This is a genomic window from Mucilaginibacter sp. P2_A4 (assembly GCF_056405015.1).
The window spans coordinates 1-57,671 of the sequence record NZ_JBFUCX010000013.1; the positions used below are offsets into that span (position 1 = coordinate 1).

The 57,671-nt window shown below is 42.9% G+C and carries 35 protein-coding genes (1 of these 35 running past the window's edge); 18 read left to right on the top strand and 17 right to left on the bottom strand.

The features are described 5' to 3' along the window. Window positions 1–856: ROK family protein (locus AC1DYB_RS21930; protein WP_477437992.1), on the top strand; the 856-nt coding region annotated here is incomplete at its 5' end. Between the two features lie 331 nt (window positions 857–1,187). On the opposite strand, the gene AC1DYB_RS21935 is transcribed toward AC1DYB_RS21930, so the two are convergent. After that, window positions 1,188–1,547, bottom strand: a complete 360-nt coding sequence (locus tag AC1DYB_RS21935) for an alpha/beta fold hydrolase (protein WP_477437994.1) — start codon at window positions 1,545–1,547, stop codon at window positions 1,188–1,190. Window positions 1,548–1,601: 54 nt separating this feature from the next. Between AC1DYB_RS21935 and AC1DYB_RS21940 the strand changes: the two genes are divergently transcribed. Further along, window positions 1,602–1,910 carry a hypothetical protein gene (locus AC1DYB_RS21940; RefSeq protein ID WP_477437996.1) on the top strand — a complete coding sequence of 103 codons (309 nt, stop codon included), beginning with the start codon at window positions 1,602–1,604 and terminating at the stop codon, window positions 1,908–1,910. A gap of 140 nt (window positions 1,911–2,050) precedes the next feature. On the opposite strand, the gene AC1DYB_RS21945 is transcribed toward AC1DYB_RS21940, so the two are convergent. Both AC1DYB_RS21945 and AC1DYB_RS21950 read right to left on the bottom strand, forming a co-directional pair. After that, a complete protein-coding gene (locus AC1DYB_RS21945) occupies window positions 2,051–3,433 on the bottom strand; it encodes a SusD/RagB family nutrient-binding outer membrane lipoprotein (RefSeq protein WP_477437998.1) in 1,383 nt (460 codons plus the stop codon). Window positions 3,434–3,463: 30 nt separating this feature from the next. Further along, on the bottom strand, window positions 3,464–6,487 hold the full coding sequence (locus AC1DYB_RS21950) for a SusC/RagA family TonB-linked outer membrane protein (RefSeq protein ID WP_477438000.1): 3,024 nt from the start codon (window positions 6,485–6,487) through the stop codon (window positions 3,464–3,466). Between the two features lie 328 nt (window positions 6,488–6,815). On the opposite strand from AC1DYB_RS21950, the gene AC1DYB_RS21955 reads away from it, so the two are divergent. Then, window positions 6,816–8,234: a DUF6055 domain-containing protein gene (locus AC1DYB_RS21955; RefSeq protein WP_477438002.1), complete on the top strand. Its 1,419-nt coding sequence runs from the start codon at window positions 6,816–6,818 to the stop codon at window positions 8,232–8,234. 109 nt (window positions 8,235–8,343) lie between these two features. Here AC1DYB_RS21955 and AC1DYB_RS21960 read toward each other — a convergent pair whose 3' ends face one another. Together AC1DYB_RS21960 and AC1DYB_RS21965 are read right to left on the bottom strand one after the other, a co-directional pair. After that, on the bottom strand, window positions 8,344–10,746 hold the full coding sequence (locus AC1DYB_RS21960) for a glycoside hydrolase family 127 protein (RefSeq protein ID WP_477438004.1): 2,403 nt from the start codon (window positions 10,744–10,746) through the stop codon (window positions 8,344–8,346). Between the two features lie 22 nt (window positions 10,747–10,768). Continuing rightward, the gene (locus tag AC1DYB_RS21965; RefSeq protein WP_477438006.1) at window positions 10,769–13,138 is read right to left on the bottom strand and encodes a beta-L-arabinofuranosidase domain-containing protein; all 2,370 of its coding nucleotides are present in this window, start codon (window positions 13,136–13,138) and stop codon (window positions 10,769–10,771) included. A gap of 232 nt (window positions 13,139–13,370) precedes the next feature. On the opposite strand from AC1DYB_RS21965, the gene AC1DYB_RS21970 reads away from it, so the two are divergent. From AC1DYB_RS21970 to AC1DYB_RS22010, 9 genes are all read left to right on the top strand, one after another. Then, entirely contained in the window at window positions 13,371–14,309 is a 939-nt protein-coding gene (locus AC1DYB_RS21970) for a dihydrodipicolinate synthase family protein (RefSeq protein ID WP_477438008.1), read from the top strand. Window positions 14,310–14,913: 604 nt separating this feature from the next. Further along, window positions 14,914–15,816, top strand: a complete 903-nt coding sequence (locus tag AC1DYB_RS21975) for an AraC family transcriptional regulator (protein ID WP_477438010.1) — start codon at window positions 14,914–14,916, stop codon at window positions 15,814–15,816. Between the two features lie 13 nt (window positions 15,817–15,829). Then, window positions 15,830–18,061 carry a putative Ig domain-containing protein gene (locus AC1DYB_RS21980; protein WP_477438012.1) on the top strand — a complete coding sequence of 744 codons (2,232 nt, stop codon included), beginning with the start codon at window positions 15,830–15,832 and terminating at the stop codon, window positions 18,059–18,061. Between the two features lie 97 nt (window positions 18,062–18,158). Continuing rightward, window positions 18,159–20,477: a S9 family peptidase gene (locus tag AC1DYB_RS21985; protein WP_477438014.1), complete on the top strand. Its 2,319-nt coding sequence runs from the start codon at window positions 18,159–18,161 to the stop codon at window positions 20,475–20,477. A gap of 501 nt (window positions 20,478–20,978) precedes the next feature. Then, on the top strand, window positions 20,979–24,161 hold the full coding sequence (locus AC1DYB_RS21990; RefSeq protein WP_477438016.1) for a SusC/RagA family TonB-linked outer membrane protein: 3,183 nt from the start codon (window positions 20,979–20,981) through the stop codon (window positions 24,159–24,161). Window positions 24,162–24,212: 51 nt separating this feature from the next. Continuing rightward, a complete protein-coding gene (locus AC1DYB_RS21995; RefSeq protein ID WP_477438018.1) occupies window positions 24,213–25,700 on the top strand; it encodes a RagB/SusD family nutrient uptake outer membrane protein in 1,488 nt (495 codons plus the stop codon). 4 nt (window positions 25,701–25,704) lie between these two features. After that, the gene (locus AC1DYB_RS22000; RefSeq protein WP_477438020.1) at window positions 25,705–26,382 is read left to right on the top strand and encodes a hypothetical protein; all 678 of its coding nucleotides are present in this window, start codon (window positions 25,705–25,707) and stop codon (window positions 26,380–26,382) included. An 8-nt stretch (window positions 26,383–26,390) separates the two neighbouring features. Then, complete coding sequence (locus tag AC1DYB_RS22005) at window positions 26,391–27,341, top strand: hypothetical protein (protein ID WP_477438022.1); 951 nt, start codon at window positions 26,391–26,393, stop codon at window positions 27,339–27,341. A 122-nt stretch (window positions 27,342–27,463) separates the two neighbouring features. Next, a complete protein-coding gene (locus AC1DYB_RS22010; RefSeq protein WP_477438024.1) occupies window positions 27,464–31,066 on the top strand; it encodes a family 43 glycosylhydrolase in 3,603 nt (1,200 codons plus the stop codon). A gap of 385 nt (window positions 31,067–31,451) precedes the next feature. Here the strand turns inward: AC1DYB_RS22010 and AC1DYB_RS22015 are convergent, their stop codons facing one another. The 4 genes from AC1DYB_RS22015 to AC1DYB_RS22030 all read right to left on the bottom strand — a co-directional run bounded on the left by AC1DYB_RS22015 (window position 31,452) and on the right by AC1DYB_RS22030 (window position 37,469). Next, window positions 31,452–32,468 carry a metallophosphoesterase gene (locus tag AC1DYB_RS22015; protein ID WP_477438026.1) on the bottom strand — a complete coding sequence of 339 codons (1,017 nt, stop codon included), beginning with the start codon at window positions 32,466–32,468 and terminating at the stop codon, window positions 31,452–31,454. Window positions 32,469–32,475: 7 nt separating this feature from the next. Next, entirely contained in the window at window positions 32,476–33,483 is a 1,008-nt protein-coding gene (locus AC1DYB_RS22020) for a YncE family protein (protein WP_477438028.1), read from the bottom strand. Between the two features lie 63 nt (window positions 33,484–33,546). Then, a complete protein-coding gene (locus AC1DYB_RS22025) occupies window positions 33,547–34,731 on the bottom strand; it encodes a right-handed parallel beta-helix repeat-containing protein (RefSeq protein ID WP_477438030.1) in 1,185 nt (394 codons plus the stop codon). Window positions 34,732–34,748: 17 nt separating this feature from the next. Then, window positions 34,749–37,469 carry a TonB-dependent receptor gene (locus AC1DYB_RS22030; protein WP_477438032.1) on the bottom strand — a complete coding sequence of 907 codons (2,721 nt, stop codon included), beginning with the start codon at window positions 37,467–37,469 and terminating at the stop codon, window positions 34,749–34,751. A gap of 600 nt (window positions 37,470–38,069) precedes the next feature. Between AC1DYB_RS22030 and AC1DYB_RS22035 the strand changes: the two genes are divergently transcribed. The 5 genes from AC1DYB_RS22035 to AC1DYB_RS22055 all read left to right on the top strand — a co-directional run bounded on the left by AC1DYB_RS22035 (window position 38,070) and on the right by AC1DYB_RS22055 (window position 49,066). Beyond that, complete coding sequence (locus AC1DYB_RS22035; protein ID WP_477438034.1) at window positions 38,070–40,583, top strand: phosphocholine-specific phospholipase C; 2,514 nt, start codon at window positions 38,070–38,072, stop codon at window positions 40,581–40,583. Between the two features lie 48 nt (window positions 40,584–40,631). After that, a complete protein-coding gene (locus AC1DYB_RS22040; RefSeq protein ID WP_477438036.1) occupies window positions 40,632–41,213 on the top strand; it encodes an RNA polymerase sigma factor in 582 nt (193 codons plus the stop codon). 64 nt (window positions 41,214–41,277) lie between these two features. Continuing rightward, window positions 41,278–42,291 carry a FecR family protein gene (locus tag AC1DYB_RS22045; protein ID WP_477438038.1) on the top strand — a complete coding sequence of 338 codons (1,014 nt, stop codon included), beginning with the start codon at window positions 41,278–41,280 and terminating at the stop codon, window positions 42,289–42,291. Window positions 42,292–42,436: 145 nt separating this feature from the next. Then, window positions 42,437–45,613: a TonB-dependent receptor gene (locus AC1DYB_RS22050; protein WP_477438040.1), complete on the top strand. Its 3,177-nt coding sequence runs from the start codon at window positions 42,437–42,439 to the stop codon at window positions 45,611–45,613. A gap of 156 nt (window positions 45,614–45,769) precedes the next feature. Further along, window positions 45,770–49,066: a TonB-dependent receptor gene (locus AC1DYB_RS22055; RefSeq protein WP_477438042.1), complete on the top strand. Its 3,297-nt coding sequence runs from the start codon at window positions 45,770–45,772 to the stop codon at window positions 49,064–49,066. Between the two features lie 236 nt (window positions 49,067–49,302). Here the strand turns inward: AC1DYB_RS22055 and AC1DYB_RS22060 are convergent, their stop codons facing one another. The 8 genes from AC1DYB_RS22060 to vgrG form a co-directional block, all read right to left on the bottom strand. Continuing rightward, entirely contained in the window at window positions 49,303–50,142 is an 840-nt protein-coding gene (locus tag AC1DYB_RS22060) for a lysostaphin resistance A-like protein (protein ID WP_477438044.1), read from the bottom strand. Continuing rightward, on the bottom strand, window positions 50,139–50,753 hold the full coding sequence (locus AC1DYB_RS22065; RefSeq protein ID WP_477438046.1) for a DUF4386 domain-containing protein: 615 nt from the start codon (window positions 50,751–50,753) through the stop codon (window positions 50,139–50,141). Before AC1DYB_RS22065 ends, AC1DYB_RS22060 begins: the two co-directional genes overlap by 4 nt. Beyond that, a complete protein-coding gene (locus AC1DYB_RS22070) occupies window positions 50,750–51,421 on the bottom strand; it encodes a porin family protein (protein WP_477438048.1) in 672 nt (223 codons plus the stop codon). The genes AC1DYB_RS22065 and AC1DYB_RS22070 overlap by 4 nt, the downstream gene beginning before the upstream one ends. A gap of 122 nt (window positions 51,422–51,543) precedes the next feature. Then, window positions 51,544–52,239, bottom strand: a complete 696-nt coding sequence (locus AC1DYB_RS22075) for a LytR/AlgR family response regulator transcription factor (RefSeq protein ID WP_477393489.1) — start codon at window positions 52,237–52,239, stop codon at window positions 51,544–51,546. Continuing rightward, window positions 52,232–53,299 (bottom strand): sensor histidine kinase, encoded by a 1,068-nt coding sequence (locus AC1DYB_RS22080; protein ID WP_477438050.1) that lies wholly within the window; start codon window positions 53,297–53,299, stop codon window positions 52,232–52,234. The genes AC1DYB_RS22075 and AC1DYB_RS22080 overlap by 8 nt, the downstream gene beginning before the upstream one ends. A gap of 24 nt (window positions 53,300–53,323) precedes the next feature. Then, window positions 53,324–54,571 carry an alpha/beta hydrolase-fold protein gene (locus AC1DYB_RS22085; protein WP_477438052.1) on the bottom strand — a complete coding sequence of 416 codons (1,248 nt, stop codon included), beginning with the start codon at window positions 54,569–54,571 and terminating at the stop codon, window positions 53,324–53,326. Window positions 54,572–55,048: 477 nt separating this feature from the next. Continuing rightward, entirely contained in the window at window positions 55,049–55,348 is a 300-nt protein-coding gene (locus AC1DYB_RS22090) for a PAAR domain-containing protein (RefSeq protein WP_477438054.1), read from the bottom strand. Window position 55,349: 1 nt separating this feature from the next. Then, the gene (gene vgrG, locus AC1DYB_RS22095; RefSeq protein WP_477438056.1) at window positions 55,350–57,149 is read right to left on the bottom strand and encodes a type VI secretion system tip protein VgrG; all 1,800 of its coding nucleotides are present in this window, start codon (window positions 57,147–57,149) and stop codon (window positions 55,350–55,352) included. Window positions 57,150–57,366: 217 nt separating this feature from the next. On the opposite strand from vgrG, the gene AC1DYB_RS22100 reads away from it, so the two are divergent. Then, a protein-coding gene (locus AC1DYB_RS22100) for an alpha-L-fucosidase (RefSeq protein WP_477438058.1) crosses the window boundary here: on the top strand, window positions 57,367–57,671 show its 5' end (the start). It continues 340 nt past the right edge of the window; the window shows 305 of its 645 coding nt (coding positions 1–305); the start codon lies at window positions 57,367–57,369; its stop codon lies beyond the right edge, outside the window.

Below are 57,671 nucleotides of genomic sequence, written 5' to 3' on the forward strand. Positions count from 1 at the left end.
GATGAAGGATATTAAAGTTATAGGAATAGATCTTGGCGCTACAAACATACGCGGGGCGGTAGTAACGGGAAATGCCCTATCTGATATTGTTTCGGCACGTATCCATAGTGATGGTTCTGTTGAGGATGTGCTGAATGATATTTACCAGGTGGTGGATGCTTTGATAGATGATTCGGTAAAAGCGATAGGCATCGGTGTACCCAGCGTAGTGGATGTAGCGGAGGGTATTGTTTATGATGTGCTGTATATTCCCTCGTGGATAGAAGTGCCTTTGAAAAAATTAATGGAGGCACGCTATCATGTCCCCGTTTTTGTAAATAACGATGCCAATTGCTTTGCCGTGGGCGAGTATCATTTTGGGAAAGGCAACGGGGTTGATTCTATGATTGGTTTAACACTGGGTACTGGTTTAGGTGCCGGTGTAATCATTAATAATAAGCTGTATGCCGGGTACAATTGCGGAGCGGGAGAGTTCGGCTTGTTCAATTACCTGGATAACATACTGGAGTATTATTGCAGCGGCTCTTTCTTTCAAAATGTGTACCAGTTGGATGGTATACAGGTTTTTGAGGATGCAAAAAAAAACGATGCCCGGGCGTTGACCTTATACGCAGAATTGGGCACACATATAGGGCATGCCATTAAAATGGTGATGTATGCTTATGACCCACAACTGATCATTTTGGGCGGATCGGTGCGGCATGCTTATGATTTCTTCCAGGCAAATATGTGGCAGCAGATCAAAACCTTTGCCTATACCAAATCGGCAGAGCGGATCAGGGTAGAAATATCAGCCTTAGAAAATAGCGGTATTTTGGGCGCAGCGGCATTGTATTATGATGCAACCAATTATTGATCCTCTGTTTAGGTTACCAGCTTTAACACGTTAGTAAACGATGCAAAACAGTGAAAGAGCTAAGTGTTAGTAATGCCGGCCTATATATTTATTATCAACAATAAGTTTTTTCAGGGCCGGGGGATTGATTATACCTTCTGTGGTATACACTATTTTACCATCACCATAATGGTTTACAGTTTAGAGAGATAAAAGGTTTTCTGTTAATTGGTTACATAAAATTAGTAGGAAACAACAAATTCTAAAAACTGCACACCTTATTGTATGCAAATGAAGTAGTAAAATACAGGCTAATGCTGACTGACCGAGCTCTTTTTAATGCAATTATGTTTCACTTTAAAAAGGTATTTAGATAACTTAATATTGTGTTCGTCTGCATCATCAGGCTAACATGCCCCTGTGAAGGCACAATGGCCAATTGTGATTTTGGCAATGTACCCAGATCAGCGGAAACGCCTCCTCCTAATAGCTTATATGTTTTCATTAACTCAATTTTATCCAGTCCATCGTTGTCACCGGCTATGATTAATACAGGCGCAGAAATTTTCGAAATATTGGAGTCTCCGAAGTCAAATGGCATTGAAGCGAAAGCGATCATCTGCTCTAAGAACTTAGTCCATTTTGTCTTATCGGGTGACACAGCCTCATATGCGGCATTCATAGGAGTGTTTGTAAAAAATTCAGGCTTCAATGTTTTAAACGCGTTGCCTACTTCAGGCAGCCAACCGCTAGTATGGGCGGCTCTGTGGCTTACAAATTTGCTATACAAAGTCCTAAACGGTTAAGAAAATTAGTGATCATTTCTCCAACTTATAAAAGTAGCGCCAAAGCTGATCTGCAGGGGTTAAAACCATTGATTGACGCCCTAACCAAAGAAGAAACTGCATTTGGACAATACTGGGCAATTCAGGCTTTGGCGCGCCTGGCTGAAAAGTTCCCGTTGAAAGACCTGGAAGAAACGGAAAAGGAGAAATTGAAAATATTTTACAATAATTTACCCAAGCCATCAGACCGGCAGTATGAATTGCGGAAAATATTATCAGGTATTATTTAACACAGCAAGATTGGATAACGGGCCGAAAGAATAGTGATCTCATGTTCTAAAGATGACTTGTAGCCAGATGGAGTTTCTGAAAACAAAAAATCCCCCTGATGCCAGGAGGATTTTTTTATGAAGTGAAAAGTTAAATAATGTTATAGTGCATCCCACCAAACCCTATCGGTAAGTTTAGCACTTTGCTGGGGTTGTGCGTTGGTTAAAATCTCGCTTTGCGGATATAACAGCCTCCGTGGAATATCTGATAACGCACCGTTTGATTTGGTAATAGCAGGGTAGCCAGTCCGTCTCCAGTCACTGAAATTTTCGATATTGAAGAAATTAGCTATGCTTTTCTCTTCCATTATCCGTTGAATGGCATTGCCCGCAGTAAGTGTGCCTCTTTGCAGCACGTAAGCGTTGGCGTCGCCGGTAGTTACCGAAAGCTTGGCCATATTTAGTTTAACCGCGTCCTGGTATATTGGCTGCGCTGCTGCTGCTCCGGATTTGATGAATGTAGCCTCGGCTTTCAGGAACAATGCTTCTTCGTAATTGAAGATATAATTAGGAGAGTTTGCTCCGGCATAAAAATCTGCCGGGTATGAATAGGTCGATAGATCGCCGGTGACTTCACCAACTGTTCGTCCATGATATAATTTGGTCGATTCGGCTGGTTTTACAATTTTACTCAGTCGGGGATCAAAACGGCTTTTAAATCCTTCAACATAGGTGTTGTTCAACACGTAAGTAGTAACCGGCGAAAAGTTAAGACTGATGGTGTTCTCGCTGCCTGCAGCACCTGAATATGCAAACTTCAAATCATCGTCGCTGCTTCCCATCCCCTTAGTAAGTGCGGCTAAGGCAAGGTCTGCTTGTGTTGCAGCGGTGTAACCCGGGGCCTTGGTAAGGTGCATATAATAACGCGCCTTTAAGGTATAGGCCAGTCTTTTCCACTTACCCATATCGCCGTTATAAAAGTAATCGTCGCCTGCTGGTTTGGTAGTGCTGTTTTTTTCGATATCTGCAATGCCGTTATCTAAAAGCGTTTGAACCGCTTTGTAAATGTCTTCCTGTTTATCATAAACGGGAGTAAGTTTGTCGTTACCCTTAAAGGCTTGTGAATAGGGGATATCGCCCCAGATATCTGTGGCTGTTCCTAATGTGTAAGCTGATAAGATTTTAGCGATAGCGGAATAATTGGCTTGCCCATCGGCAGTGGCTTTGGTATCAAGAATTTTAAGATTATTAAGAATGTTTACATAATAATTAAACCAATCGCCATCCAAATCAATATTGAATAACTGGTAGTTCCATATACCAGGATTAGGCTGGTTGGCCGTTATCGTTTGCATAAAATTTTGTACAATGATGCTGGCATTGCCGGCGTAAACCTGGTCAGATACGTTTAATTCAACAGGAGCCAGCAATAGTGATTCCTGAACATCGATGGGATTGTTTGGGTCTTTATTTACATCCAACACCTTTTTACAACTGCTTGTTAAAGCTATCAGAACAAGCAGATATATCGTTATTTTTTTCATTTGATAATTTTTAAATCGGTTAAACATGGGTTAAAAACCTAACTTTAATGACAGGTTAAATGACCTTGCAGTTGGTGTTGAAAAAGCATAAATGCCTTGCACGCCATTGGCGCTGCCATAGGAGCTAACTTCAGGATCGGCGCCGGTAAAGTGTGGGCTATAAATCCAGAGGTTACGGCCGGTTACTGTTAACGAAGCATTTTTAAATGGAGTTTTTTGTATCATAGAAGGAGAAAGCTGGTAAGCAAAACTTACATTCCTAAGTTTTATATAAGTACCATCCTGTATAGATGATTCGTACTGCCTGCTTTGGTAATAGGTTTGCGCTTTAACTTTAACGGTATTGGGTGCACCGGTAGTTGCGTTAACACCGCTTACTACAAAGGGCTCACGGTTTTCTGTAACCTTAGCGGTTCCGTAAAAGAAGGCAACACTTTCCACATCATTTTGCACGTCGCCATGCATTTTCACATCGAAAAAGAAGCTCAGGCTAAATTGCTTGTAACGGAATGAGTTGCTTATCCCGCCTGTCCAGTCCGGGTTGGCATCACCAACCACTCCCTGCTCAGAATCAACTACAGGTAAACCGGCGTCGTCAATAAGCATTTGTCCGCTGGCGTTGCGTTTGTAGCGTGTTCCATAAAAAATATTATATGGCTGCCCAACAATGATACGTCCTAGCTGGGTGATCTTCTTTTCGTCGTTGATAGCCAATACTTTGTTGCGTATCCGTGTAAAGTTGAGGGTTACATCCCAGCTAAAATCTTTTGATTGAACAGGGCTGGCATTTAACAGCAACTCAAACCCTTTATTCCTGATACTTGCCGAATTAACGGTTGTACCGCCATAACCTGTCGCATTTGAAATCTGGATGCCAGGGATAATGCCATTTAAAGATTTCCGATTGAAATAAGAACCTTCAAAGCTTATTCTGTTATTCAGGAATTTTAATTCTAACCCGGTTTCAAATTCTTTCAGCTTTTCGTTTTGCAGGTAAGGGTTTCCAAGGGTGGAGCTTTGTAAAAATCCTGGCTGGCTCTGGAATGGAAATGGAAAATAACCGGCATTTGTATTTCTACCGGCAAGCACATATGGCGTATTCAAAGCATACGGCCCCACCGCGTCGTTACCCACGGTTGCATAGGATAGGCGAACTTTACCAAAATTCAATACCTGTGTTACTTGTTCAGGTAAAAAATGAGTGAATATAAAACCACCTGCAACTGATCCGTAAGGATAAAACTGCTTTTTCTGGTAAAGTACCGAGCTGCCGTCATAACGGCCGGTGAGCGATAAGATCAGGAATTTATCATATTCAATATTTGCCTGGGAGTAAAAGCCAATTTTTCGTTGAGAGCTGTGGCCTTCAGAACCGGTTAAGGTTGAACCGGCAGATACGTTATAGAAGTCCTGTACAGCCAAACCGGTACCGGTTAAATTGGTGCTTTGCGAGTAAATGGAATTATAGTTATTTCCCAATAACAGGTTCAGATCAAACTTCCCTACTTTCTGGCTTGCATTGGCTATCAGGTCATGATTGAATTGTCTGTAATTAACAACCTGGTCTTTTATCTGGCCCTTTAGGCCGATTGCCGCGCTTGGGTTTTCGGTGTATTTATCCTGTTCGGTATAAATATCAGCGCCAAGCCTTTCAGTTATGGTTAACCATTTGGTAGCGTTATAATTAAAAGTTGTTACCGGTAAAAACCTGTTTACTGTGGCTGTATTGCTGATGTTATCCAATGTCCATAAAGGCGCGTTTCTGGAGAATCTGTAAAGCCGTTGTGAACCATCCGGGTTAAGTACCGGGTAAGGGTTCCATGATATGGGCTGAACTAAAACAACAAACAAAGGTCCGTTACTTGCGCCTTCTGGCAAACGTTCCTGGGCCGAATTTGAATAACCCAGCTGGAAACTTGTCGAAAAGTTTTTTGCAATATTGGTGGTGTATTTAGTAAAAAATGAATGTCTTTTGAAATCGTTGTTAGGTGAAATACCCTGTTGATTTAAATAAGAATAGGAGATAAAGTAAGTAGAGTTGTCATTACCACCGCCAATGCTTAAGGTATTGGTGGTAGTATGCCCGGTTCTGAAGAAAGAGAAAGGATCATAGGTTGGCGCTTTTACACCATTGATTTTAAGGGTATCCATTTTAGGCCCCCAGGATGCGCTGGTTTTCTGGGTTTCGCCGTTGTAAAAAACGCCGCCCGTGCCCTGCCCGTAAGTATTTTGTTTTTCGGGGAAAAGGCCTTTTTCAAAGGAATAGTCGGACGTAAAGGTTATCGCCGCTTTTTTATTAAGTGCACCGCTTTTGGTGGTAATGAGTACAGCGCCAGATGCACCTCTTGAACCATACAGTGCGGTGGCTGCCGCGCCTTTTAAAACGTTGATGCTTTCTATATTATTAGGATCTATATCAATAATACGGCTGCTCCCGGCCCCGGCCGCGCCGCCGCCTATATTGCCGGTTTCCGTGTTATCTATCGGCACGCCGTCAACAACAAATAAGGCTTCATTATTACCGTTTACAGATACCGCACCACGTACCACAATACGTGTAGATGCACCGGCCGTACCAGACGAGGACGTAATTTGTACACCCGACAGCTTACCATCCATAGCATTAATAAGGTTGGGTTCTTTAGCACGACTGAGCTCTTCGCTTTTTATTTCCTGTGTGCTGTAGGTAAGCATGCGTTTTTCGCGTTTAACGCCAATTGCCGTTACCACAACGTCGCTAAGTTGGGTTACATTTTCAGAAAGTTTGATTTCGATAGTGGTCTGTGAAGAAATCGGGACCTCAAATATTTTATAACCCAATGCGTTGACCGTTAAGGTGCCTGGCTTGGTATAACTTATTGAAAAGTTACCGCTCCCGTCGGTGGTTGTTCCGCCGGCGCTCCCTTTTATTTTAACCAGGGCGCCCGGAATGGCTTCCCCTTTTTCTGAACTTACGTGTCCCTTCAGGATAGTCTGAGCGAGAATTGTAAGTATTGAACAACACACAAAAACGTGTGTTAGTAGCAATTTTTTTAGTAATGGTTTGATATACATAATTTTACAATTGAAGGTTTCTGAATTCCAATTTGTAAAGTTATTGGCGGCCGTAATCTGTTTTGTTTATAAATTAACCGAAGCTAACTATATCTTAACTTTTAGCATACCGACTTTAAAATAGCCATGGCTGAAGATGACATCCGGGGTTGGAGTTGAGGTTTTAAACCCCTGAAGGGATGCTGATTTATGTGTCAACGTCGTTAATATATAAGAACAAGTTATCAATATCCTGAATTCCCTGCCGCTTATCATCCTTAATTTTGATTATCGGTAAGGTAACTTACCTAATTCCCTATCCCATTTATTTACCCATAAAAAAGTTCGTATGATACCACGTTATCTGCCTGCATTCCTTTCTCTTTTTTCTGCAACCGGCTTATTTGCCTGCCAACATCCAGCTATAAAAAATGAAGTAAGTCCATTCAAAGTAATATCGCCCGGTAAAAATCAATCAGATACATTGGCAAAAACGATCTATTACCCCCGCAGCGTATGGATGGTGCCCGACAGTAATGATTATTCCAATAATAACAGCGTCTTCAGTAACCAAAGGAAGGTTGAATCGGCAGATATAGCCATGTTTTGGGCAAAGGAGTACGGCAACACGCCAATAACTTATTCTGAACCTGCCAGGCGATTTAACCCTATGACAGCAGTAAGTGAACTGGAGCGCTTTTATACTTGTTACAGAGATACCCTAAAGTTTGTTACAAAAGGCAAATCATTAACCGACGGTTATAAGATGCTCACCTACGTTTTTTTTAGCAATACCGATGGTACTGCATACGGTGGCGGCATTGAAGACAAGATTGGCGCTTTGTGGACACCCGCTGTAAGGATAAGTGCTAATCCGTATGGGGCGTTGGCGCATGAACTTGGCCATTCATTTCAATTCATGGTACACGCCGATGGCGCATGGGGGTTTACTTCGGCACCTGCTGGCAGCCATGGGCAAAGCATATTTGAAATGACCTCTCAATATATGCTGTTTCAGAATTACCCCAGCTGGATGACATTTGAAAATTACCACCTGGTGAGTTTTATGAAGCAAACGCACCTGGCATTTTTACATGAGGAGAATCAATATCATTCGCCCTATGTATTAGAATATTGGTCGGGTAAACGGGGCCGCGATTTTGTAGGTAAACTTTGGCGCAGCGCAGTTAAGGGAGAAGATCCTGTGATGGCCTATAAACGGTTAACTGGGCTGAGCCAGGCTAAGTTTAACGATGAGATGTTTGATGCTTACAGAAAATTTATAACCTGGGATATGGCACGTATAGACGGCGCCGCAAAACCTTATGCCAATCAGCACATGAGTACGTTAAACAGTGTAGGTGATGGTTGGTACCGTATTGCTGAAAGTAACTGCCCTCAAAATTATGGCTATAATGGTATTAAACTAAATGTACCGGCTGCGGGGACAAAGGTTACCCTGAATTTTAAAGGCATTGCCGGCGCTGCCGGTTATCGCGCAATAAATATTGACAAGGCCGGCTGGCGATATGGTTTTTTGGCTGTAAAAGAGGATGGCAGCAGAGTTTATGGCAATGTTTATTCAAATGCCAATGGTACCGCCAATTTTACCGTGCCAGCAAATACCGCTTATTTATGGCTGGTAGTAAGTGGTTCCCCAACCCAGCATTGGGAACACGTGAGCGATGGGAATGTAAATAATGACGAAGAATGGCCGTACCAGATCAAACTATCAGGCACTACGCTGCATAGTTCTGTTATTAAATAATTGAAATCGCGATATTCTTGTCCAGAAATGGCAAGAGATAAAAAAGGCCTGAACTGCGGGGATTAAACCGCGATTCAGGCCTTTTTACTGGCTGGCTGCTATAGCTTTTTTATTTCACCGTCCATTCATGAATGCCGGTAGAATTGTCGGCCGGGAGCTGGATCACCATTTTTAAAGCAGTGGTGTTAACCGGTTCAAACGTTACCTTGTTATAATTATCCTTGCTTACGGTATAGGGAGTTGTGTTTTTTACAGGTACCCATTCTCCGTCTTTTTTATAAAATAGCTGGTATGAAGCTGGTATACGGCAGCCTCCCCATGGTCCATCGTCATACCAGTATACTTTCGATTCGCTAACGGTATGTTCGGCATTAAAGTCATACTGCACATATTCGCTGGTATTATGGGCCGGCCACCAGTGCATGTAAGGATAGTTAGTATCGCCAGAGCTGGTTGGCTCGTACTGGTCTTTAATAGCCATGTACATTCTTTTGTTTTTTAATGACGAGGATACTGTACTTGTGCTGGCGATGGTTGGTGCCGGTTTCGGGCTTGCGGCCGATGCTTCATAAGGTATCCATACCGTCATTTCACTTGGCCCGCGGTTGGCCCAGGCATAATAGGGGATGGCCTTTACTTTTTGGTCTGTTTCTATCAGGCTATCGCTGTTTAACTGTCTTTTGGTACTTTTGCCGCCAATACTAATAACGTCCACACCATTTAACAAATCGGCTTTATAATTTGCTTCGGCAATGGCATTTTTATCAATTAATATGTTCTGAACAAGGCTGTCGCGGTTGTCTGGTCCTTCAAGGCAATAAACTATCGGTCCTCGTTCGAATGCAAAACGGCCTCTGTCGTCTTTTACTTTCTCATTAGCCAAAACTTTTTCGGTTTCCAAAGGCAATGCCAGGGAAATTTTATCGCCCTTTTTCCAGTTACGGTTTAAAACAGCATAGCCTTTTTCGGTTACAAACGAGGTTGCTTTGCCATTTACATAGATAACAACAGGCAGCGGAGTTTTATTCATAAATGTATACAGGTTGCCTGGAACGGGTTGCAGTTTGGCCCAGCCTGGTATACGTATCCTTAAGGTAAAGGCTGTTGTTTTTACAGGATTAACTGTAATATCAACTTGTCCTTTCCACGGATAATCCGTTTGTTGAACAATGTTTACGTTGCCCGAAGTAAGTTTAATATTGCTGGAGTTGCTCATAAACAGGTTTACGTAAAGATCATTTTTGTTTTTGGCGTAAACGTAACCCGGCAACGATGGTAAAAACCGCGTCATGTTACTGATGCAACAGGCACAGCTGATCCAGGCACTGCGTTGGTGCTGAAACATGGAAGCTAAGGGGTTGGGGTAAAAGAAACGATCACCGCTTAATGATACGCCCGATAGCAGACCATTATAAAGTGTTCTTTCCAATACGTCAATGTATTTTGAATCGCCATGCAGTAAAAACATACGGTTGTTCCAGTAAACATTACCAATGGCCGCGCAGGTTTCTGCATAAGCCGACATATTGGGCAGCTGGTAAGCATCACCAAAAGCCTCGCCGGCACCGGTAGCACCTATGCCGCCCGTGATGTATAACTTCTTATTAACCACATCGCCCCAGATATCATCAATGGCGTTTAAATATTTGGTGTCGCCGGTTAACGCGGCAATATCAGCCATGCCGGTGTACATGTAGGCGGCACGTACAGCGTGGCCTTCGGCTTCATGCTGATCAACCACTTTTTTATTGGCCTGGTTATAGGCATCTCCTTTTGGTCCGCGTACATCTAAAAAGAATTTAGCCAGATCAAGGTATTGCTTGTTGCCGGTAACCCTGTACATTTTTGATAAACCAATCTCCACTATCTGGTGACCAGGATATTCTTCGATCTTGCCTGGTCCAAAGGTTTTTACCAGCAGGTCGGCGTTTTTTATGGCGATATTAAGCAGGGTGCGTTTGCCTGTAGCCTGGTAATGGGCAACAGCGGCTTCGTATAAATGCCCGCAATCATACAACTCGTGACTTAATATCTCTTCATTTACCCAGCGTTTATCACCAATCCATTCGTGCGGTTTTTTAGCATGCACCGTACGGAAGGTGTACAGGTAGCCATCAGGTTCCTGGGCAGCACCAATAATATTAATAAGCGTATCTATGTATTTGTCAAGCGTTGGGTTCTTTTTATTTTGCATGGAATAAGAAGCACCCTCAATTGCCTTGTAAACATCCGTATCATCAAACGGAAACTCGCTTAGCTTATCGCCATCCAGCTGCTTGCTGGCACGCAAAAAGTTATCCATGCGGCCATTTTTTTTGCATTGCGCAAGCACGTAGGGGATGGTTACATTGGCGTTAACCTCCATTTTGGGTTCCCAAAATTTATCGTTCACGTGTACGCTGGTGAATGCTACAGGCTGTATAGGGTAATCCTTTTGCTGCCCAAACACCACGCTGCTTATTCCTATCATCGATAATAGCAAACAAGCTGCTTTTCCTTTTCTTATCATCATATAGTTTCTTGAATTGTTTTATTTAGTTTTTTACCATGCGGCTGCCATAAACCGGGCCCGCACTGTTGTCTTTTTTGGGTAATAATTTAACGGTTACTTTTTGTTTACCTTTAGTTAGTTCTATAGGGATAACATAGCTGATATCATAAAAGCGGCTTTCCTTATATTGGTTCAAATCTTCGGTAGATAGTTTAATGCCGTCTATCATAATATCAAATGTACGGCCCCTGTTATCCATACCCCAGTAGGTATTAATGAGCGTGTTTTGACCGTTGGCGTCAACCTTCATTTCATATTGCAGATAACCCCCGTTTTCGGTTGATCGCCATTTTTTCTGATGATCTTCCCCTGTGATCGCGTTTTCTCCGCCAAAATTGTGGTCGCGTTCGGGTTGCATTTCGCCTATGCGCAAAATATCTGTGGTGCGCGCTTCCAGTTCCTGTTGTTTCTTCCTTTGCTCATCGTACGCCTTTTGCTGTATAGCCCATGATTCTGGCGTAAACACATCCCAATAAACAGAATAGTATTCGTTTTTGGTTTGATTAAAAGGGATTAGCTTAACCTGGGTTGGTTGGGCAATATTGGAGGCATTAAAGCTTAATTGCTTTTTATCAACCATCTGCAGCCACTTGTTGGGGTCTGTTTCGCTGGTTACAAATACAGGTACACCTTTAAGCGGGTCGGGTTCGGTATTGCCTAAAATGCCTGCCAATAAAACTGGTCCGTAAAATACCGCGCGCCTGTTGGCGTTATCCGGCATGGCTTCGGTGTAAACATTCTCCGGCATGGTAAATTCAATTTTATCATTGTTTTTCCATTTGCGGTTTAAAACCAGGTAACCTTGTGCATCTGCAGTAAGCTGTTGCTTTTTCCCGTTTATGCTGATACTGGTATTGCCGGCCCATTTAGGTTTACGTACCCGGATAGCCATCTGAACAGGTTTTACGGTTGTCACTGTAAGTGTGGTTCTGTCACTTTCGGGCAGGTTGCTTTCCTGTTTTACTGATAAACCTTTTTCTTTCCAGCTTAATACCGATGGGATAAATAAATTAACATATAGGCTGCCATCTGCACCTCTGAAATATATGCTTTCGTTATACTTAACATGGTTTTCCATGCCCGAACCTACGCAGCAGGTAAAGGTATCAAAGGGGCTGCTATAATCCTTTTTTCCACCCATCCTCAAGGGTACAAAGTAACACATCATACCTGTTTCATGGTTTTGCGATGCCAGGATGTGGTTATATAAGGCCTTTTCGTAATAGTCCATTAATTTAGCCGATGGCTCAAGCGCAAATAAATGGCGGGTGAGTTTAAGCATATTATAGGTATTACAGGTTTCTGTCGTGTTTTCTGTAAGCTTATCGTTTAGTTTGTTGGGTTCGCTTAAATACTCATAATTGCTATTACCGCCGGTGGCATACGAGTGATTATTTACAATGGTTTCCCAAAAGAAATCGGCAATAGCCTTGTCTTTTTTATCGCCGTTTAACTCGTAACGCCTGGCGCTGGCAATTATTTTAGGAATCTGCGTGTTGGAATGTTTACCAGGCAAAATATCCTTTTTTTCAGCAAGCGGATCCAGGATGCGTTTATCATAAAATTTATAGGATAGGTCAAGATATTTTTTGTCGCCGGTGATGGAATATAAATTAACAAGGGTTTCTGCCATACCTCCATATTCGCAAAGCAACATTTTCTGTAGCTTTTCATCATCAAGATTTTTGATGGTTTCGCCTGTCCAGTCGGCCATGCCTTTGCATATTTTTAGCGCCTGGGTATTGTTGCAATATAAATAGGCATCTAATAAGCCCGCCATCACCTTATGTACAGTGTACCATGGCGACCAGCCTCCGTTCAAGTCGAAACCGCGTGAACGGATATCGCCTTTTGCCACTTCGGCCCAAACGGTATCTTCTTTTGGTATAGCGCCTACATAACCCGTTTTACGTGCAACCTGGCATTCTCCCAATTCTTTAACTATATAGTTTACGCGTTTTAAAAATTGTGGTTGGCGGGTTGACGCATAGTGCATAGATATGGCCGATAGGTAGTGACCAAGCGTATGGCCTGCTAACCCGGATGACTCCCAGCCTTCGTACATTTTTCCTTTTGGTTTCAACCCAGAGTGAGAGCGGAAGCCAGATAATAACCTGTCCGGCTCAACTGATAACAGGTATGCTGCATCAACCTGCATTGCCTGTTTAAAAGGGCTGTTTAGTAATTGTACATCTTTTAAATCAAAAGTGTAGGCCTTGATCTCGGTTTGAGGTTTTACTTTTAAACGGGTCTCGTTCCACTCGGGTACGTATGATTGTGCATAAGTTATGTTGGCGGTAAAAAAGCCCGACACAACAACCACATTTAACATAAACCATTTTTTATTTACCATAGCATTATCGGTTTGTTAGATCATTTTTTGAAAAATCTAAATTACTACGGAGGAACGAGCTATTTTTAATCATTATTTGCTATAAATAGCAGGATTTTAGCTTGTTTATTTTACAGCCTTAAATTAAATCATTACCCGGCCGATGTATTATGTTAATATATGGTAATGTTGTGTTAAATTAATAAATAAATACCCTGTAAAACGCTGATACTTTTGATAAAAATATTTAAGAATGATAACTTTTGACTGGAAAGGCGTATTCCCTGCGGTAACAACCAAGTTCACCGATAGTGACGAAATTGATTTTGATGCTTTTGACATCAACTTAAATGCACAGCTTGAAGCCGGTGTTGACGGCTTTATTTTAGGCGGATCATTGGGCGAAGCCAGTGTGCTTAGCGATGATGAAAAGTTTGCGTTATTAAAACATACCATTGCTTATGTTGATGGTAAAGTGCCGGTGATTTTAAACATTGCCGAGCAAACAACCAAAGCCGCTGTGGCCTGTGCCCAAAGAGCGTTTGATACCGGTGCCGATGGCCTGATGCTGTTGCCGCCAATGCGTTACAACAGCGAAGAGCGCGAAACGCTTGCTTATATTGGCGCGGTTGCCAAAAGCACAGCGCTCCCGATCATGATCTACAATAACCCGGTTGATTATAAGGTTGAAGTTACCCTGAACATGTTTGAGCAGCTGGCTGCTTATGATAATATCCAGGCGGTAAAAGAATCCACCCGCGATGTATCCAACATTACCCGGATGTTTAATCGTTTTGGTAATCGTTTTGCGGTGTTTACCGGTGTTGATCCGTTGGCTATGGAAAGTTTGGTAATGGGAGCCGATGGCTGGGTTGCCGGTTTGGTTGATGCCTTCCCCAAAGAAACAGTGGCCATTTACCGTTTGGTAAAAGCCGGCAGAATAGCCGAAGCACTTACCATTTACCGTTGGTTTTTACCGGTACTTGAGCTGGATATCCACCCCAAACTGGTACAATACATTAAACTGGCCGAAGTGGCTACCGGTATAGGTACCGAGAATGTACGTGCCCCGCGTTTGCCACTAATTGGCGATGAGCGTGCCAAAGTACTAAAGATCATTAACGATGCATTAGCTGTTCGCCCGGAATTACCTATAGGCAGCTGGGGAAAGCGAAGTGAAGTTGAAGTATAGAACTAAGATGAATTTCCATTAATATAGGTTGGTTAAGCCGAAGGTATGTGCCTTCGGCTTTTGTTTTAAAATGGCAGCTCAAACAAGGTAGCCATTTTTTTATAAAGAGACAGAAGCCATGCGGCAGCTATATAATACAGGTGTCGCCCTACAATACAAACGCTTTAAGTAAAGCGTAAGAGACTTTGCCCAAATATCTAAAATCTTCCCTCGCTCAAGCAATTCCGAAAAAGAGAAGTATTAATCATCTTCTTTTTATAGCGGTTTATCTAAAATCGGCTATCCAACAAGTAAAACTTAAAAAAAAACGTGCAATTGAAAAGTTGATTGGAGGGATTGTATATGATTTTTTTGATTAAACAGGAACCTGGTAACTTTTCTCTTTTTTAAAAGTTTATTTGGAGATAAGAGGGGTTTGGTGTTCTGTTATGTGATATTGTTGTGTAATTGACAATTATTATATTGGATACTTAAGCTTTGCCGATATCAAGTGTTGTATTTACAATATATTAACATGTTGTGGCTGTAAATTATCTTTTTGACGTTAATATTTGGATTTTAATATTAAATGATTGTAAATTAAACACTAATTAATCCTGTCATTATGAAAGTTTTACAATTTACTATTCCGGTGCCGCATGATAAAAGCGTAATCGCAGAAAAGGTTTGTCAACCGTATCATTATCCTTATTTACACCGCCATAAAGAAATTCAGCTTACATGGATTAAGAAAGGTGAGGGAACTTTAATTGTAGGAAACAATATGCATGATTATGTGGCAGGTGATGTGTTTTTAATAGGCGCCAACATGCCCCACGTATTTAAAAGCAGCCCCGAGTATTTTTTACCAAACTCTGGTAAAGTAGTGGAAGCATTAACTGTTTTTTTTAATTCTGATGGAGTGCTGGCCAATGTATTCAATCTTCCGGAGATGAAGCCAAGCGCTATTTTTATACAACAGCACCAACAGGGCTTTAAATTGCCTAACTATATTTTAGATAAAATTTATGGGGCCATGAATCTTTTAGAAGATCAGGGTGGTTTGGATCAGTTTATGGCTTTTTTAAACCTTTTAAAGGAATTTACCTGTATCAGGGCAAAATTAGATCCTTTATCTACCTATGGCAATTTGCCGGGAATAACAGAAAACGAAGGTATCCGTATAGGTAGTATTTATAATTATATCATGCAGCACTTTATGGAGGATATAACTTTAGAGGATGTTGCAAAGGTTGCTTTTATGACTCCAGAGTCTTTTTGCCGGTATTTTAAAAAACATACCGGGCATACATTTGTAACTTTTCTTAACGAAGTAAGAATTAACGAAGCCTGTAAAAAACTGATAGCACACCGCTTTGAAAGCATTAATACAGTTGCTTACAAATGTGGATTTAAGAGCATTACCAATTTTAACCGCGTTTTTAAACTTATCATAGGCAACTCGCCACGCGGGTACCTGGATAATTATCATAATAATATCATTACCCTTGCCCGTGCGGCCAGCTAACAAACATCCTATCGTGATCAAATTTCTTTTCCTGATAACTTTTTCGTTTTCAGTCCAGTTAGCCTACAGCCAAAATAATGGCTACATCAACTTACCTGTTGCAAAGTTTTCTACCGGTGATGTTAGTGACTGGAAGAGCCCCGCTTTTAATGATAGCCAATGGAAGGATATTAAAGTTGGCGAAGTATGGCAAAGCCAGGGTTATCCAGACTATCATGGCTATGCTTGGTATAGGATACATGTTACCATCCCATCGTCATTAAAACAAAGGGCGGTATGGGGTGATAGTTTACGGGTCTTTTTAGCTCACGTAAACGATGCTGATGAAACTTATCTTAATGGTACATTGATAGGTAAAACAGGGGCATTTCCTAATGACCAGGGCGGTTACGTAAGCAAGTGGCCAGCTATCCGCAATTATTGTGTGGCGGCCGCCAGTACTGCCATAAAATGGGATGCAGAAAATATTATTGCCATAAAAGTTTTTGATGGCGGAGGTTCCGGCGGCATATTTATGGGGTCGCCATTTATTGATATGCTCGAAAAGTTTGATGGTATCGCATTTAATCTTTCCTCAATAGAATTTTTGCCTGGCCGCAAAGCTGAACGTAAGTTAATAGTAAGCAATAAATTCAATACTGCCATATCGGGAGTATTTCATTACCAGGTAATTGATGAGTTAAAGGATAAGGTTATTGAAGATAAAACGATACCTGCTTCTTTAGCTGCATACTCTGGGAAAGCTTTTACAATCACCTTTCCGCACCGCGAGGGTATAAAGCTGATGTATGATTTTAAAGAGTCTGCATCAGGAAAAATACAAAGCTATACGGAGATAGCACCTTACATTTTAACACCTGGCGAATCGCTTAAACCGGTTATCAATAGTGCTGCTGTTTTGGGCGTTCATGCAGGTTCGCAGATTATATACAAAATACCGGCAAGCGGGAAAAAACCACTAAAATATAACACAGGTAAACTGCCTGCTGGCTTAAACTTAGATACAAAGACCGGAATTATTACAGGAAGCATCCCCAAAAATGGTAGTTATCATTTAGCTATTACCGTAATTAATAGTGTAGGTAAGGATAAAAAACTGTTTACCATAAAAGTTGGCAACCAGTTGGCTCTCACCCCGCCTATGGGCTGGAACAGCTGGAATTGCTGGGGACTGAGCGTTAGTGCAGAAAAAGTTAAAAGTTCGGCCCAGGCAATGATTGATAAGGGCCTTACAGACTATGGGTGGAATTACATCAATGTTGATGACGGCTGGCAGGCAGCTAAAAGATTGAGTTCTGGTGAGCTCATTCCAAACGAAAAATTTCCCGATATGGCGGCTCTTGGCAGGCAGCTACATCGCGAAGGGTTAAAATTTGGTATTTACTCATCTCCCGGAGCAAAAACCTGCGGTGGTTTTTTAGGCTCATTGGGTTATGAAGCAATTGATGCAAAAACATACTATAACTGGGGAGTAGATTATTTAAAATATGACCTGTGCAGTTACACGGATAACACTGCCGGCGATACTACTCTTTTTGCCCAGCAAAAGCCCTACATGGTTATGCGCGATGAATTGAAAAAGCAGCCACGGGATATAATTTACAGTATCTGCCAGTATGGTATTCATGATGTATGGAAATGGGGCAAACAAATGAACGGTAACCTATGGCGTACAACAGAAGATATTACGGATACCTGGGAAAGCCTTTATAGTATCGGTTTTAGTCAAACCAATAATGCGGCCTACGCTCATCCGGGCGGATGGAATGATCCGGATATGCTTATTGTTGGCATGGTAGGTTGGGGAGAGAGTTTACATCCATCAAACCTTACTCCTTATGAACAATATACGCATATCAGTTTGTGGAGCCTGTTATCTGCTCCTTTGTTAATTGGCTGCGATATGAGTAAGCTGGATAAATTTACCCTTAGTTTGCTCAAAAACCGTGAGGTAATAGCTATTGATCAGGATGAACTGGGGGTACAAGCTAAACGGATAATAAATGATAAAAATATACAGGTATGGCTTAAGCCATTAGCCGATGGCGGTTTGGCTGTTGGTATATTTAATATGAGCGAAAAGTATAAAAGCTACAACCTGCCGCTTAATAAAATTGGAATTGATAAAGCCGTTGCTGTAAGAGACGTTTGGAAACAGGAAAACATAGCCCAGGCAGCACATACTATAGCTTTTAATATACCGCCTCATGGTGTAAGATTAATAAAGATTATTAAAGGCAGATAGCCATAATAGGGTAATTGTTGGTTAACAGTTGGTAATTTATTGGCAAAACAAGCTATTTATCCTATGTAATTTTATTACAAACAAAATCCTTATTCCTATGCAATTTTTGCGCTCGCATTTTTCTATTATTTTTTTTACGGTGTTGATTTTGGGGGCAAGAGGCGGTTACGCCCAGCAAAAGCAGATTTCGCCGTATTTACCAACGCATGCCGAAGTTTTGCAGGCATATCAAAACGCGGATATGTTGGATTCTGCATTGAAAAAGATTCCGGTTGTTTATAATGTTAACCCGCATTGGCAGGCAGATAGCAAACTGTTTTGGTATGCCAAAAAAGTAAAAAATAACGCAACCGATTACTTTTTGGTAAATGTGGATCACGGGGATAAACAAAAAGTTTTTGATAGTAAACAAATGGCAGATGCGGTTGGTGCTTTGCTTGGTACGCCTGTGCCCCTTACTAAATTTTACATCAGCGAAATGTTTTTTAGCCCCGACAAAAAGCAGGTTACTTTTAAAACAAACAACAACTGGTTAAAATGCGACCTTGCCAGTTATCGATGTGAAAAAACTACTGATACCGTATTTAAAACTTATGATGCAAGCCTGCCGCTACAATCACGCAGGTATCGTTGGGAGGGCCTGGTAACTGATTCTATTTCGCCGGATAAACAATGGATCGCTTTTGTTAGAGGGGGCAATGTTTTTATCAGGTCTACTAAAGATAATTCAACCATTCAGTTTACCAAAGATGGTAGCAAGGATAAACCTTACGGCGAAGTATCATGGGCGCCGGATAGCAAACACCTGGTTGGCTACCGTATTGATCCCAAAAAAACAAAAGAAGTTTATTACATCTTAAGTTCAGAACCGGGCACAACCCGTGGTGTATTAAAATCTCATGAATATGACCAGCCGGGCGATGAGTTTACTTCCTTTGAACCTTATATATTTTCTGTAGCTGATAAAAACAGTATCAAGGTAGATGCCGAAAAAATTGACTTTTTTGGTGCGCCTGAACTGCATTGGAGGGAGGGCGACAATCAATATTATACCTATGAAAAAGTTGACCGGGGCCATCAGCGTTTCAGGGTTATTGAAGTTGATGTTAAAACCGGTAAAACCCGCAATATTATAGATGAACAAACCAAAACCTTTATTTACGAACAAAGAATTTATACCCGTTACCTTCCTAAAACACATGAAATTGTTTGGGTTACCGAAAAAGACGGCTGGCGCCATGCATACCTGGTGAATGAGCTTACCGGGAGTCAAAAACTAATTACCAGCGGTAGTTGGGTGGTAAGAGATATCGATAGCGTTGACGTTAAGAAAAGACAGATTTGGTTTAAAGCCAGCGGGATGAACCCGGGCGAAGACCCGTATTTTATTCACTATTACCGTATTGGTTTTGATGGTAAAAACCTGGTAAATGTAACCCCCGAAAAGGGTAATCACAGTATTGCATTTTCGCCAGATAGGAAGTATTTCATTGATACCTATTCTGAAGTTAATACTACGCCTCAAATTATACTTAAAAATGCCTTGTCTTTAAAAACGGTTGCAGTTCTTGAGCATACGGATATAACCGGGCTATTGGCCACAGGTGTAAAGCTTCCGGAAGTATTTGTTGCTAAAGCGCGCGATGGTGAAACAGATATATGGGGAGTTATTTACCGCCCTGCCAATATGGATCCTACAGAAAGCTATCCTGTAATTGAAAATATTTATGCCGGTCCGCAGGATTCATTTGTGCCAAAAAGTTTTTCGGTGGCGAATGAAATGCAAAGTATTGCCCAATTAGGTTTTATTGTGGTACAAATAGATGGTATGGGTACGGCCAATCGTTCAAAAGCTTTTCATGATGTTTGCTGGCATAACCTGGCCGATGCCGGTTTTGCTGATAGGATTTTATGGATGCAGGCCATGGCCGCTAAATATCCGCAGGCCGATATTAACAGGGTAGGGGTTTATGGAACATCGGCAGGCGGACAAAATTCTGCAGGTGCATTATTATTTCACCCTGAATTTTATAAAGCAGGCGTATCTGCCTGCGGTTGTCACGATAACCGTATTGATAAACAATGGTGGAACGAACAATGGATGGGTTATCCGGTTGATTTGCATTATGATCAGCAATCAAACATAACCAATGCCGGAAAGCTAAAGGGTAGTTTGTTGCTGATTGTAGGTGAAGCTGATAACAATGTCCCTCCGGAGTCTACTTACCGTTTCGCGGATGCATTGATAAAAAATAGCAAGTATTTTGATCTTTTAACCGTTCCGGGAATGGGGCATGGTGATGGCGGCCCTTATGGACGTAAAAAGAAACGTGATTTTTTTGTAAAACATTTGTTAAACGCCGACCCCCCTGCCCGAAACAGCAACGAACTTAGCGTGGCAGCGCGGGGCGAATAGAGTTATTTTAAAACTATCCGGAGGATGCTGCGAATGCTATTAAGTTAAGAGACTGATAGGCTGCTCCAGAGGAGCAACAGCTTTGTAGTCAATATGCATGTCTGTGTCTTGCGTGCCAGAGGTACGCTACCTAAGGTTCCGTACCTCTGGCACGGAGCTTCTTCATTTTTGCTTTTTTGCTACAAAGCTATTCCCCCGCTGGGGGAGAAACTCATTAACTTAATAGTATTGAGGAGGCTGCCTGGGTGTGTACACGAGCAATTATCCTTTTGAAAAAAAGGTTATTATACAGGCGCGATATTCTTTATCGCGCCTTTTGTGGTATTATAGTGTTTTTCACACTTATTTTTATTATCTGTTTGTTTTTTAGTTATTTAAATTGTTTGAATAGGGTAATATATGAGTATTATGTGTTAAAATAACAATTAAAATAGCTTGTCTGGGTACTTAAATTTAGCATAAATAAAATATTTATCGACAATAGATTTAATGTACCGATTTATGAGAAGAACCTTTACTTACTACAGAAAATTTTTAAGTCTCTTTGCCTTTTTATGCTTGCTGATACCCTGGAGGGCGGTGGCACAAAAGGAAGCGCAAAAAACAGTTACCGGTATTGTAATTGATAAAACAAACGTTGGGTTAACCGGTGTAAGTGTGATTCAAAAAGGCACCACCAATGGAACTGTTACAGATAAGGATGGTAATTTTACCATCAGCCTCAAGGGGCAAAACACCGTACTGCTGTTTCGCCTGGTGGGGTTCAAAACCAATGAGTTTCCGGTTGGGTCCAGAAGTAATTTGCGGGTATTGCTTGAAGATGATCTGAAATCTTTACAGGAAGTAGTACTGATAGGTTACCAGGGTGTACAGCGCCGAAAAACGACAGGCGCAATTGCTACTGTAAAAGGCAAGGATATTGAAAATACACCTTACGCCTCTTTTGACCAGGCTTTGCAGGGACGCGTAGCCGGGTTATCGGTATTGAGTACCTCTGGTGAACCTGGCGCAAGCACTTTAGTGAATATTCGCGGGAGCAGCAATATTAACCAGGGCAGCAGTACCGCACCTTTATATGTAATTGATAATATCATTTATGATGTAAATGATAAACAATCCAGTTATGGCAGCAACCCGTTGGCCATTATCAATCCGAATGATATTGAGTCTATCGATGTGTTAAAGGATGCTTCTGCGGCCGCTATTTACGGGTCGCGTGGTTCAAACGGTGTTATTATCGTTAAAACCAAACGACCAAAACTTGGCATCCCGCAAATCCGGCTCTCCACCTACTATGGAGTATCAGATAAGCCTTCTCTTATCCCGGTGGTTACCGGCGCGGCGGAACGCCGGTTAAAGTTGGGGATATTATATGACCAGGGAACTTACACCGGTATCCAAAACGGTCTTAGTCCACTGTTAACAGATAGTTTAAATACCGCCTTTAACAACAATACAGATTGGCAGGGCCTGTTAACACAGAGGGCAACCTTATCCAGTATTGATGCAAGCATCAGTGGGGCCGAAGAAAAATATTCCTATAAGTTTGCCGTGAACAAGTATTATGAGCAAGGGGTATTACGTGGGTACGATTTTAACAGGTTAACCCCAAGCTTGTTTTTCCAGGTAAACCCGGTTAAGGCCATCCAGTTTAGTACCAATGTTATTTATGGTACTACCAAATCAAAACATGGCATCGGTTCCGGAGATCCTTACGCAACTTATCCGTTCAATATTCAAAGTTTCCCTTCTTCTTTTTTCCAGATCAGGCCGGCCGAGCAGGCTTTGTACCAGGGACGGTATGATGATTTAAGGGATGATGACCGCAAAACGTCGCTTCTGGCAAATTCTCAATTGATCGCGACACTGGCAAAGGGCTTGATCTTTAATAGCAGCTTTTCATACAACGTGGATAACAATACCAGGAATTACTTTTTGCCTGCCGAACTGAATAACGGCGTAAGCAGTGCCTCAACTACCGTTTTGCAACAACGTATCTGGGAGATCAACAACTATTTGTCATACGAGTGGAAAATAAAAGAAAATCATAATTTCTCCGCGCTGATAGGGCAGGGGGCTTATGGTCTTACACGCGACAATTCATTTTTGCAGGGCTTAAACCTCGCTATAGACGGTGTTAAAACCGTGCAAGGCGTTGCCCCGGGTGCTAACTTGATAGGTAACTCTTATTCGGAAGAAAACAGGAAGTTGTCATATTTCGCCCGTTTTAGCTATGATTATAAGGGTAAGTACCTGTTCCAGGCCAACTATCGTCGTGATGCTTCTTCCAAATACAGCATGGCGCACCGCTGGGGTAACTTTCCTTCTGTTTCAGCGGGCTGGATCATCTCTGATGAGCCCTTTTTTAAACCATTGAGTAATGTCATGTCCTTCGTCAAGATTCGCGGAAGCTTTGGTATTACCGGACAGGACCCTTCCAACTATTACGCGCAATACACTACGCTGATATCTGATGCTTCCTATGAGGGATCGGCACTGGCGAATGGTACCGGGGGAGACAGGGGCCTGGTCAATATCCCTACTTATGGAGGTACGCAGGTAGCATATCCTAATTATTATAGTCCGGCAGCATCGCCGGCCATTAAATGGGAAAGCAGCCCGCAGTTTAACATCGGTGCGGATATCAACTTTTTTAACGACAGGATCAACTTCACGGCAGATTATTATATCAGGAATACCAACAACCAGGTATTTTCTATACCCGTACCCATTGTAACAGGATACACTTCTATCAGCAGTAACTTTGTTGGTACCCGTAACACCGGTGTCGAGCTTACCATCAATACCCGTAACATGGGCAGCAAATCGGCATTTCAATGGTCAACCAATTTCAATATCGCGTATAACCAAAATTATGTAACCAAACTGCCAAACGGCAACCGGGATATCACCTACGGCCCTCCTTATTTATCAGAGAACTTAACCGTGGGTAAACCCTTGTTTTATTATAATTCATGGATAGTGAATGGGGTATACAGAACAAATGCTGATGTACCTGTCGATCCGCTTACTGGCCTCCGCCTGCGCCACGGCAGCGGCTCTGGTCCGTTTTACTCTGCCGGCGATCCAATCAGGAAAGACGTGAACGGCGATTATATCATTGACGACAAGGACCGGGTTGAAAACGGCAGTCCTAATCCCAAATTTACTGGTGGTTTTACCAATACATTCAGTTATAAAAACTTTTCGTTAAGCATCCTCACTACTTTTATGTTCGGCAGGGAAATCAGGAATGGTTACCTGTCAGATCTGCTACAGGTAGCAGGCCCGGGCAATCCCTATAGTTTGTATGGTACCAATGCGGCCGTTGCCTTAAAACTGAACAACGGGCAAACATTTTGGCAAAAGCCGGGTGATGTGGCTACGTTTCCTGGGTTGATAGGCAATAACGTAGATAAATGGAATATAGCCCAGTCAACCTATGTTCAAAACGGCAGTTTTATTCGGGTAAGAAGCGCCAGGTTGAGTTATTCACTGCCGGCTAAACTGGCCAGTCGTTACAAGCTGCAATCTATCCGGATCTATTCCATCGTTGATAATATCTACCTTAAAAAATATGCCAACATACCCGATCCTGAACTGGTGAATGTAGATGGCTATGCTAACGGTACATCTTATCCGCAACCCAAAAAAATAACCCTGGGACTTGATCTCGTATTTTAACCGGTAGCGCCCGAATATTTTTACAAAGTAAATTATCATAAAAATAAAAAAATGAAAAGGATATATAGCATAGCGATACTTTTTAGTATAAGCATATTAACTTTTTCCTGCAAGAAATTTCTTGACCTGAAACCGATAAGTACGCCCATCACTACCGAATTTTTTAAAACGGCCAATGAGGCAAACAGTGCCGTTGCAGGATGTTATTCGCTGCTGCGCACGGCGTTGAATAACAAAACGGTAACTTATTATGCCTATGGCGATATCCCGGCAGATGAATACAACGCGTTTGGCGGAGTGGAGGATATGACGGATGTTGGCAATGTGAACTGGTCATTACCTGTGCCGGCTACTGCTGATTACCGTACAATGATTAACCTGCGCAGGTGGGATAATTTTTACAGGGTGATTGATAATGCCAATTTGTGTATCCAAAATATACCGGCGGTTGATTTCTCGACTGATAACTCAGGCAACGATCCGGTGGTTACCAAAAACAATTTGCTGGGCGAGGCTTATTTTATGCGGGCCTTTACTTTCTTCTATATATCGCGGGTTTGGGGCGATGTGCCGCTGGTTATTAAAAGCGTAAACGCAGGCGATGCAACCAGCACGGCCAGAACTCCGCAGGCAACAGTTTTATCGCAATGCATTAGTGATTTAAAGAAAGCGATCCCCTTGATGCAGTATGGTTATGTAAACTCAAATAACCGGGCTATCAGGGCCAACCGCGGCAGTGCTTTTGCCTTACTGGCCCATATTTACGCATGGCAGCAGGATTATCAGAATTGTGCACAGGCGGCAGATTCGGTTATTAAAAGAGGTAACTACCAATTGGTAGATAGGGGAAGCGTTGGTTATTTAAGTATTTATAAAGGTCAGTCTACAGAAGGGATCTTTGAGATCAGCCAAAGTGTATCAAACGAAGGCTCTACTGCCGGTATTCCTTTCTTTACAACAAAATCGCCTTATAATACGCTCATTAACGGCAACGCGGTATTTACCATCAACGCCGACCATTTGAATAACCTTTTCGCGGATACCGCTGATTTGAGGTTGAAAAACGCATTTGCTTTCAGGGGTACTACTGATCCTATTTGTATCAAATATTCCAACTTCCTGTACACTCAGCAAAGCACCAATAAAATAGCGGTGGCTTATAATAACCTCATCGTTTTCAGGCTTTCTGACATTATTTTACTGCGGGCCGAAGCTTTGGCGGCAACAGGCCAGGCAACCCCGGCTATCAGCTTACTAAACCAGATTCGCACAGCCGCAGGAATTCAGCCATACAGCTTGAGCGACGGGGACCTGTTTGAAGCGGTAATAGACGAGCGCGGGAGAGAGTTGTTTTTGGAAGGCCATCGTTTTTATGACCTGGTGCGCCTGGCACGCCAGAAAAATATAGCCGAGTTTGGTGACGCAAAGATCAGCCTGTCTGAATTTGCCAGGGGCAAGTATTACTGGCCGATAGACCCAATCCTGATCACACTTGATAATAGTTTAAAACAAACGCCTTACTGGTCATCAAAACTGTAATAATATGAAAATCAATAAAATAACTTACTGCTTTTTTACATTGCTGATCGCGGTATCGGTATTAACTACGGGCTGTAAAAAAACATACATCACAGAGGATGGGGTACACAGTGCCAAAACAACATTAAGCACATTTGATTATCTGAAAAATCATCCTAATCATATTTTTGATACACTAACTACGATCATTAAGCATTATAATATGCAGGACGAGGTTAATAAGGCCGGTACTTTCTTCGCGGCTACAGATTATTCTATCAACCGTTATTTGCTATTGCAAAACAGGCGCGTGCAGATGATAGACGAGAATAATAAATTTACGATGGATAGCCTGTACGCCCGGTTAACACCGGATTCGCTAAGGCAATACCTGTTTGCCAAACAAATAAAGATCACGGATTTTACCGACGATCTGATCCATGTAAATACAAACCTGGCTAAAATTTCCTGTGGTGTTCAGCGAATCAAAAGTACAGATCCTGCTTATTATACCTTTTCATCCGCACCTGTGTATTTTTTGTATTACGTAAAAATAAGGGGAGCACTTGATGTGCCTGGCCAATTGCCTACACCGGCAAACCCGGCCGATGTGACCGTTTCCTGCCAAACACAGGGCATTGAAACCTCGTCGGGCGGAATCCTGCATGTGCTATCCAACACCCATACTTTCGTAACTTTTTAACCTGTATCATGATGAAAAAGAACTTTATATATTTATCATATTTCGCTTTTTTACTTTTAACCGCATTTGGAGGATGTAAAAAGCCGGAGGTAGGTTATATTAGTAATAACCTCAATTATAGTCCGCAACTGTTGATAGTGCCGCAAGGCATTACTATGTATTCCAACGCCATCAATTCTGATCAATCTACGCAGCCCTTAACCGTGAAATTACTATCGATAAGGAACAGGCTCACCGGGAAGGAAGCAACGGATATGTTAAAATTAGATACAATAAGCACATTCTCCGGGCAGATAACCGATGCCGATTCTACATTGGCATTGTTAAACGCAAAGATCACCAAAAGCCTAAAGCCACCATTTAATGTAAACCCTTTAGGTGGCAGGCTTGAATTTAGCACCGCTACAATCAATGTCGATTCGGGTTTTTATGATATCGATGTGCAGGTAAGTAATCAACGCGGTACTAAAACACTGATCAACGCATGCCAGATACAGCTGGTTGCCAAAATAAACTCATCTATCGGCTCCACATTTTCCTCTTATTCGGATGTTGGATCAGAAACTAACTTTGTATCATTACCCAGCCCTACAGCAGTTGTTACCCGCACTGCTTCCGGGCCCAATAAAGTGATCATTAAGGTGGTTGACCGTAACGGGGTGGCGTTTGATCCTTCGGCTGGCCAGGTTATCAATCGTGGCGACAGGGGAAATTATGCCCAGATGAATCCGTATTATCCAGTTGTAAAAACTTCTACCGGAATGGAATGGGGTTTCCCGGTTTTACCCAATGGTTTCCCCATCAAGTTAGGCGCTAATGGCACATTGTGTTATTATAGGATACCAGGTGCTTATAACACTTTAAACAAGAATGTGAACTTTACGTTCGATGCTTTTAAAGTGTTTTCGCCCGGTACGTATACGCTTACCATTACCTTGCCTACAATTACAAAAAAATAAATAATAAAATAGTTGATCCTGGTTAATTTAGTTGAAACGAAGATAGCCGTTCTGCAAAGCGCAGGCGGCTTCTTTGGCTTGATTAATATCAACAAACCGAAGGGTTATTTATACTTTACTGCATGAGTTTACAACGGTGTGTTTTGCTGCCTTTTATTCTGTTTACCTGTTTCCTTGCCGCAAAGGTTTCAGGCCAAAGCCAGGCCGTTTTGGCCGGGAATGGCAACCCTATAATCCCCGGTTATTTTGCCGATCCGACGATAAAAAAGTTTGGAGATACATTTTACCTGTATACAACTACCGATGGTAACGGTGGAGGCCTGGGGCCGTCGCAGGTATGGACTTCTAAAGATTTTGTGAACTGGACAATGCAGGATATGAACTGGCCTACCACACACAATTACTGGGCGCCGGATGCAACACAGGGTAACGACGGGAAGTATTACTTGTACTATTGCCAGCCCACGGTTGAAATATATGGAGCATCAGCATCAACACCGGTTGGCCCCTGGACCCCTTTGTATGCCGATAATAAACCGGTTCTTACCAATCTATACGTCCCCGGTGTAATAACGCTCGACGGGCAAACTTTTAGGGATGACGATGGTAAATTTTATATGACCTGGGGCACCTGGGGTATTTACCCGGGTTATGGCTGTGGTATAGGGCTTTTAAATCCCGATATGAAAACATTTGCTAAAACGGCGCAGATACCCAATACCGATGCTAAAGATTTTTTTGAAGGCTCTTTCCTGTTTAAGCGCAAGGGCATCTATTACCTGATGTACTCATCGGGTTTTTGCGAGAACGAAACCTACCGGGTACAGTATGCCACAAGTAAAACCGGGCCAATGTCTGGCTACGTATACGGAAAAAACAGCCCGATACTTACCACCAATACCGATGGAACGGTTCATGGGCCGGGCCATAATTCTGTATTACAGATTGGGGATGAGTATTACATTATCTATCATCGCCATAACAATCCACATTCGGGTGGGGGGTATCACCGGCAAATTTGTGCCGATAAGCTTGTTTTTGACGCGGATGGCAATATTGAAAAAGTGATCCCGACGCACACAGGTATCGGCTTACTGGCAACGGCTACTAACCCGTACCCCAACCTGGCCTATCAAAAAAAGGTAACCGCTTCTTCATTTTACAGCGACGATTATAAGCCGGAGTTCGCGGCAGACGATAATAACGGAACCTTGTGGAAATCTAAAGATAACAGTACGGCACCTGCATGGTTACAGGTAGACCTGGGCACTATCACCACCGTGAAAAAGGTGCTGACGCAATTTGAATATGCCACCTGGTATTACCAGTATTTTATTGAATACTCCATAAATGGAAAAGATTGGCAGATTTTTGCCGATAAAAGGTATAACCGGTGGCACGGCAGCCCCGTGATTGACGAGAAGGAAGTAAAAGCACGGTACATCAGGCTGACCATCACCGGCACGGAGCAGCCGGGTTTATATAAGGCAGTGTGGAACTTAAAGGTGTTTGCAGGCGGGAACCACGAAGCTGTTCCGGCGAATATCAATCTGCCAGTAGCCAAGGCCAACTTTAAACAACAGGGCTTGCTCATTGATGTTGATGCCGATGGCCTGCAACCGGGAACGATGGTTAAGGAATGGGCCAATAAAGGGGCCTTAGGCGGTGCATTCAAAACACAAGGCCGATCCCCTTATGTAGATTTTGTTGCAGGTAAAAAAGCGGTTGTTTTTAAAGCCGGGCAAACGTTGAGTTCTGGTTTTAATGTGCCAAACTCGCTGGCAGGCAATAATAGCTATACGGTTTGTTTTTGGGCTTATACAGGCCAGCAAAAAGGCGAAAACCCGGTGCTTGACTGGGCCGATGCGGGGGGAGATTTAACCGCTGCCACTTTCGGTTACGGTAGTAACCGCGATATGGGGGCGGCCCGGCATGGGGGATTTTCGGATCTTCCTTATAAAAAGGACATTGACCTTGCCGGCAGGTGGCACTACGTAGCCATGAGTTTCGACGGCACTTTTGAGAAAGTATATGTTGATGGCGAGCTGAATAACCAGGAGAATAAAATGCTTTTTATAAAGCCAGCCGCTAAATTTTTGATCGGTGGTCAGCAAGCCGGCCCTGCCCGTTTTTCAGGGGCGATAGCTTCACTGCAGGTTTATGACAGGCCTTTAACTGATATCGCGATTAAAGCGGCTTTTAGCCACGTAAAACAGCCGGATGTGGCAGTTTACCTTGATGCTGCCAAGCTGCCTTATGGCCAATTAAAAAACTGGGATAATGACGGAGAAGTGGGTGGGCATTTTACACCTACAGGTACGCCGCCCGAGGTGAAGGATGCTGCCGGGCGAATAGCCGTTTATATAGATAGTAAACATCCCCTGGTGTTGGATAAACCTTTATCCATTGGTAATGGGAATGCAGGTTACAGCATAGCAGCAATGGTATACAGCCAGGCACCGCAGCAGGGCAAATTCGTCAGTGGTTTTATGCCTGCCGCGATCAAAAATAATGATGATCTGAAATTTATTGCGGGTGCAGGTAAATGGCACCTGCTCGTTAAAACGTATACCAGTAAATTGGTAAAGGAATACCTTGACGGTCATTTAACCTTGACTAAGCGGTCAGCAATATCAGCAAAAAAAGCAGGTACGCTGGCGCTGGGGGCAAGCGGCGTGGATAGTTTTACAGGTTCAATCGCCAGCCTGGTTGTATATAAACATGCGCTTACCGGGGATGAAATCAGCACCCTGGTCGCTACCTGGCGTCAAAATATGCACCAGCCTGCGGGGGCTGAGCTGGTTTATAAAAAAGCACCCAAAGCCTTATCCCCGGAAATGATAGCTATGGAAGCGGGTTCGGCTGATGAGTCTGCCGACCTGCAATATTATTTTTCAGGAGGAAATGAATTAACTCCCCGTAATTGGACAGATAATCCCTATTACATCGATTATGGTCTTTCTCCGGATAAAACTTACCGGTACAGCTATAAGGTAAGGGATAACTTTGGCAATGTTACCGGCCCTTCTGCCGTAGCTACCGCCGGCACCGGGTTATCACAGTTTGTGATAGCCGCCGATGATTTTTCGGCCAACAAGGATTTTATTACGGGCGATGTGGCTGGCTCTGTATGGGATGGGGTGCTGGGTAAGGGTGCTACGCAGACTAATACCAAAATAGTGGCAGCTGATCATGCGCTCCGGATGGCATCCGTTGGTACCAACTGGGATGGAAATACACCCTATGGCCCCTTTTTATACAAAAAAGTCGCAGGCGATTTTGTTGCCGAAGTGGAGATCACTAATGTAAGCGGGCTGGCAGAGAAAAAAGTAGCGGGAAACCATGAGTCAGGCCTAATGGTGCGGTTGCCCCGCGATGAGGCAAGCGGCAATGGCAGCGAGCAGCTTTTACAGAATGGTATTTTTCCTGCCTGGAATGTAGGCAATATGCTCACCAACCTTGTGGATGGTGACCGCCGGCAAACCAATGCCCAATCTGCCTGGAATTTTAGCCGTTACCTGCAAATTCAACGTAGCGGGGATCTTTTTTATATCCGCACCAGTACAGATGATATCCACTGGGTGGATCTGCCCGGAAGCCCGGTATTACGCACGGATATGAACGGCAAGGCGGTACAGGTTGGTTTGTATCAATGTACTTATGGTCCTCAACCTGGCTTTGGAAGTTTTGCAAATTTTAAACTGGTGAGCACCAATGGAAAATAACCTTTAAAAGCCGGGTTTCTCTTTTTATAATATTTTATAAAACGCGTTTCGTCAAGCTGAAAAAATTACCGGCCTACTCAAAAATTGATGAGGCCGGTTTAATGATAAGCTAAAAGTTTTTTTAATCTCATGCGATATCACAAATGGGCAGTACGGCTGATGCTGAAGCAATCGGCGTTCTTGATAGCATAAAGGCTATTTTGGGTAAAAAAAAACCGCAAAACAGGTGTTGAATCTGATTTGCGGTCTAAGGTGAGGTCCGATCACAGTTCTCGAACACCTTTATAGAAAATTTGAAGAAAATAGTGTATGTAAATGTTAGTTATAAAATAATAACCGACTAACCTGAACATACCGGGACCGTTGACCAGTTTGTAACTGAACTCTAAGCCTTTTTTAATTCTGTTTCATACAAAACCTTACCAGCCTGATTGATCGCTTTTACATTTAAACGGTTTGCATCAACAGAAAAATACATAAAACCATGCTCTGATGCCTGGAAACGGCTATAGGCTTCTCCCTCAGTAACTTTGGTAAGCTCGGAGCCCGCGCCAGAAATAAATTGGTGTGTAAAACCATCAAGCTTTAAGTGTTGCAGGGAATGTTCATGGCCCGAAAGGTAAACATCCACCTTATGATCATTCAGGGTTTGATATAAGGCTTTTTTTATGGTAATGGTATCGTAATTATTGATACGCGGCCCAACGGTACAAAATGGATGATGCCCCACAACAATTTTCCATTTTACATCTGCAGATGCTTTCTCCAGCGTTTCGTTAAGCCATTTCATCTGCGTGGCCACATAATCAACCTTATCTTCATGTAAAAAAGGGTCGGTATCCATCATGATAAAAAGCACTTTGTCTTTCTTCTTATCGGCTACCGCGCTTTTTATTTCCTTGTCTTTATCCTTATTCAAGCTTACTTCTTTGGCGTAGTAACGGGCAGGCATATTCCACCGCCTGCTTATCTTGCTATACCTGATCTGTGCATCAACATCAGAGTGATGATCATGATTGCCAAATACCGGGTACCAATCGCACTGTAGTGAGTGAGCAGTGTAAATATTTTCGAACGAATAATGCCAAAGCGGGTCGGTTTCGCTAACCACACCTTTTGGGTAAAAATTATCACCTACCGAAATAACAAAATTATTTGGATGCGCCGCGCCCCATTCGCCCATTTGTTTGGCAACCTCCAACTGGTCATATTCACCGTTGCGGCCCCAATCGCCAAGTGCCATAAAGTGCATGGGAAAATCATCTTTTAAAGATGCGCTTGGCGATAGGTCGTCACTTTCAAAATGGGTAACCTGAGTTTTGGCCAGGCTTGTTAAAGGGCTTATTAGGGTAGCGCTAATGGCACCCATAGTAGTATTTCTTACAAAATCTCTGCGTTTCATGCAATTGTTAATTTAAACGATAAACCAGTAGTTTAAAGCTATCTGGAACTGGTGTTTTTGTACCTGGCTGAAAATCAACTACTGGCAGATATAGCTTATGGGTTAACAGATCGATAGCCATAGTTTTGGCCCTGTTTTGGGTGGTTATCGTTTGTATCAGTGTATAAGCATCCGGTGTGTCCTGTTTAAAAACGGTTGCGGTGCCATCCCCGTTAGAAGCAATTATCAGCTTGTTTTTAGCATCATAAACAACAGCATCTACACCAGCACCAATAGGTAGGGTTTGCACAATTTTGCCGGTTTTGGTGTCAATTACACTCAATCCTTTGTTTTCGCGACATACGGTAAATAAGCGTTCATTTTGTTTATCTAAAGCCAAACCTGTGGGGCCACCACAAGGCGCAAGCGGATAGTTTTTGATCACCTTTAAGGTTTTTGCATCAATTACATTTAAGCTGCTTTTATCTTCCAGATTGTTGTAAATAATGCCTTTGCCATCGGCAACAGCAAACTCAGGAGCGCCGCCCATATCTATCGTGGCAACTTGCTTTAATTCTTTGGGATCTACCACCACACAGGCGCTGCTATGGCCTTCAAAGGCGAAGATCTTTTTTGAATACGGATCATAAATAATACCATCGGCGCCATTACCCGTTACCGGAATTTCTTTAACAACCTTCAAAGTTTTAATATCAAAAGCTATGACTGCGTTGGCTTTTCCATCGCTTATAAAGCCGAGGTTAAGCTCATTTACAATGGCAATGCCATGTACGCCTTTCATATCGGCAATGGTGCCAATTACCTTTTCGGTTTTAAGATCTACAACATTTACGGCTGTACCATGGGATGCATATAAAACCTGGTTAATTTGATCAATATATACATAATCGTATCCGCCGTTGCCTGGCAGGTGGATGGTTTTATCGGCCACATAACTTAGTTTTTGGGCTGAGGCGAAAAAAGGGAGCGCAATAAATAAAATAAAGGTTAGTACCTTGTAAATACTGGTTTTCATATGTTGAGTTTTAAAAGTAAAAATGGACGGGGCAATAAGCCCGCCCATATAAAAAATTATATTTTAGTGCTGGTTGCCTTTGCCATCTACAGTATAAGCACCCAAGTCCTGGTTGTATTTAGGGTTACCCGTTCCAAATGCTGGCGAACCATTTTGCAAGCGGAAATTGTTGGTGTTTTCAAAGCCGTTGGGAGCCAAAACAGTCCCATCAAATTGCACAAACAAAGGATCAAAGTTGTTTATGCTTTTGGATATGAGGTCTGTTGGCTGTGGCTTACCTAAGCCAGATGCAGGATAAAAGCCATCTCTTATGTTTACCCCTGCATAGGTATCTACGGTTGCATAAAACAAGTTGTTGCCATAAGTGGTATGCACCAGGTCGCCGTCATCAAATAATTCAAGCCCATGATAACAATTTACTATGATATTATTATAAATATGGCCGATGGCATTAACGCCAACGGATACGCCGCGTCCGGGTTCTGCCGCGCCTCTTCTCCAGCCATTAGATACCAGGGTGTTGTTATACACATCGACTTCGGTTTGCGGGAAGGGTACCTTAGAGCTTGTTTCAAGTTTTATCCCACTGCCCGCCTGGCTAAATATGACATTGTAGGCCACAACGCCCTTAACACCAGATTTTAAGTTGATGCCTTCGCCGTCGGTGCTGCCCGAAGAGCTGATGGTATTTCTTAAAAGGGTAACGGTTGCCCCATTGCTTATAGCCATCAAATCGTCCTGTCCGTTTGTAAACCATGAATCCTCAATATCTACATTTATTGCAGCTTTAACTTTAAGTGTACCGCGCGCACTGCCGCCGCCATCAGGACCGCCGGTGTTATCAACATGTGTCCATTTAATAATAACTGCCTGCGCGGTATCGCATTGGAAACCACCCCAGGTACCCGGTTTATTGGTATCCGAGTTAAATAGAATAGGTTGGCTTTTAGTGCCCAATAATTGCAGCACACCCTGGATGTTGATTTGGGCATTATTTTTTACAATGACAATAGCCCCCGGTTGTGATGATAAGGTATCGCCCTTTTTCACAGTCAGATCTGAAGTAACCGTATACGTTTGACCGCTTAGCAGTGTGCCTTTTACAAAACCGCTGATGTCGCCAGCTGCAATGGGGCTCGAGGTGGGTATTTTAACCCCGTTAAACGTTGTAAATTCTGCTTTTTTGCAGGAGGTTATGGTTATTAATATTAGGCCCGTTAATATTAAATATATTTTCTTTGTTCTCATTTTGCTGATTTATTAGGTTATAGTGAATAACGAATCCCCAAATTAAAACTCACGTTATATAAATCCTTTGATTGTAATAAGTTGTTGATTTTTACAGTTGTAGGTGTATTTAACAGGTTGTTGATTTTGGCTGCCAGTACTAAATGTTTGGCAACCTGCTTTTCGCCCGAAAGGGCTAAAAACGACTGTGGCTGCTGGTAATAATCATAGCCATAATTAGGGTAAACTAGTGATAAAGTTTTACTGGTGTAAGTATATGATAACTGAACAAATGCCCCTTGTTTATCATTTTTATATAACAGCGAAAGATTTAGAACATCGCCTGTTTGCCCTTGCAATGGCCTGCTTTGATATTTAATTACTGGCTTACCATTTACAGTACCATCTTCGGGCACATCTTTGGGCGATTTGATATTTGAATAGGTGTATGTATAATTACCAGATACACCCAGCTTGCCAAAATACCTGCTATAAACAATTTCGGCCCCGGTTACTTTGGCCGTACCAAAGTTTTGCGGCTGCGTGTTTAATTGGCCGCCGCTTAAATCTTTCAAAGCAAACTCAATAGGGTTTGTAATGTTCTTATAAAAAGCGCCTAAGAAAAACGCCTCTTCCTTACCCGGAAATAGTTCATACCGTATATCATAGTTATCAGATTCGGTATGTTTAACGTGCGGGTTACCGGTAACATCGGTGCTTTCGCCCAAGGTTGGTGTTGGTACCAGTTCATATAATGAAGGCCGGGCTATCGATTTAAAATAAGATGCTCTTAAGTTTGATTGCTCAGTCAGTTTATATTTTAACTGGATGCTTGGTAAAAGATCGGTATACGTTTTTTTTGCATTACTCAGGGAGTCCAGTACAACAGGGTGTGTATCATAACCCTGTTTGGTGCCTTCAACGCGTAGGCCTCCTATAATATTTAATCTATCAACCTTTAGCTTAATTTCTGCGTAGCCGGCAGTTATATTTTCATAAGCCGTATAATTTGTTTTGTCGTTCTGATCTGTACCTGTTGGGTTGTAAACCACAAAGCCCGATGAGTAAATATCAGTGAATACACTTTTGTCGCCATTTGCAGTTGGCGCAGCCTTTAATATATATTCGTTTTGATGATTAAAACGGGTACTGTGCCTGTACAAACCACCCGCTTTAATTTCAATGGCGCTTTTTTGCCCTAAGGCGGTTTTATAGCCAAGGTTAGCTAAAGCGCTAAGGTCCTTATTGCCGCTTTTTTGCCATATTCGCGATATGTTGTCAAAATAATCGGGGGTGCTGGTAAAGTCAGGTCTTATCAGGTGATTTATAGATAGATCTGCCCTGTCTGGTGCATTTTGGGTAGAATTACTGTATACGCCTGCCCAATCAAAAAGCCAATGACTGGCAATTACATGCTTGCCACTCACTTTAAGGTTTTCAACGTACTGGTTTTGGATATTTGACCGGTTATCATTAAACACCGTTCCGGTACCGGGCCCTATCCTGCCGCCGTTGCCGCCCAATATAGAGGTATCTATACTTAATCTTGTTTGCGCAATGTGTGTATAAAGAAATACGTTATCAATACCTATCTGGTTATTGTCATCAAACTTGTAATCGATATGGGTAGATAAACCATTGTTTAATTGCTGCGTAGAATAAGTACGGTTAGCCACGTCGGAAATAACAGGCTGAAAATTTTTACCTGCTCTTGGATCTGGCTCGGCGATATTAAATTGAGAGTTTGTACCATAGTACTGGTTTTGATAACTATCTGCGACTATGAAACCCAATTTATTTTTCAAAAACCGGCGACCGTAAGTAAACCCGAATAAGGACGTAAGCGGTGCATTTTTTTTAGTAAAATCAAGGTTAGCACGTGAAAAATAACCTGGAGTAGCTACGTAACCGGGGCCAAATCTTTCAGTAGGGCTTTGGCTTTGAACAGCGCCATGGCTGAAATCATCAAACTTGCGGTTAAAAAACAAGGCGCTGTAACCTACAGAACCATTGGCCTTAAAGTACTCATACTCCGGTGCATCTTTAAACACCAGGTTAACGGTACCCCCAATGGCATCGCCTTCCATTTCGGGTGTTAAAGATTTGCTAACCTCAATTTTCTCTAACAGATCTGACGGCACGATGCTAAGAGAAATAAACCTCGATACCGGATCCGGGCTGGTTACTTTAACACCATTGATAAGCGTGTTGTTATAGCGAGGCTCCAAACCGCGGATAATAGCATACGCTTCATCAGACCCGCTATTGCGCTGGATGGTAACCGCAGAAACCCTTTGCAAGGCATTAGCTGCATTAATGTCAGGTGATCTTTGCATAGCCTGCGCAGATAGGACATTGGTAATATTATCCGCGTTTTTTTCTGTCCTGCGGGAGGAGGTTTCCGATTCTTCATTGTTTTTCCCGTATACACTTACCTGTTTAAGAGATACCGATTTTTCTGACAGATTAATATTCAAAACAGATATTTGGCCATCCGATAACCGGATAGTCTCTTCGTATTCTGTATAACCAACATATTTAACCTTTACTTTATAGGTGCCGGGAACTATATTGGTAATGGAATAGTGTCCGAATGCGTCGGTAAGCGCAGCGCGCTTCTGGCCGTCAAAGTGTATGTAAGCCCCACTTAACGGTTCTTTGGTCTTTTCGTCAACAACCTGCCCTTTTAAAACGGCCTGCTGGGCATAAGTAAATGATGCGGCAAAAATAAAAATAGCAATCAGGTAAAACTTGTTCATTATGGCGTGTTTTTTCCGCAAAACACCCCGTCAAATCTGGAGAAATACTGAATAAATCAGCCGTACACAATAACTTAATCTTTTGATAATCAAATAACAATAAATAGGTCACTCCTGTATGGGCACATTACGTTTATCACGCAATAAGGTAATTTTAATTTAACAGACGATGGGCTAAAATGAGGTGCCATCATTAGTATCTTTTTAGTTATACTCTTAAATGAAACACGGCAGTCTTTTGATTATACTCACTCAATTTAGTCCCCATAACCGGATGTGAGGTGTAACAATACCGTACAGGCAGAGAGTTTTGGTGATGCTTAGGGCCAATCCCCCGATCTTTTAGCGAATGGTTTAATGAACCCATTATAGTCAAATTTCGCAATCTCTCATTAAGCTGTTATTAAACAAACGCACATGGCGATTAATTAATTCCCTATTAACATACACTTTAAAGTGTTGATGGATATTTGACGCGATTTATTGACGGCAGCGGGATATGTCATTCTCAATAAATATCCTCAATTAAGTGATGGTTAATGGCTATGCTATGTGTACTCACATCTTCAATCATTGCCTAACTAACAATTAAAAATTAAAATGAATTCAAGAAGAGACTTTTTAAAAAAAGCGGCTTTATTATCTGGCAGTGCAGCAGCCATAAATATGCTGCCACCGGTAATACAAAAAGCACTGGCTATCAATCCCGAGCCGGGCAGTACTTTTTACGATGCCGAACATATTGTATTCCTGATGCAGGAAAACCGTTCATTTGATCATCAGCTGGGTACCCTCCGGGGAGTCCGCGGATACAATGATCCCCGCGCTATCAACCTGCCCGATAAAAACAAAGTTTGGCTGCAAACCAATAAAGAGGGTGATACTTATGGTCCGTTTCACCTGGATGTAAAAGATACCAAAATAGCCTGGATGGGCTCGCTACCTCATGGTTGGAGCGACCAGACCGATGCCATGAATAATGGCAAATATGACAGATGGCTCGACGTAAAGAAGGCGCGTAACAAAGCTTATGCAGATATGCCGCTAACTATGGGCTATTGCGACCGCTCTGATTTTCCTTTCTACTATTCTTTGGCCGATGCTTTTACCGTATGTGATCAAAATTTTTGTTCGAGCATTACCGGTACGCACCCTAACCGCCATTACTGGATGACCGGTACCGTGCGCGAAAGCAATAAACCCGAAGGCATTGCCCATTTATGGAACGTAAACAATTATGATTTTCCCGAACTGGAGTGGACAACCTATCCCGAAAGACTGGAAGAAAACGACGTTAGCTGGAAAGTATACCAGAATGAGCTAACTATGGGCTACGGCTTAAAATCAGAAGAAAGTGCATGGCTGAGTAATTTTGGTACCAATGTGTTGGAATACTTTAAGCAATACAACGTACGGTTGCACGAAGGTGGCATTGCCAACCTGCAAACCAAAAAGGAAAGCATCCTGCAGCAAATTGCCGACCTCGAAAAACAACCTGCCGAAGGCCGTACCATTCAAAGGCTTGCCGCTGCTAAAAAGGTATTGGCTAACATTGAAACCGCACAAGCCAAATACACAAAAGCAAGTTTTGATAGCCTTTCAAAAACTGGCCAGAAATTAAACAGTAAAGCGTTTTCAACCAATATAAACAGTGCCGATTACCATGAGCTAAGTACCTTAACTTATGATGACAACGGTACCGGGCGTACTTTAAATGTACCCAAAGGCGATGTTTTTTACCAATTTAGGGAGGATGTTAAAAATGGTACACTGCCAACCGTATCATGGCTAATGCCGCCGGCCCACTTTTCTGATCATCCCGGCGAGCCCTGGTTTGGCCCATGGTATGTAAGCGAGGCGATGGAAATTTTGCTGCAAAACCCGGAAGTTTGGAAAAAAACCATTTTTGTGATCACCTATGATGAAAACGATGGCTATTTTGATCACGTGCCGCCCTATGTAGTACCAAACCCTTATAAAGAGCATACCGGTAAAGTATCCGCGGGGATTGATCCTAAACTTGATTTTGTTACTAAAGATCAGCAAACTAATCCATCGGCTACGGATGCGAATATCCGTGAAGGTGCTGTAGGTTTAGGCTACCGCGTGCCGATGATCATAGCGTCACCATGGACACGTGGGGGTTATGTATGTTCGGAAGTATTTGATCACACTTCATCACTGCAATTTGTTGAGGACTTTTTAGAAAAAAAATTCAACAAAAAAGTAAAGGAAGAAAATATCACCCAATGGCGTCGTACTATTTGCGGTAACCTGACATCAGCTTTCCGCCGGTATCATGGCGAAAAAATAGATGGCCCGGTATTTTTAGAAAAGAAACCATTTATTGAAGGTATTCACCAGGCACAGTTTAAACAGGCGCCGGCTAATTTTAAAAAATTATCAGCTGCTGAAATTGAACAGATCAATACAGATCATACCCAATCAGCCTATTTTCCAAAGCAGGAAAAAGGCGTAAAACCTGCCTGCGCGCTGCCGTATGAATTATATACCGATGGATATTTCAACAAAGAAAAGAAAGCATACGAAATAGCATTCAAGGCAGGCAATAAGGTGCATGGCAGTAAGTCTACAGGTTCACCGTTTAGGGTGTATGCGGTTAACCCTTATCAGAAAGAACAACTGCGCGCATGGGATTACAGTGCAGCCGCGGGCGATACCTTAACAGATGAGTGGAAAATCGGCGATTTTGAAAACGAAGCTTACCATTTAAAAGTTTACGGCCCTAACGGTTTTTACCGCGAGTTTGCCGGGAACAATAATAATCCGCAGCTTAAAATAAGCTGCGATTATGAGACCAGCCGCTTAAATGCAGCAAGGCTCACCGGTAACCTTGTTATTCATATTGCCAATCACGATAAAAAGGCGCATACAGTAGTTATAAGTGATAAAAGCTATAAAGCACAGGCACAAACCCAGGTAATACCCGCCGGCGGCAGCATAAGAGTGGTTTTAAATTTAGCTAAAAATCACAACTGGTACGATTTCAGCGTAAAACTTAACGGGCATGATACTTTTGAGGAACGTTTTGCAGGTCGTGTGGAAACAGGCTCGCCAACTAAAACCGATCCCTTAATGGGCGGTGTTGTTTAACCTGATAGCAGGAGGTTTTGAAATAAATGTTTTTATCCAATCCGATCTATGATACATCAGTCTGACAAAGAACTGTTGCAGGAAATTGCCCTCGGGGATGAACTGGCTTTCCAGATGCTGTTTAACCGGCACTGGAAAGCCCTGTTTTCCTATGTTTACCGCTTGACACGGGATGAAAGCCATACCAAAGATATTTTACAGGATGTATTTATGTACGTATGGAACAACAGGGAAACGCTTTATTCCGCCGAATCTTTTTTGCCGTATTTAAACACCGTGGCACGCAATAACGTGATGACCGCATTTCGTAAGGATAAGATACGGCTGCAGGGCGCAGATGTTTTATTGGACAACGTTGGGCGCTCGGTAGCTGCCGACGACCAACTGCTTTTAAAAGAGGTAAAACAATCTGTTGATAATGAGCTTTTAAAAATGCCTTTCAATATGCGCTTATGTTTTCAACTAAGCCGGTATGAGGATAAATCTATCCGTGATATTGCCGCCGAGTTGAAACTTTCTGAACAAACCGTTAAGAACAATATTTCTGAAGCGCTACGTAGGCTGCGTATATCTGTTGAGCAGGGCTCATTAATTTACCTGTCACTTTTGGTAGCTGGGCTTATGTTGTAAATATTAATGTAAGCTTAACTATTTATTAAAGTACTTTTTTGCTTCCCGGGCGCTAATGCTTTGAATGAAGATCAATAAGTACCCAGGTTTAAAGCAGCTGTTCCAACGCTATCAGGATGGCTCCATTCATCAGCATGAAAAAGAATTGGTTGATGAATGGTTTGAAAAATACACAGATGAGGATGCCGCAGATATACTGAAAGATCCGAATACCGAACAGCGGATTTACCAGGAGCTTACCTCGCGCATTGTTAATGCGCAAAAGGCTACACCGGTGCGTAAAATGTGGCAGCTTCAAAATTGGCTCAAAGCAGCATGCATTGTATTTGCAGTTTCTTTGCTTGCCGCCCTATACTTTAATAAACGCACTGGTGAAACGCCGTTAGCCGCCGCTGCTTTTAATACGTTTGCTACGGGCAACGCCCAGGTGAAAAAAATAACTCTTGATGATGGCACCAGCATCTGGCTCAACGCAGCTACCACGATGAGGGTTTCTACTTTGTTTAAAAACGCAAGGGAACGTGTGGTTTATTTAGATAAAGGCGAGGCCTTTTTTGAAGTAAAACATGACGCGTCCCATCCATTTAGCGTTATTTCCGGCAAATTGATAACCAGGGATATTGGCACCACTTTCTGCATCCGGGCGTATGATCTTAAAAACGAATACCGGGTAGCCGTAACTGAGGGCAAGGTTGATGTTGAACAGCTGGATAGTTTGGGTAAATCCCGTATTATCAGCGCCGGTATTACCCGCGGGCAGCTATTGGTTTATAAAGCCTCATTAAATACTACTCAAATTTTAAGGAAGGATACCCACCTTATAGCCACATGGAGAACCGATGGCTCCATACATGCCGATGCCATGACCCTGGAGCAGATTGGCGACGAACTATCAAGACATTTTAATATTAAAGTTACTGTCAGGCATCCCACGCTTGACGCCAGGAAATATACGATCAATTTAGGTGCCCAAAATATTGGCCAGATGCTCCAACAGCTCACTCTTGCCACAGGTATCAGCTATAAGCTTGATGCCGACAGTTTAATCATTAACCCTTCAGCCAGCAACATGAAATAAACTAAATAATAAAAAAAGCCGGAGGTGATCCCGCACCACCGGCTGCAAGGTAGGCGCTGTAGCAGCGTCTACTCAAAATTAACTCGTCAAAAATTAATTATCGCAAATAAATATGCACCTTTTTATCCAAATAAGAAAAAAAATATTGGAAAGAAATTTCCTTATCCAGATCCCAACATCACTAATGGTGATACTTTTTTTAATAGCAGGCAATACAGCTTACGCCCAGTCAACTGATGCATCCATTTCCGGCCAGGTAAAGGATGACAAAGGCGCTGGTATGCCTGGCGTAACCATTGCTATTCAAAATAGCTCAAATGGCTTCCGTTCAACAAGTGTTACCAATGGTGAAGGTAAATACAGTTTCCGCCAGTTGCCTTTAGGCAGGCAATATGTGGTTAAAGCATCTTTCATCGGTTATGACCCGCAAATTAAAAACGAAATTTCCCTTAATCAGGGCGATAGGGTTGTTGCAGACTTTTTAATGTCAAACAACACACTCGGGCTAAAAGAAATTGTGGTTAAAGCCAACGCCTTAAGCAGCCGCAATGATCGTTTAGGAGGCAGCACCTCCATTAATGCGCGTACCATTCAGCAGATCCCGGCGTTGAATCGTAATTTCACCAACTTGCTTTCGCTTGCCCCAACATCAAACGGCGGCTCGGTAAGTGGCCAGTTGCCTTCATCAACTAATTATTTGATTGATGGTACCAGCGCCCGCAGTAACTTAACATCAGGCGCGGTAGGTAGTGGTCCTTACTCATTGTCGCTGGAGGCTATTCGCGAGTTTGAGGTATCAACCAATATTTACGATGTATCACAGGGCCGTGCAGGTGGCGGTACAGTTAGCGCGGTTACAAAATCAGGTACCAATACGCTTACCGGTTCGGCTTTTGATTATTATCGTTCAGATGCTTTAGCCAGCCCTTATGATATCCGCGGTAATAAGCGCCAACAAAATTTTACTACAAATCAATATGGTTTTAGTTTAGGTGGCGCCATCATTAAAGATAGATTATTCTTCTTTACTGCGCTTGATCGCCAGGAGCAGTCTGCACCGTTTTATATTGCTGATATCAAGTCAGATGCTGATGCTATATCCCTGCGCATTAGTAAAGGTATGCTTGATAGCGTAATCAATATCGGCCGTGCAAAATATGGTTTGGGTAGCGGCCCGCAAGTTGGTGAGTTTCCAAGAAAAACTACTGCCAATACTTTTTTTGCCCGTATTGACTGGCAGATCAATGATAAAAACCGTTTAACTATCAGGAACAATTACAGCGACTGGAATAACCCTAACAGTACGGATGATAACTCCAATATTAACCTGTTTGAAACATACGGTAACTTCAAATCGCGCGAAAACACCACGCTGGCATCATTGCGTACCCAGTTTAGCTCCAGTTTTTTGAATGAGCTGAAATTGCAATGGCAAAGCGCCAAGCGTGATTATACGCCAAACAATCAGCTTCCATCGGCTAATATTCCCCGTGCTATTGTTACGGTACGTTCTACCTTACCAAACGGAACTGTCGGCAGTACTTCGGTACAATTAGGCGGTCAGCGTTTTACGCCAGAGAGCGATCTGGAAAACCAATTGCAATTGGTGAATACCAGTTATCTTACAAAAGGTAAATACAACTTTACATTTGGTACCGATAATACACTTACCTACCTTAATACCTATATTTCCAACGAACAAAACGGAAGGTTCATTTTTAATAACATTAAAGAGTTTGATGACCTGAACCCTACACGTTTTGTGCGTGAGGTGCCTATTGCCGGCATCCCATCGGTACAGCAATATGTGTTAAACCTATCGGCATTTGGCCAGGTTCAGTTTGAGCCTGTGAAAAATGTAAGCGCCACTTTTGGCCTGCGCTGGGATCTTACCAGTTATTTAACCAAGGGCGAATATAACCCGATAGTTGATAAAGCTTTAGGATTAAGGACCGATGCAAACCCAACAGATTGGAATAACTTCCAGCCAAGGGTTCAGTTTTCATGGGATGTAAAGGGTGAAAAGACCGACATCATCCGTTTAGGCGGCGGTATCTTTTCTGCCAATCCAATTAACTACGCGCAGGTAAACAATATTCAAAACAGCGGTACCAAAGTGGCCTCTATTGATATTACAAGATCAAATACAGGCCCGAATTTGGTTCCTAAACCAAACTTCCCGGCTTATCGTAATGATCCGTCTACGGCTCCAGGTTTAATCGCCGGCGCGCCAACGGTATCCACTATCAACCTTAACGATCCAAATTTACAGATCCCTACCATCTATAAAGCCAACTTAAGCTATAACCACATGTTTGGCGATTATCTTCGCTTAGGTGTAAACCTCCTGGTGAGCCGCACCAATAACAATTATGTTTACCTGGACCGCAACCTGGCTGATCAGCCTTACTTTACGCTTTCAAACGAAGCTAACCGTGGCGTGTTTGTACCTGCCAATACCATATCGTCATCAGGTGTTACCGATAACGTTCAGGGTCGTAAAACACAGTTGGTTGGCCGCACGCTTGAATTGACCAATGGCGCTAAGCTAAACCAGCAGGCATTTGTGTTTGATGGAGATTTCAGGTACTATAAAGACGGTTTCCTGTCATTCAGCTACACCTGGAATAATACAAAGGATAATACATCTTATAACGGTAACGTAGCTAATACATCTACGTTTCGCCCAATTAAATCAGATCCGCGTGATTTGAGTGAGATGGACTATTCAGATAACCAGTTCAGCAACAAAATCGTTCTATACGGTTCTACACCAACCTGGAAAGGGTTTTCATTTAGCGGCAGGTTTACCGGCAGCGGCGGCACACGTTATTCTTTAACTGTTGATTCAGATATCAACGGCGATTTCGTTGGCGGTCCGGGTACTGATAATGACCTGGCTTTCGTTTTTGATCCTAATAATCCTAACACCCCGGCAGCGGTAAAAGCCTCGATGGAAAAAGTGCTGAACAACCCGGATAACCGTGCTAAAGATTATATCAAAAAAAGCATCGGTAAAATAGCCAACAGAAACGGCGGCAGCAATCCTTTCTCGGGTACGTTCGATGTTCGGTTAGCTAAAAGTTTCCATACTTTTAAAACCCAGCAACTAACCATCACCGCCGATGTATTCAACTTTGCCAACCTGCTTAACAAGAATAAAGGGGTTAATTATAACCTTGGTCAGCAAACGTTGTATACGGTTACAGGCTTTAACCAGGCAACCAAACAATACAATTATCGTGTAAACGAAAACGTAGGCGTAACAACTGCAAATGGTACACCATACCAGATCCAATTGGGCGCGCGGTATTCATTTTAATAAAATGTAAACAAACAATAAAAACAATTATCAAAAGCGGGCGGGTTTTACCTGTCCGTTTTTGATGTTTAAATCAAAGCTTATGAAAAAAAACTTACCTGCTTATTATTCTGCTCAAAACATATTGCCCTGTAATGCCCGGTAACACTAAATAACATGTTTAAATTAAAGTGTTTTTTGTTTTGGGCCATGATCCTGTTTCCGTGTTTGCTTTTTGGGCAAACAACCAAAAGCAGCTTATCAGGGATTATTTGCGACCAGAATAAAGTGGTGATAGAAGGTGCTGTATTTCATATTACCTATTTGCCGGCCTCAACCCAATATGGCTGTTCAAGCAACAAGACAGGCCGGTTTTACCTGCCCGATCTGAAACCCGGCGGCCCTTATCAAATTGAAGTTTCATGCACCGGCTACGAACCCTTTAAACAGCAAAATTTTTATCTCGGGTTGGATGAACCGGAAGTGTTGAATGTAATTTTAAAAGGTAAGCAAACCCAGCTATCCGAAGTACGGGTGAGTGCATCGCCTTTAAACAAACCGGTTTTGACAACGGCCGAAACAGGTCCATCTACAAAAAGCAACCGGCAAAGTATCAGCAGCCTGCCTACCATCAAAAGAAGCATCAATGATTATATCCGGCTCACGCCGCAGTCTTTCGGACCTGCAATAGCGGGTGGTAATTACCGGCAAAATTTCATCACTATTGATGGCTCGGAGTTTAATAACAATTTTGGTGTAGGCGATAATTTGCCCGGGAATGGCGCCCAGCCAGTATCATTGGATGCAATTGACCGGCTTTCGGTAAACGTTGCGCCCTTTAATGCCATTTGGGAATCGGGCTTTATCGGCAGCACTATCAATATCACAACCCGGACGGGCAGCAACCAAACGGAGGCATCTGTTTACCGCTTTTACCGCAATCAAAACAGTTACGGATATCATGCCGGCGATGCATCATTTGATAAAAAAAGCCTTTCATACCACCAGGATGGAGTTAGAATTGGCGGTCCGCTCATCGTTAACAAATTATTTTATTTTATAAGCGCCGAAACCGAAAGCGAAAAGTATAACCCGCAGCAACTGATCCCTGCTACTAATGATTTGCCCTATGGCAGTGGGCCTAACACCGCCCGCCCAACTGTAACCGAACTGAATGAGATAGGTAATTACCTGCGCAATACTTATAGCTATGATCCCGGCAGTTACGGCAACTATAATTTTGAAAACAAAAGTTTAAAGATCCTCGGGCGGATAGATTGGAATATAGCCGATAATAATACTTTCAGCATCAGGTATAATCAACTGAATAGCGTAAGGCCTGAGTTAGTTAACGGTTCACGCAGCCCTTTAACAGCGTTTCCGGCGGGGGCAGGCCGCCGCAATATCAATGCTTTGCCTTTTAGTAATTCCAACTTCAGTACCAAATCTAATTTTTATTCATTGGCGGCTGAGTGGAATGTGAAACTAACTATGAGTGTTTACAACACTTTACGGGCTTCTTACACCCGGCAATATGAACCTCGCCAGTCGGACAGTAAGCCGTTTCCTTTTGTTGATATTTTAAAAGACGGAATCCCGTTCACATCGTTTGGTTATGAGCCTTTTACTTATGGCAACAGCCGCAATGTAACGTTGGCTTCGCTAATTGATTACATTAACTGGAACCACAATAAGAGCAACTGGCTGGCGGGTGCGCAGATTGATTATAGCCGCACCAGTAATACCTACATCCCTTTTGGCACAGGCTATTACACCTTTGCTTCATGGGATGATTTTGTTTCGGGAAAGTCGCCGGTTGATTATGCCATCACTTATTCAACCGTCCCCGGTAAAGTGCAGCCATCTTATCATTTTAAATATGCTAACCTGGCGTTATTTGCACAAAATACCATAATACTTGGCAAACGTTCAAATATCACTGCCGGGTTCAGGTTTGATATCCCGTGGTTTCCGGGAGGCCTTGCCGAAAATAACAACATAGCGGCGCTTACATTTGCCAACGGCCTGCATTTACATACCTCTCAACTACCGCTGTTATCGCTATTACTATCGCCACGAATTGGCTTTTCAACTTATCTTGACCAGGAAGAAAAACTGCGCCTTCGTGGTGGCAGCGGCGTATTTACAGGGCGCATCCCTTTTGTGTGGATTATAAGCCAGGCCCGGTATTCCGGCTTGCAACAGGTAACGCAAACCTGGCAGGGAAGGCAAAATACACCAGGCCCCTTCAGCCCCGATCCACAACGATATGTGCCGGATATATCTGTGCAGCAACCTGGTTTGCCCGCTATAACCAGTGTTTTATCAAAGGATTTTAAAATGCCGCAAACCTGGAAAAGCAGTATCGGGTTTGACGCGCATCTGCCTGTCGGCATCACCGGTACAATCGAAGTGCTTTACAATAAGGATATTAATGCCATTGTTTTTAACGATGCTAATCTCGTTGTTCCCAAACCATTAAATATTGCGGGTTATCCTGATAACCGTTTGGTTTATCCCGCGGCAAATAATCAGCGTTTTATTAATCCCTTAAATGCCGATGGTATGCCTGATGTTAATGGTAACTCGCCGTTTAACGCGGTTGTGGTGGGCAATTCATCAAGAGGATATTACTGGTCGGCAACTTTCCAGTTGGAACGAAAATTTTCTAACAGCTTTTCTATGTCGGCAGCCTATATCAAAAGTATTGCAAAAAACTTGAACGATGGTGATGGCGACCAAACCCTATCGGCCCTATACGCCAAACCAACTGTTAATGGTATCAATACACCCGAATTGGGCTACGCAGGTTATGTGAGCCCGAATCGGGTGGTAGCGTCGCTCATTTACCGTAAACGCTATTTCAAGAAGTTTGAAATAAGCGCGGGACTCGTGTATCAGGGGGCTGTTGATGGTCGTTTTTCCTATACTTATGCCCAGGATTTTAACCATGATGGCACCAACAAGTCATTAATTTACGTGCCCCGCAATCCATCAGAAATTACTTTTGTTCCCTTAACGGTAAACCAGCCGGGCAGGCTTACCTATACCGCAGCGCAGCAGAGCAACGCGTTTTTTAACTATGTTGATCAGGATAAATACCTGTGGACCCGTAAAGGTAGCTATGCGGAAAGAAACGGTGCTACGCTGCCCTGGCGTAATCAGTGGGACTTTAAACTTACGCATGATTTTATACTCAGTAATAAAGTGATTAAGCATACTATCCAGCTTTCCTGGGATGTTTTTAATGTGGGAAACCTGCTCAACAGAAATTGGGGGTTGAAAAAATTAGTTAATGCCAGTTCCATATTGGTGCCGGCTAACCTCCCTGATGTAAAACCTGGCGGTAACACCAAACCTGTATTTCAACTGGCTACGGTAGGGGGGCGGCTGATAACCGATACATTTAAAGATGACGTAAGCTTAAATTCCACCTATTCGATGCAGGTAGGGGTGCGGTATTTGTTTAATTAAGCCGTTTTTACCCGTACCTGATTGTTGCGATGAATAAAGTCGGTTTATGCCGCTTATTTTAATTGAGGAAAAAACAGATCTGAAAAATCTATCGGGGATAGAAAAATAACTAAAAACGCAAAATGAATTTAGAAAAATATGGTCGTGGTGTTTTTGAAATGAGCGATGCGCTGGATGACGAAAGCCACCGGGTAAGGGGGCGGTTGTTTTTTATTGTTTCCGTAAGATACAAATGATTAACTATTCCAAACCCGGCCTTTCAACAGCTTGTCGTTTTTGATATTGAGGTGCATGAAAATGCTTGTTGCAATCATACAGAAGATTATCGCTTGGATCGTGCCTTCAGGCCCGAATTTTCCACCGGTTATGAGTTTAGGTTCCGTTATGTTAGTTGTTATCAGGCTGTTAGTTTTTTCATTGCCGGAGGTGATGGCCCCGAATATGCCCGATTGGATGAAATTCCAGGCAAAATGGATAGCTATCGGCAGCCACAGACTGCGGGAGTAGATATAGGCTGCACCTAATAAAAGACCGGCTTCGATGGCTATGCAAGCGGCAGAAACAATATTGGCGTTGGGGTTAAATAAGTGTAAAGCCCCGAAGATAATTGCCGAGACGATCAGCGCGATATAACTGCCAAGCCTTTCTTCGATGATCCTAAAAACAATACCGCGGATCATGATCTCTTCAAAAATGGCAACGCTAAAAGCAACACTCAGCGGGATAATGACAAAGGAAAATGGGTTAACCGAAACGATATGGAACCCGTGGTTCCAGTAGATCACCAGTATGGTTAGGCATTGAATGTTTACCCCGATAACAACGCCTGTAGCTAAATTTTTGATGATATTTTTCGAGAGTTCGGTGATTTCCCTTTTTTCGATCCACTGAAAGAACAGGCGGTAACTGCCAATGACCGCACTTGAAGCCAGGATGCCTTTAACCAGGTTGCGCAGGTCTTTGCCGGTGTCTTTGAGCAGCCGTGCGCTGATATTTTGGGTAGCGACAAACACAGTAAGGCAGACCAACAGGCCCAGTACGATCCGGATGACCGGATGGTTTAATATTTTTTTCATAGGTTGTTTGGTTTAAATCCTTTAATAATGAGGTAAAGCCCCAGCGAGAACTCCCAGGTTGCAATAGGGAGTGTCATTAGCGCTGAAGCCGTGGATACCCTGCCTATGAGCCCGAATAGTGTGCCGCCCCAGGAAGCGAGCAGTAAGGCCGCTCCAATAAAGCCCAGCACGGGCAGTGTCCGCGGCACGAGGCGTGATTGGTAAAGCAAGGTGCCGAGCAGGAGGCCATTAATAGCAGGTATCAAACTTTGGCCGATGAGAAACATCCGGTCATACAAAACAACCAGGGTGCCCGTTTGCCGCAACGTAACCGCTGTGAGCATCAAAGCGACACCTGCGAAGATGGTGCCCGCTTCAAGGGTGCGTGTGGCAACGAAACCAAGCGCAAGCCCTTCGTTTTGCTTTTTGAGAACCGGGTACAAAGCGACGGCGGTGCCAATGCCGGCCAGCGCGACGATGATCTCCAGTATTACGCCGATCAATACCTGGGTAGCAGCGCCTTTAAAATTTGGATCATGTATCGGGCCATAGAGTGCGATGGTTGGGATCGAAACAAAGGTGAGCAGGTAGCAAATGCCCGCCACCAGTGCGGTTTTCCGGTTTGTGCTCATTTCCTGGCGAATGGATTAGTTTTCCAGGCTTTGGAAACGTGGATGCTAACGATAAAACTGCGGTTGTACATTTCCTGCCCGTTAGAAATATTGGTAAGGCCGTAATTGTAACGCAGGTCCAGGGTGATCCTTTTTGTTTTGGTATGAAAAGTATAACCACCGCCGGCCTGAAGGCCCGCATCAAATCGTTTAAAGCCGTTTGTCGACGAGTCAAATGACAGGTCGCTGGTCTTGTCACTGATATTCCGGGTACCATAAAAATTATAAGCGATGGATGGACCGGCGTTAATATGGAACTCGCTAAAGTGAAAACGCGCCAGCAATGGTACTTCAATGGCGTATAAGCGTATTGTGGATTCGTTGATTGTTAACGGGTTGTTTGTCTTCAATTTTCCACCCTTCATTGAGAAATACAATTCGGATACTAAAGAGAACGCCGGGGTGATACCCGCCTGAAAAGATACGCCGACTTGGGCGCCAAGTACAGACTTTTTATAATCGCTTAGGGCGCTGTTGGCAGACCCGTAGTTAAGGTTCGTACTTACCAGGTTTATCACCGGGTCTAAATATGTTTTGGCGGTTTTAACTGTATCAGTAGTTTGGCCAAAAGCCGAAGAAGCAAGGATGATCATACCAAGTAGGAACCCGGTGCGTAAGGTTTTTTTCATTTTCTTTTGTTTTTTTTTCTTAAACAAAAGTATATGAATGACTTAGGTAACTAAATTCTGTTATGCCAAGTGCCCCCGGATGTCTGCATATGGCCGGTTCCCATCTGCAAAGGAGGCTTGATTTAAGCCCTGCTATTGATGAGTTGGAAGAAAGTATCTTTGTAAGTATCCGAAACCGGGATCAGTTGATCGGCTATCTTAATCCGGCTGCGTTCAATGGATTCGATCTTGCTCACCGCGACCATAAATGACTTATGTACACGGCATACCAGGCTGGCCGGAATCAGCCGCTCAAATTCGCTGAAATTCTGCAAGGTCATTACTTTTTTGGTGGTCGTGTGTACCCTGCGGTAATCCCGCATACCTTCAATATAGATGATCTCGTTGATCATGATCTTTTCCAAGCGGTTTTCGGTTTTGACGAAAATAAAATCAGGCGGGTTATCTGAAGTGCGCTGATTTAAATTATCCTGCGCTTTATTGACAGCTTGCAGGAAACGGGTGAAAGTGAACGGTTTTAACAGGTAATCCGTGATCTGTAATTCGTAACCCTTTAAGGCATATTCCTGGTAGGCGGTGGTGATGATCACCTGGCTGTTGATCCTGGAACTTTCCAGCAGGTCTATCCCGGATAATTCATCCATATTAATATCCAAAAAAAGCAGGTCAACTTTGTTGTTATTGAGGTAATTCAGCCCGGTTAGCGCGTTGTCAAACGTAGCGCTTAAATGCAAAAAAGGGACCTTTTCTACGAAGTCCTTTGTCTTTTCCAGCGCCAGTGGCTCATCTTCAATTATAATGCAACTAAGCTTATCCATTGGGTATCATTAAGTCGATCGTGTACAATTCATTGGTTTTTTCCACCCGAAGATGATGTTTGCCTTTATAAAGTAGTTCGAGCCGTTTTTTGATCAGCTCATTACCCAAACCGCTGTCAGGCTGCTGTGTTTTTGTACCCGGTTCAAACTTATTAGCGCACACTAATCTGATATTATCATCATTGATAAAGATATCAATAGTGATGGCGTTTTCAATTTTTTTATTGTTGGTATGTTTAAAAGCATTTTCAATAAATGGGATAAAGACCATCGGGGCGATTAGTTTATTACCCATCACCCCGGTTACCGAAAACTTGACGTAATTGGGGTTGGCGGTTCTTATTTTTTGTAAAGCGATATATTTTTCCAGGTATTCCACTTCTTTGTGCAATAAGATCTGTTCAGATTTGGTTTCATAAAGGATGAAACGCATGATACCCGATAACTTATTCAAATAATCGGACGCTTTGACCGCATCCTTTAAGATCAGTGCATCAATGTTATTGATCGTGTTAAATAGCAGGTGCGGGTCAAGCTGTGATTTGACCAGGGCCATTTCCATTTCATAATTCTTTTCCCTTAACTGCTCCTTTAGCCGGATCTCATATAACCAGGTAATAAAGCCCTTAATGCCCAAAGCCACAATACCAGCAACCAGATCAATGAATGTCATCACCATAATTACGCTGAAGGCCGTAGAACGGCCCTTTTTACCGGCATCATCCATGTCAAGTACGCGTCCGGTTTCGATCAGGTAACGATGCAGGATATAGCAGAGCGCTGCTGTTCCAACGGCTATCAGCAACCCCCAAAACAGCGCCAGTAAAAATTTCCTGTGCTGCAGATATTTAGGAAACAACACGAAATAATATGAAATATAGGTGATCGCCGAAGGCAGAATGGCAAAAAGAAAGAGGTTTTTAAAAGCATTGATCACTCTTGCCACATGATCGCCCGCAGGCGGGCTGCTTTTGTTATATAGCCCTAAAAGAATACCGATCAAGATGAAATAACAAGCCCAGAAGCCAATATTTAATAATAGCGCGAATGATTTTTTCATAATCTATATAAATGTGTCGCTTTATTATGGTTTTACCGCGCTTTTCAAAAGTGAATTCAGTTTAACCCTTGTTTCTGGTATCTCTTTGATAGATAGCGCCTTTTTAAAACAAATTATTGCGTTTTTCTTGTCACCTTTGGCCAGGTAATAATCCCCATAAGAATCCAGAGGGTTTGCATCGTTAGGGTAATTGCGCACATTTAATGCGAATAATTCCCCGGCCATATTATATTGCTTTGACCTTAAAGCGTAATATCCCAGGTTATTTACCAATGATTCATCAGGTAGTACCTGGTAACCCAGTTCCTCAGTAATCCTGCGGTAATGATTTGTAATTACCGAAGGCAAATTTGGGTTGGTTATTTGATACTCAGAATACCTGGGGAATACATAATAGTCAAAAACAAAACGGATGGCATCATAAGCTGCTATTAAGGGAACCGTTTGATGATTGTCATGCTCGTAATACACTTCCTTAAACCGCAGCTTATTTTCGGGGTGCTTGTGCACGTGATGTATCAAATCCAGATTATACCTTGTCAGCTCCGTTTGGTCTGATGTATCTGCCTGTACGGCTGTGGTATCTACACCTCTTTCCATATGATTGGCGATGGCCAGAAACAATGTTTTATTGGCATAGGAATCTTTTTCAATAGCAGTATTAGCTTCGTTCAAAATTTTGTGACTATCCCACCAAATTGATGGTTCTATAGCGATATAGCCGTTGAACAGATCCTTGTGATGAACCATTGTATGTACTACCATTAACCCGCCCAGGGAATGGCCCATAAAAAGTTTATAGGGTGCAGTAAGATAATTGGAATCGATGTGTGGAATTAACTCCTTTTCTATAAAGGAAAGAAATCGTTCACCCCCTCCGGAATTTTTTACGCCGTCTGTATTGTTTGCAACAGTTGTTGGAGTGAGATCCCTGCTTCTATCGGTATTAGGGATGCCCACCACGATCATGTGCGGACAAAGGCCCATATCGGCCAAGCGTTCAACGGTTATTGCAACGGAGCGGAAATTATTTTCTCCATCTAACACGTAAATGACAGGGTAATTGTCTTTAGCGGCAGCACGGGATTTTTTCCCTTGATATGGCGTGTATATCAGCAATTGCCGCTGCTCTTTTAATATGTTAGACCTGACACTATCTGCAAAGCCTAAGCTAAAATTATTTTGCGACTGAGCTGTAGCATCAAAAAATGAAATAATGAAGAAGGAAAGAAAAAAAAGATACTTCATTAACGTTAATGTGATTTTCTTCATGATATCGTAAATGTATACAAAAGAAACCCGGTGGGAGATTGTGTTATGCGAAGTGCGCTTAGATGTCTGCGTTCGCCTTTGTTTCGTCTGCAAACGCCAACTGGCTGATGGAAGCTGTGATACGGGGCGACGTCATATCGTCCAAAACGCGGTAGCGCAAAATGCGAACTAAACGTGTTCTTTGTTGTTCTTCGGGTAAGAAGTAATCCTGGCTCTCAGTTGGAGGTTGCGATCTATTATAAAATCTCCTGCATTTAGCGAGCAGAAAACTGCTGATGGTGAAGCCGCGCAACACCGAATCTTATAGTTTTTCGATTCGATTTGGATTCCATACCGCGTTTTTTTGCACGGGCGGTAACTGGAAAAGATTGAAATTAGAAGATTTGCTATCGGTGAACCATTTGATATAAGTAATAAGGGGGTGGGGGATGACTATACCGATCCTCCCCAAAATATAGCCCATATTGTTATAATAGCCTATCCGCCTATATCAACATTAAAAGCGCCTAACATTATTTCACCCCCGTGGGCAGTTTGGTCGCCCATTCTTGCCGCCGGTACGCCACCTATAATTACCGTTGCCGATCCCTTTACAATGGAATCAGGCGGCCCTACGCAAAACAGCATGTCGCCGACCCTTGCAGCAGGTAGTCCGCCAATTAATACGGTGGGGTCCCCCGGGCCTATTACCGGGCCCCCTATATGTGGTATTGGCGGTACGCCCTGGCTCATCATCGGGCATTGGTGAAAATCTGTTAACCTGGCTGCTGGTGGCATATTAGTTTATCATTATCATTGCGCTTTTCAGCGTTAATTGCATTCCGCTTTTTATCTCAGCCGTTCCACCGCCCTCCGACGAGTACTGGTTTTCGGCTGTTTCTTTTATATTAACGCCACTTATCTCTACGTCTCCGTATGGTGCCTCCGCTTTTATCCCCAGGTTGCCCGTTATGTTTATTTTCTGATCGGCTTTTATATTGATGTCCTTAGAGCTCGAAATAGTTATCCCGTCTTTGGACATCTCAATTTTGTTGCTGTTTTCGTCGTTAATAGTGATGGAGTGGTCCTTATCGCTCAATATTATCTTGTTTTTATTGGGGGTTGCAATAGTGACTACGATATTGTCATCGTCAAATTGAACCGTGATGCCAGATTTGGTTACAATTGCCTTGATCGAATTTTTTTCATTAGGCTCGAGACTGTTCAACGGCTTCGATTTGGAATCACTGTACATGCTTCCTAATATTACCGGGTAACGAGGGTCTTCGTTCAAAAAACCTAATACTACTTCGTCTCCTACTTCGGGCATGAAAAATATACCTGCTCCGCTGGTGGAGTAAAAATTGGATAGGCGCGCCCAGATACCTGCGCCGCTCTGGTCAAACAACGGCACATCTACGAGGATACGGTACTGCGAGTCAGGGTCTTCGTGCATTTTTTTTACGGTGCCGTTAAACAAACCGCGTGCACCCGGTAAAAGCCCCGAAGCCGGTTGCGATACGATATCGGGTTCTTCGATAAACCACACCGGCGAAAGTCCTATTGACACTTCTGTAATCCAGTTGCCGTCCGAAAAATTATGTACCACACCCGAAATAAGATGGTCGCCGCTAAACCGGTCGCCAAGACCTTCCAGGGTTATAAATTTGCCAGGGTCCACCAGCCCAGTTCCCTGGAACCTAGCCTCGCCCTGTATTTTTGAGTAAGCGCTTTTAACCAGCTGGGCTTTGCACCAATCGGTTAAATCGGCGTTTTCCACGGGAGCTGTAGTTTGCAATTGATAATCCGACAGACCAACAACTTCAGATAGTTTTTTCGAGCTGAGATTTCCTGGCCCCGGTGTATTATTCGATGCCTCGCCAGAAACGATCGCCTGGTTTTTATAATCCCAGCTGCTCGCTTTAACATTGCCGAACTGCGTAATTGCATTCAAATCGGCATTAAACGCCAATAAACCGTCACCGAATTTAACGGATAGAACCGGCGAAGTATCGGCATCGGGCCTGGCAACAGTTACCTTGCCGTTAAGTGTTGTTACAATCATACCGTTTATTTCGGCGCGCGCCAGTATAAAATCCCAGTCGGTCACGTAGCATTGCACCAGCGACGGCCAGTCGGTTGGGGTTGCAGCAACATCAGCACTGAGGCCAGGATAGGTGCCGATGATGGAAGAAATAATTTCACTGTCTTTTTTCTTTGAAAAAATAAGGCTTTTTCTGCCTACGATCATCTTAATAGCCATATCGCGGCATTCTACCTCGAGGGCCGAGCCGACCAGCCCATCAATACGGATGGACTGACGGGTGATGATGCCCTTAAAGATCAGGGTGTTTGCCGAATCATAGCCGGCTTCTACCGTAACTTCGGCACCTGGAATAAACGTATCTGACGAACTGACATCAAATTTACCTGTATCAGCCACGCCATCAATAATAACGATTTTTGCAGTGGCGATCCGGTTAACCTTTTTTTCTATATATACAGAAAGCACGCTTAACTCAACTGGAATAGCATTTCCTGCAACCTTTATGATAAATGTTGCCAGCCCTCCGGATCTTATGTTGGTTGATGTAGTCATTTTATGAATATTCTTGAATTTATGGCGAAGGTTATATTTGCAACCTGAAGTTAATACGAGCTATCATCCCAGATAAAGGAAAATTCGATGTGTTTGTTGTTCAGGATTTTAATTATTGGTAAACATAATAATAATAGTATGTTTATCAATTTACAATTGGTATCTATTTCAACAGGTGCCTGTCTTTTGCCTTACAGGCCCATGATCCGTTTGATCATTGAAAATTTCCAGCTCTTATATGGATAGTGGCTATTATGCGGCGCAGTTATCAGAATTATTAAGAAACTATGGGCCCATCTGGGAAATATGGTGGGATGGCGCAGGTGCCGATCAGATTACATCAGCTTTTTATGATCGCTGGGCAGATACCGTACGTAAATTACAACCTAACTGTGTTGTTTTTGGAACTAAAAACTCATACAAATATGCCGATTGCCGCTGGATGGGCAACGAATCGGGCATATCAGGCGACCCGTGCTGGTCGACGATTAATCCTGTTTCTATCCGGGAGGAAGCGGCTCA

Excerpts from the sequence above, each read along its gene's own strand:
- AC1DYB_RS22040 (WP_477438036.1), top strand. The coding sequence starts at position 40,632 with ATGATACATCAGTCTGACAAAGAACTGTTGCAGGAAATTGCCCTCGGG.
- AC1DYB_RS22030 (WP_477438032.1), bottom strand. The coding sequence starts at position 37,469 with ATGAACAAGTTTTACCTGATTGCTATTTTTATTTTTGCCGCATCATTT.
- AC1DYB_RS21945 (WP_477437998.1), bottom strand. The coding sequence starts at position 3,433 with ATGAAAAAAATAACGATATATCTGCTTGTTCTGATAGCTTTAACAAGC.
- vgrG (WP_477438056.1), bottom strand. The coding sequence starts at position 57,149 with ATGACTACATCAACCAACATAAGATCCGGAGGGCTGGCAACATTTATC.
- AC1DYB_RS22055 (WP_477438042.1), top strand. The coding sequence starts at position 45,770 with ATGTTTAAATTAAAGTGTTTTTTGTTTTGGGCCATGATCCTGTTTCCG.
- AC1DYB_RS22045 (WP_477438038.1), top strand. The coding sequence starts at position 41,278 with ATGAAGATCAATAAGTACCCAGGTTTAAAGCAGCTGTTCCAACGCTAT.
- AC1DYB_RS21950 (WP_477438000.1), bottom strand. The coding sequence starts at position 6,487 with ATGTATATCAAACCATTACTAAAAAAATTGCTACTAACACACGTTTTT.
- AC1DYB_RS22020 (WP_477438028.1), bottom strand. The coding sequence starts at position 33,483 with ATGAAAACCAGTATTTACAAGGTACTAACCTTTATTTTATTTATTGCG.
- AC1DYB_RS22085 (WP_477438052.1), bottom strand. The coding sequence starts at position 54,571 with ATGAAGAAAATCACATTAACGTTAATGAAGTATCTTTTTTTTCTTTCC.
- AC1DYB_RS22035 (WP_477438034.1), top strand. The coding sequence starts at position 38,070 with ATGAATTCAAGAAGAGACTTTTTAAAAAAAGCGGCTTTATTATCTGGC.
- AC1DYB_RS22060 (WP_477438044.1), bottom strand. The coding sequence starts at position 50,142 with ATGAAAAAAATATTAAACCATCCGGTCATCCGGATCGTACTGGGCCTG.
- AC1DYB_RS21955 (WP_477438002.1), top strand. The coding sequence starts at position 6,816 with ATGATACCACGTTATCTGCCTGCATTCCTTTCTCTTTTTTCTGCAACC.
- AC1DYB_RS21960 (WP_477438004.1), bottom strand. The coding sequence starts at position 10,746 with ATGATGATAAGAAAAGGAAAAGCAGCTTGTTTGCTATTATCGATGATA.
- AC1DYB_RS22025 (WP_477438030.1), bottom strand. The coding sequence starts at position 34,731 with ATGAGAACAAAGAAAATATATTTAATATTAACGGGCCTAATATTAATA.
- AC1DYB_RS22090 (WP_477438054.1), bottom strand. The coding sequence starts at position 55,348 with ATGCCACCAGCAGCCAGGTTAACAGATTTTCACCAATGCCCGATGATG.
- AC1DYB_RS22005 (WP_477438022.1), top strand. The coding sequence starts at position 26,391 with ATGATGAAAAAGAACTTTATATATTTATCATATTTCGCTTTTTTACTT.
- AC1DYB_RS21985 (WP_477438014.1), top strand. The coding sequence starts at position 18,159 with ATGCAATTTTTGCGCTCGCATTTTTCTATTATTTTTTTTACGGTGTTG.
- AC1DYB_RS22010 (WP_477438024.1), top strand. The coding sequence starts at position 27,464 with ATGAGTTTACAACGGTGTGTTTTGCTGCCTTTTATTCTGTTTACCTGT.
- AC1DYB_RS22070 (WP_477438048.1), bottom strand. The coding sequence starts at position 51,421 with ATGAAAAAAACCTTACGCACCGGGTTCCTACTTGGTATGATCATCCTT.
- AC1DYB_RS21990 (WP_477438016.1), top strand. The coding sequence starts at position 20,979 with ATGAGAAGAACCTTTACTTACTACAGAAAATTTTTAAGTCTCTTTGCC.
- AC1DYB_RS21970 (WP_477438008.1), top strand. The coding sequence starts at position 13,371 with ATGATAACTTTTGACTGGAAAGGCGTATTCCCTGCGGTAACAACCAAG.
- AC1DYB_RS21995 (WP_477438018.1), top strand. The coding sequence starts at position 24,213 with ATGAAAAGGATATATAGCATAGCGATACTTTTTAGTATAAGCATATTA.
- AC1DYB_RS22065 (WP_477438046.1), bottom strand. The coding sequence starts at position 50,753 with ATGAGCACAAACCGGAAAACCGCACTGGTGGCGGGCATTTGCTACCTG.
- AC1DYB_RS22000 (WP_477438020.1), top strand. The coding sequence starts at position 25,705 with ATGAAAATCAATAAAATAACTTACTGCTTTTTTACATTGCTGATCGCG.
- AC1DYB_RS21965 (WP_477438006.1), bottom strand. The coding sequence starts at position 13,138 with ATGGTAAATAAAAAATGGTTTATGTTAAATGTGGTTGTTGTGTCGGGC.
- AC1DYB_RS21975 (WP_477438010.1), top strand. The coding sequence starts at position 14,914 with ATGAAAGTTTTACAATTTACTATTCCGGTGCCGCATGATAAAAGCGTA.
- AC1DYB_RS22015 (WP_477438026.1), bottom strand. The coding sequence starts at position 32,468 with ATGAAACGCAGAGATTTTGTAAGAAATACTACTATGGGTGCCATTAGC.
- AC1DYB_RS22075 (WP_477393489.1), bottom strand. The coding sequence starts at position 52,239 with ATGGATAAGCTTAGTTGCATTATAATTGAAGATGAGCCACTGGCGCTG.
- AC1DYB_RS22080 (WP_477438050.1), bottom strand. The coding sequence starts at position 53,299 with ATGAAAAAATCATTCGCGCTATTATTAAATATTGGCTTCTGGGCTTGT.